The organism is Nonomuraea zeae (assembly GCF_005889725.1).
GTDB classification, from domain to species: Bacteria; Actinomycetota; Actinomycetes; order Streptosporangiales; family Streptosporangiaceae; genus Nonomuraea; species Nonomuraea zeae.
Genome location: NZ_VCKX01000072.1, coordinates 1 through 45,925, shown reverse-complemented (window position 1 = coordinate 45,925; position 45,925 = coordinate 1). Strand labels below are relative to the sequence as shown.

Below are 45,925 nucleotides of genomic sequence, written 5' to 3'. Positions count from 1 at the left end.
GGCACCGGCCAGTCACCCCCGACCATCCCGCAACCCACCGACCTCCAACTCCACCTCCTGGACCTGCTCAACATCGATCCACGAGACCTCCGCTGAAGATCACTCACGTGCGGAAAACGGGGCTAGCGCCGATCGAGGTAGACGGTCAGGCCGGACTCGTAGCCCAGCCAGAGCGAGGGGTCGCCGGGCAGCGCCACGTAGGAGAGCGTCCCGCCGCCGGCCTTGGTCACCGTGACGTCGACGCGCTCCAGGTGCCAGTCGTCGTCGAGACAGTCCGCCGGCGGGGTGAAGCGCAGGTAGACCGGGTGGCGGCGCAGGTCGTCGACGTCGCGGGGCGGGTGGCGGGGGTCGTTCCAGTCCGGCCTGTGCACGTTGCTGCCCTCGCCGAAGACGTACGTGTCGTCGGCGTGCTGCTGGAAGCCGGTGATGTCGGTCCGCTCCAGGGCGAACTCGCGCCCGGCGATCCCCAGGTGGACGTGGCCCTGTCCGCGGTGGACGTTACCCAGCGTGCCGTCGGGGTCGTCTCCTGCGGTGAGGACGCGCACGGCGATGGAGACGATGGGCTCTGCGGCGGGCGTCGGGTCTGCTGGCATGACAGCTCCTTTCGGTGGAACGACGAGCAGCGTCCTGGACACCGGCGCCGGCGAGGCGGGACGGCGGCGGGAAACCTGCTGCCCGGAACTGGCGTCTCAGCCCACCTTTACCGTAACTCTGTGTAGCGTCAAGGCTACCGAAAGTAGCCATGACGAGTCTCACGGTGCCCCGCGGCCGGGCGGCGGCTCGCCTCCTAGGCTGAGGTCATGGACATCGCCACGGCGGCCAAGCTCTGGGACGCCGATCCCGGCTGGCTCAACACCGCCTCCTACGGCATCCCCCCGCGCCACGCCTTCGAGGAGCTCCAGGCCGTCCTCACCGAGTGGCGGCACGGCAGCAGCGACTGGCAGCCCTGGGACGCCTCCGTGGGCCGCTCCCGCGCCGCGTTCGCCCGCCTGGTCGGCGCGCCCGCCGAGGACGTGACCGTCAGCTCCACCGTCTCCCAGATCATGTCCACGGTGGCCACCGCGCTCCCGCCGGGCGCCCGCGTGGTGGTGCCGGAGATCGAGTTCACCAGCAACCTGTTCCCCTGGGCCGTGGCCGCGGACGTCGAGACCGTCCCCGCCGGCCGGCTCGCCGACGCCGTCACCGGCCGTACCGCCGCCGTGGCCTTCAGCCTCGTCCAGTCCGCCACCGGCGAGGTCGCCCCGCTGCGGGACATCGTGGCCGCCGCCCGGGCCTGCGACGCGCTCGTCATCGTCGACGTCTCGCAGGCCTGCGGCTGGCTGCCCGTGGACGTCGAGGGCGTCGACGCCCTCGCCTGCGCCGCGTACAAGTGGCTCATGGCCCCGCGCGGCGCCGCCTTCGGCTACCTGTCGCCCCGACTGCGCGAGCGCATGCGCCCCCTGGCCGCCAACTGGTACGCCGGCGCCGACGAGGGCGGCTCCTACTACGGCCCGCCGCTGCGGCTGGCGGACGACGCCCGCGCGTTCGACCTGTCGCCGGCCTGGTTCTCCTTCGTCGGCGCCGCCCCGGCCATCGAGCTGCTCAGCGAGATCGGCGTCGAGCAGATTCGCGACCACGACGTCGGCCTGGCCAACCGCTTCAGGGCCGGCCTCGGCCTCGAACCCGCCGACAGCGCCATCGTCTCCGTGGACGCCCCCGGGGAGCGGCTCGCCGCGGCGGGGATCCGCGCGGCCGTGCGGGCGGGCCGGGTACGCGCCAGCTTCCACGTCTACACCACCGCCGCGGACGTGGACCGCGCGCTCGACGCCCTGACCTGACCGGTCCCGTCGGGAAGCGGCGGGGCGGTCACCCCGCCGGCGCCTCCCCGCCGCGCGACCCGATCAGCACCTCCACCCCGTCCAGGATCCGGTCCAGGCCGAACGTGTAGTCGAAGCGGCGCTCCTCCTCGGGCAGGTCCGCCGGGTAGTCGAACGCGCCCGCGTCGGCCGCCGCGCGCAGCGCGGGGAAGCGGCGCTCGTCGGCCAGCGAGCCGAGCAGCGCGCTGTAGGCGGCGATCGACTCCCCCGACGCGGCCTGGCCGAGCTCGGCGGCCAGCCTCGCGGCGGTGTGCATGTAGTTGGCGACCAGCAGCACCACGCCGGCCTTGTCTCGCTCGGTGAGCCCGGTGCCGCCCAGGGCGGCCAGCGCGCGGTCGGTCCACGCGAGCTGGTTGGGCGTGACGGGCGGCCCGGTGATCGGCAGGTGCACGATCCAGGCGTGGGCGCGCAGCATCTCCCACTGCGCCCGGCACCATCGCCGCAGACCGGCCCGCCATTCCTCGCCCGGGACGGCCACCTCGTCCGGCACCGCCGCGACGGAGTCGAGCATCAGCAGCAGCAGCTCGTTCTTGCTCTTGACGTGCCGGTAGAGCGACATCGTGGTGAACCCCAGGCGCTCGGCCACCCTGGCCATCGACACCGCCTCCAGGCCGCCCGCGTCGGCCAGCTCCACCGCCGCCCGCGCGATGCGGCCGAGGCTCAGCCCGGTCCGCGGCTCGGGCGCGGGCTGGTCGAGGCGGGCCCAGAGCTGGTCGAGCCCGGCCGGCAGCTTGTCCTTCGTCCCGCTTTCGTGCTCGCGCATGAGACAAGTGTATGTCATACACTCGGTGTATGACATACACAGCACTGGTCGCCGGCGGCGGCATCGCCGGCACCACGGCCGCGATCGCCCTGCGCAAGGCGGGGATCGACGCGGTGGTCCACGAGGCGTACGACAGGACCGCCGACAACGTGGGCGCCTTCCTCACCCTGGCGGTGAACGCCCTCGACGCCTTACGGGCGATCGACCTCGACCTCGGCGAGGTGGGCTTCGACACCCCGCGCATCACAATCACCAGCGGCTCGGGCCGGCGGCTCGGCGAGCTCGCGTACGGCACGGCGGACGGCCTGGTGAGCAGGACCGTCAAGCGGGCGGACCTGTACCGGTTCCTGCGCGAGCAGGCCGCCGCCAGGGACATCCCCATCGAGTACGGCAAGCGGCTCGTGGACGCGGCGCGCCCCGGGGGCGGTGGAGTGCGGGCCCGGTTCGCTGACGGCAGCACGGCCGAGGCGGACCTGCTGATCGGCGCCGACGGCCTGCGCTCGCGCACCCGGGAGATCATCGATCCGGCGGCCCCCGGCGCCCGCTACACGGGGCTGCTCAACACCGGCGGCTACGCCCGCGCCGTCCCCGTGGGAGAGCCCGGCATGATGCACGCCGTCTTCGGCAAGCGCTGCTTCTTCTCCTACACCGCGCACCCCGGCGGCGAGGTGTGGTGGGCGGCGAACCCGGCGCAGGCCACCGAGCTCACCCCCGCCGACGTGGCGGCGATCCCGCCCGCCGAGTGGCGGGCCAGGCTGGGCGAGCTGTTCAGGCGCGACCGCGGTCCCGCGCTCGACATCATCGAGGCGACCGACGAGATCTTCGCCGGCTGGAACACCTACGACGTGCCCTCGGTGCCGCGCTGGCACCGCGACCGGATGATCGTCATCGGCGACGCGGCCCACGCCACGGCGCCGTCGATCGGGCAGGGCGCGGCGATGGCCATCGAGGACGCCGTCGTCCTGGCCCGGTGCCTGCGCGACGGCCCCGGCATCGAGCCGGCGTTCGCCGCGTACGAGCGGCTGCGGCGCGTGCGGGTCGAGCGCGTGGTCGATCAGGGCAACCGTACGGGCGGCTGGAAGGCGCTGAGCCCGGTGGCCAGGGTGCCGCGCGACGTGATCATGAGCCTGGCCATGCGGCACATGGCCAGGACCGGCAACGACCCGAGCCGCTGGATCTACGAGCACCACATCGACTGGGACGAGCCCGTCAAGGCCGCCTGACCCGGCCGATCCGCCACCTCACCAATAGTCACAAACCTCCACACAGTGGGCACCAATCGGTCTGTGAGGAATCGGCGGAAAGGAACCGGATGACGGTCAACGTCACTGTGTGGAGCGAGAACTACCACGAGCCCCGCGAGGAGGAGGTGCGCCGCCGCTACCCCGGCGGCATCCACGGCGCCGTCGCCGCGGGGCTGGGCGAGGTGCTCGGCGAGCGCGTACGCGTGCGCACCGCCGTGCTGGCCGACCCCGAGCACGGCCTGACGGACCAGGCCCTGGCGGAAACCGACGTGCTGACCTGGTGGGGGCACATGGCGCACGAGGAGGTGGACGGCGAGATCGTGGAACGGGTGCGGCGCCGCGTGCTGGGCGGCATGGGGCTGGTGGTGCTGCACTCGGGCCACCACTCCAGGCTGTTCCGCGCGCTGATGGGCACCACCTGCACCCTCACCTGGCGGGACGCGGGCGAGCGCGAGCTGGTCTGGACGGTCGCCCCCGGCCATCCCATCGCCAGGGGCGTGCCCCGCCCGCTCGTCATCGACCGCCACGAGACCTACGGAGAGCCGTTCGACGTCCCCGAGCCCGACGAGCTCGTCTTCGTCAGCAACTTCGGCGGCGGCGAGGTGTTCCGCAGCGGCTGCTGCTACCGCAGGGGCCTCGGCCGGATCTTCTACTTCAGCCCCGGCGACCAGGGCTACCCGGTCTACCACCACCCGGGCGTCCGCCGCGTGCTGGCCAACGCGGTCCTGTGGGCCGCTCCGGCCGGCGGCACCGGCGAGCCCCTGGCCAACACCCACACCCCCATCCACTGGTAGGAGCGCGGGGCGGGCGCCGGCCGGGCGCGGCGGCCCGCCTCGCGGACCAGTGCGGCAGACCTCCGGCCCGGCCAGGGAGGCGAGGGAACTCTGGGTGGTGCCGGGCTCCCGGACCGGGGTAGCCGCTCAGCCGACGGTGATGGTGAAGTCCTTCGTCAGCGGGGTGCCGCGCTTGTCGTAGTCCCTGAGCTGCACGGTGAAGGACGCCGTCCCGGCCGCGGCCGGGGTGCCGGTGATCCGGCCGGTGAACCGGTCCAGGCTCAGCCCGCCGGGCAGGGCTCCCTTGGTGACCTGCCAGTCGTAGAACGGCACGCCGCCCTTGGCCTGGAGCCGGTCGGAGTAGGCCCGGCCCGCGGTGGCGCCCTTGAGCGCGGCGGTCTCGATGGACGGCGCGAGGAAGGGCGTGAGCGCGCGGTTGAGCTTCCAGCCGGCGTTCTCGGCGATGAGCAGGGCGAGCTTGGTCAGCTCCCATCGCCTGGTCGGGAAGTAGTGGTGCCAGCCGCCGCTCTGCCCGCTCTGCCGGTCCCAGTAGGGCTCGTCGCCCGGGATGTGCGCGCTGCCGTCGAGCGGCACGGGATAACCCTGGTAGGCGATGACCTCCTGGTCGTCGGCGCCCTTGCCGTCCTTGTACTTCGCCATGCCCTCCCACCAGTCGTGGAAGGCCACGGCGTGCCCGAACTCGTGCATGACCAGGCCGTGCACGTCGATCACCGAGCCGAGGTCGGTCTTGTACCAGTCCTCGTCGGCCAGGGAGGTGAACAGCTTCATCAGCTGCTCGTCGTACTCGAGGATCATGGAGTACGACCGGTGGTACGGCGTAGGCTGCCCGTTCAGCGTGTGCTTCTTGCCGTTGCCGGCCGGATAGCCGGTGGAGTAGGGCCTCTGGATGCCGCGGAAGAAGACGTAGAAGCCGTTGAACGGCTTGGCGTTGCTGGTCTGGACCTCGTTCTCCCAGTCGTCGCCCGGCAGGTGGCTGACCTCGTCGCCGGCCGGGACCGTGTCGAAGGGCCGCAGGTCGAAGAAGGCGAACCAGTTGCGCACGGCCGTCTCGGCGGCCTGGCGGACCTTGGGGTCGGCGAAGTAGCCGGTGATGTCGTCGTAGCGGTAGTCGAAGTCGATGGGCACGCCCGGTTCGAGCTTGGTCCTCTCGTCCTGCTGCACCATGATCGGTAAGCTCTGGCGGCTCGTGGCGCCGGTGGCGTCGGTGGTCTTCATGCTCCACCTGTGCCGCTCGTCCTTGCCGGGCCCCTGCTTGGAGTGGATGGCCAGGCGGACGATCTCCCGGTCCGCGGGACCGGTGAGGGTGAAGCTCTTGGTGGCGCCGTTCGCGGTCAGCTCGCTGGGCAGGTTGAACATCAGCCGCGAGGTGCCCTCGGCCTTGAGGTCCACCTTCAGCGGGTAGGCGATGCCGGGCGTCTTCGGCGCGCGGACGGTGAGCTCGATGTAGGGGTTGGCGAGGTAGCCCTGCCAGTCCACGAGCTGCACCCCGTAGTCCTTGACGTTGCGGTAGAAGATGTCGAACACGTCCAGCTCGGGAGCCGCACGCCGGTCGGCCAGGCCGGGCGAGGGCGCCGCGAGGGCGAGCGTGAGCCCGGCCAGCGCGAGGGCGGCGCAGGTCTTCCTCATGTGACTCCTCATGTGACTGACTCCTCGGGGACACTTCGGCGCCTCCCGGACGCGGGCGCGGGCGCGGGTCAGCTCTTGATGCCGGTGAGCGTGACGCCTTCGATGAAGTAGCGCTGCAGGAAGAAGAACAGCGCGATGATCGGCGCGATGACCGCCGCCGACGCCGCCATGAGGTAGCCCCACTGGGTGAGGTACATGCTCTGGAACGACGCCAGCCCCAGCGACAGCGTGTAGTTCTCCTCGCTCTGCAGGTAGAGCAGCGGCCCGAGGAAGTCGTTCCAGGTGCCGATGAAGGTGAAGATGGTCACCACGATGATCGCGGGCTTCGACAGCGGCATGACGATCGTCCAGAACACCCGCCACGGCGAGGCCCCGTCGATGTAGGCGGCCTCGTCCAGCTCGAACGGAATGGTCAGGAAGAACTGCCTGAGCAGGAAGATGTTGAACACTCCTCCGCCCGCCCCGGCGAACCAGCTCGGCACGGTGAGCGGCGCGATCGTGTCGAGCGCGCCCAGCTCCTGCCACATCACGAACGTGGGAATCAGCGTCACGGCGTAGGGCAGCATCACGCCGCTCAGCAGCAGGGCGAAGACGACGTTGCGCCCGCGCCAGCGCAGCCTGGAGAAGCTGAAGGCCGCCACCGCGCAGGTCAGCACCGTGCCGAGGACGCTGATGACGGCGATGACCAGCGTGTTGACGAAGTAGCGGGCGAAGGGCTGGGTGGTCAGCGCCTCGCCGAAGTTCGACCACTGGAACGGGTCGGGGATCCACTCCGGCGGCGAGGCGAACATCTGGCTGTCCTGCATGAGCGCGCTGCGCACCAGCCAGACGAACGGCAGCAGGGTCGGGATCGACCCGGCGACCAGGGCGAGGTAGAGCAGGATCCGGCCGTACCTTCTGGGCCTGCGCAGCCCCTGGGTGGGGGCCACGCCCTTGGCGCGCGTCCGGTCGGGGGCCGCCAGGGCGGTCATCGGGCACCTGCCATCTCGTAGTAGACCCAGCGGCGGGCGTTCCTGAACAGCAGGAACGTCACCACCACGATGATCATGAAGAGGGTCCAGGCGAGCGCGCTGGCGTAGCCCATCTCGCTCTCGGTGAAGGCCTTGCGGAACAGGTAGTAGACGTAGAAGAGCGTGGCGTTGTTGGGGCCGCCCTCGGTCATCACGTACGCCTGGTTGAACACCTGGAAGGTGCCGACCACGCCGACCACCAGGTTGTAGAAGATGGTCGGCGTCATCATCGGCAGCGTCACGTGCCAGAAGCGCCGCCACGGGCCGCCGCCGTCGATCGACACGGCCTCGTACAGGTGTCTCGGCACGCCCTGCAGACCGGCCAGGAAGATCACCATGGTGTTGCCGAAGCCCCAGGTGCTCATGATGATCAGCGAGGGCACGGCGGTCGACTCGGCGTAGATCCACTGGGAGCCGGCCAGGCCGCCCTGGCGCAGCAGCGAGTTGAGCAGCCCGAAGTCCGGGTTGAAGATCCAGATCCAGAGCACGACGTTCGCGATCGCGGGGACCAGCGTCGGCAGGTAGAAGATCGTCCGCCAGAGCGCCAGCCCTCTGACCTTCTGGTTGAGCAGCATGGCCACGGCGAAGCTGACGATCAGCACCAGCGGGACCGCGCCGAGCGTGTAGTACGTGGTGGTGCTGAGCGACTTCCAGAACAGCTCGTCGCCGGCCATGGTGACGTAGTTGTCCAGCCCGGTGAAGGACGGGCTGGCGCCGATCGTCCAGTCGGTCAGGCTGAAGAACGCCGAGGCCACCATCGGGCCGGCCGTGAAGATGAGGAACCCGAGAACCGCCGGCAGCGCCATCAGGATCCCCCAGCGGGTTTCCAGGCGGCGCATCAGAGGGCCTGGGTGTGCTGCCAGCCCTGGAGCAGGCCGGTGATCTTCGGCGCGGCGGCCTTGAGTATCTCGCCGGCCGGGCGCTTGCCGCTCTCGATCTCCTGCAGTGCGGGGGTGAGCACGTCGCTGGAGACGGCGGACATGTTCTTGAGCCGGTTGCGCAGGTCGGGTACGCCGTGGTCGCGGGCGTAGTCCACGACCACGGTCCGGAACTCCGGCGGATGGAGCTCGTTCTTGGTCCAGGAGTCGATGGCCGCCTGGTCCTCGTAGTACTTCTTCTCCTGGGGCATCCACAGGCCCTTGGCGAACAGGTCCACGTTGCGGGGATCGTTGTGGAAGGCCAGCAGCTCCACGGCCTCCTGCTCGTGCTTGCTGCCGGCGAACACCGCCGAGGCGCCGGCCACCTGGCTGGCGGTGAACGGCTCGCCGTACTTGGGCAGCACGCCGATGCCGTAGTCGACCTTGCTCTCGTTCATGTCGAGCAGGCTCCAGTGGCCGTCCACCACCATCGCCACCCGCTTGGTCTTGAGCAGGATGTTGGTGCCCGGCACTTCGTCGCCCGTGGCGGCCAGCTGCCCGGGGCCGGGCGCGACGCGATGCTTGTAGACGAGGTCCTGGAGGTTCTGGAACACCTCGATCGCCTCGGGCGTGTCGAGCAGGCACTTCCTGCCGCTCTCGTCGGCGAAGTCGGTGCCGTTGCTGCGCAGGAACCCGTACCAGGCGGCGCCGTAGGTGAAGCTGCAGGAGATGCCGAACTGCTTGACCTGCTTCGGGTCGAAGCCCGACTCGTCCGGGCGCTTGCCGTTCTGGTCGATGGTGAGCTTGTAGGCGTTCTCCACGAGCTGGTCCCACGTCCAGGCGGAGGCGGCCTCGGCGGGCGGGGTGACGCCCGCCGCCGCCGTGGCGGACTTGCTGAACCACAGCATCATCGACTCGTTCGCGGTCGCGATGGCGTGCAGGTTGTCCTGGCCGCTCCACAGGTACGCGTCCGGCAGGTAGCCGGCCAGCTGCGGATACTTCTTCAGGTACGGGAACAGGTTGACCAGCTTGCCCTGCTCGCCGAGGCGGAACGACATCGACATCGGCACGTACCCGGCGTCCGGCAGCCGGTTGCCGGCGACGAGCGTGTTGAGCTTCACGTCGTACTCGTCGGGCGTGTAAAGGGGCTTGACCTGCACGCCGGCGTGCTTCTTGGAGTACTGCGCGAGCATGGCCTCGATGGCCTTCTTCTCGAAGGTCGAGCCCCAGTACATGAACTGCAGCTGCTTGTCACCGGCGGAGCCGGAGCCCGAGCCGCCGCAGGCCGCCGCCGTGGCGCCGAGGGCGGCGAGCCCGCCCAGCTTCAACAGATCGCGTCTTCTCATGGGGGGTTTCCTTACGCGAGGGGGATCCAGACCCGCATCGCGCCACCGCCGCGGTTGTCCCACTGGAAGTACGGGATGGCCGTCGCGGTCACGCGGGTGCTGGTCGCCAAGGGCTTGCTGGTGTACGGCAGGCCGCCGCGCGGCTGGTCCACGGCGGCGGCGTCGGTCTCGATCAGGACGGTGCGCCCGACGCCTTCGAGGTCGTCCACGGCGCGCACGCGCAGCGGGGCCCCGGGGCTCAGGGCGAGGTCGTCCACCTCGACGCCCTCGGGCTGGCCGGCCTGCTCGAAGCAGTAGACGAGCGGGCCGCGCTCGACCGCCGCGCATCCTCTGACCGCGTCGATCTTGCGGTGGGGGTAGGTGAGCCTCGGGGTCAGGTCGAGGCGCAGCTCGACCGTCTCCCCCTCCCGCCAGTGGCGACGGATACGGAAATATCCGTCTTCGGCGGCTCGGATCGCGCGGTCGTCCCCGGTCCAGGAGAACGCGGCGTACGTGGACTCGCTCCAGGCGGGGACGCGCAGGGCGAGCTCCCATTCGCCCTGCGGCGCCTCCTCCACGGTGACGCGGATCTGGCCGTCCCACGGGTAGGCGGTCTCGATCCGCAACCGCGCCCCGGCCGCGCTGACGGCGCCGGGGACGTACTGGTGGAGCTGGAGCCCCGTTTCCGTGGTGGTGGCGACGTAGCCGCCGAGCGAGGCCACCAGCCGCATGATGTTCGGCGGGCAGCAGGCGCACGCGAACCACTCCCTGCGCCGCCCGAGATAGGCATCCTCGACCAGGTCGTCACGGCGCTGGAGCGGGTTGACGTAGAAGAAGCGCAGGCCGTCGGCCGAGGTGGAGGCGGCGAAGGCGTTGTGCAGCGTGCGCTCGATCAGGTCCGCGTACCGGCCCTGGCCGGTGGCCAGCAGCAGCCGCCAGTTCCAGTGCACGCTCGCGATGGCCGCGCAGCTCTCGCTGTAGGCGCGGTCGGGCGGCAGCTCGTAGCGCTCGCCGAACGCCTCGCCGTCGTGGCGCGAGCCGTGGCCGCCGGTGATGTAGGTCTTGGTCTCGACCAGGTCCTCCCACCGGCGCACCGAGCACTCCAGCAGCGACTCGTCGCCCGTCTCCAGGTAGACGTCCACGATGCCGGACTCCAGGTAGAGCTGGCGCACGGCGTGCCCGACCGGGGTGCCGGCCTCGCGTACCGGCAGGTGGTCCTGGGCGTACAGGCCGCCCATGCCGGTGTCGGCGATCAGGCCCTTGCCCCGGTTGTCGATCAGCTTGCCGGCCAGCTCCAGGTAGGAGCGCTCGCCGGTCAGCCGGTACAGCTCGACCAGCGCGGTCTCGATCTCCGCGTGGCCGTCGATGGCGTCGTTCCCGCCGGTCAGGAACACCTCCACGAGGTGGTCGGCGAAGCGCCTGGCGACCTGGAGCAGCCCGTCGCCGATCCCGGCCCGCGCCGCCGCCACCGCCGCCTGGAACAGGTGGCCCGCGCAGTACATCTCGTGGCTGTACTCGAGCTCGGTGTAGATCTTGTCCGGCTTGACGACCTGGTAGTGGGAGTTGAGATACCCGTCGGGCCGCTGCGCCCGCTCCAGGACGGCCGCCGCCTGATCGGCGAACTCCGCGTATCGGGCCTGCGGAGCGCGGACGTGCTCCCAGGCGATGGCTTCGAGCTGCTTGTAGAGATCGGAATCCTGGAACCGGTAGCCCTGGAAGGGACCTTCGCCCTCACCCCCCGCCCGCCGGAGGTTCGGCAGCGCGCCCGAGCGTTCCATCTGCTCCAGCCCCAGGGGGATGCTCGCCTCGTAGTTGATCCGCTGCCACCGGGCGAAGGGGCCGCCGGTGATGACCACGTCGTGAATGCCGATCGGCCGCAACACCGCCCGGGGGGACGGAACGGCGGGACCAAGGATCTGTTCCATCGAGCTCCTCACCCTGGTGAGAAAACTTGAGAATAGGTTTTCTCACCCCGGAGAGTAGGGTGTGATACATCACTGGTCAATAGGGTGACTGTGCGCACTAGGGTGTGACCGCGAAAGGGGAAACGGTTGGCCAGCCTTTCCGGAGGGATCGCGAAAGCGGTCACCATCAGGGACGTCGCGGCGGCGGCCGACGTCTCGATCGGCACCGCGTCCAAGGCGCTCAACGGCCGCGGGCGGATGCGTGCCGAGACCCGCGACCGGGTGCTCGCCGCCGCGGAGCGGCTCGGGTTCCGGCCCAACCCGCTCGCGCAGGGCCTGCTGGCCGGCCGCACCTACACGGTCGGCCTGGTCACGGGCGACAGCTTCGGGCGCTTCAGCATCCCGGTGATGCTGGGCGCCGAGGACGCGCTCGGGGCCGGGCAGATTTCGGTGTTCATGTGCGACACGCGTGACGACCCGATCAGGGAACGCCACTACGTCGAGCGCCTGCTGGCCAGGCGGGTCGAGGGCATCATCGTCACCGGCCGGCGCACGGAGCCGCGCCCCGGCATCGGCCGCGACCTGCCCGTGCCCGTCGTGTACGCCATGACGCAGTCCACCGACGAGTCGGACGTGTCGATCATCCCCGACGACGAGGGCGGCGGCGCGCTGGCCGCCCGCCACCTGCTGGCGACCGGGCGCACCCGGATCGGGCACGTCACGGGCCCGCAGCGGTTCCAGGCCGCGCGCAGGCGGGCCCACGGGCTGACCACGGAGCTGGCGGCGGCCGGGCTGGAGCCGGCGGGCGAGGTGCTGTTCGGGCAGTGGAGCGAGGAGTGGGGCCGGCAGGGCGCCGACGTCCTGCTGCACACGGCGCCCGACGTGGACGCGGTCTTCTGCGGCAGCGACCAGATCGCGAGGGGCGTGGCGGAGACGCTGCGCGAGCGGGGGCGGCGGGTGCCCGAGGACGTGGCGCTGGTCGGGTTCGACAACTGGGAGCCGATGGCGCTGGGGTGCCGGCCGCCGCTGACCACGGTGGACATGAACCTGGGCGAGATCGGCCGGCTGGCCGCCACGCACCTGCTGGACATGATCGCGGGCACCGCCGGCAGCCGGCCCCCTGCCGCCGGGTCTCCTGACGGCGGCTCTTCCGGCGGGGTGACGATCGTGCCCGCCGGCCTGGTCCTGCGCGAGTCGACACGGCGCGCGGCCCCCCAGAGCTGAACCCCCGGCCCGCCACAGGCCAACGCGCAGCCCGCCCTCCGCACGGGCCTGTCGCCCGGAGCCCCGAGCGGCGGGCCGAACGCACGGCCGCCGCGCACGGCCGCCACACCGAGCGGCGGAGCGGGGCCCCGAGGGACGTTTGCAATCGGCGTGCGGGCCGTTGCAGCCGAAGGTTGACCAGTGCTGTGTAACACCTTACTGTGCGCCTGGGAAAAGCTATTCCCATCCTCATCCCCAGAGGAGTCCGGATGGACCAAGGACGCCGCCCCGCCCCGAGAGCCGCCAGGGGCGCCAGGCGAGTGACCCTCGCGGCAGTCTTACTCACCTCCTTACTCAGCTCCCTGCTCACCGGCTTACTCACCGGCGTGCCGCAGGCCGCGCACGCCGCCGCCCCGATCGCACAGGTCGTGGACATGTTCGGCCGGACCGTCAACGACTACGGCGTCAAGCTGGTGGACTGGCAGGGCTACCTCGCGAACCCGTACGTCGAGCTGACCGTCAAACCCCCGCCCGAGCTGCGCTATCCCGTCACCGTGGACCTCAAGGCCGAGGGCACGTCCAGGCTGATGATGGACCTGCCCAGCCAGCTCACCGCCACGGGCGCGACCAAGACGCTGACGTTCGCCTCGGCGACCGAGCAGAAGCTCTTCCGGCTGGCGATCCACTCCAAGCGGGGCCCGGGGCCGGATGAAAGTTACACGCTGCGACTGTCGATCAGGGACGCGGGCGGAGCGACGTACCAGCAGTCGATGCCGATCAGGGTGCAGCAGGACGAGAAGACCGAGCTCCAGCCGAGCCTGCCGATCGCCTTCGACTACCGCTACGACACGATCACCGGCTACTTCTCCGCCCCGGCGTTCAGGACCGCCGCGGAGGAGGCCGTCAAGGACTGGTTCCGGTTCTTCGACATGGCGCCCTTCGACTCGGTCGCGGCCGGCGCGGAGACCAACCACCTGCCGGGCAACGACTGGCAGAACACGATCACGGTCACCAACAACGCCGCCTACACGGGCATGTACGTCTTCTTCCGCGGCATCCAGACCCCGTACTCGACCGGCTACCCCGCCGCCAACGGCCGCTACAGCACGAGGGGCGGCCAGCAGCTCGCGGGCCCCCTGCACCGGTCCACCGCGATGATCTTCGAGTACGACGAGGCCGGCAAGCAGCTCTTCACCTCGCTGGCCGACGAGGACTGGTACAAGACGGAGATCGCCGGCTCGGTGCTCGACGTCCACGGTCTCGTCATGCACGAGTACGGCCACGCCGTCGCCTTCCACAGCGACTGGGCCGGGATGCGCTCCTACGTGTCGGGCGGCGGCAACGACCCCGACGTCACCGCGTACCAGGGCTATCCGGTCCCCCTCGACAGCAGTTACCACATCCCGGGCGAGCAGCGTTACTGGGACCGGCTCAGCGGCCAGAGCGGCGGCTGGACCCACCTGTTCCCGACCCGCAGATGGATGCTGACCAAGCTGGCCCTGCTGGTGGCCGAGAACGCGGGCTGGAAGCTGAACCGCAACCTCACCCCGTTCCTGCCCCCGTCCATCGTCACCACCTCGCTGCCGTCGGCCACGCCGGGCACCGCCTACCAGCAGGCGCTGGCGGCCAAGGGCGGCGTGCCCTTCTACGACTGGCAGGTCACCGGCGGCTCCCTGCCCGCGGGCCTCACCCTCGACCGGTTCACCGGCACGATCAGCGGCACCCCCGCGGCGGCGGGCACGTCCTCCTTCACCGTGCAGTTGCGGGACTACGACCGGCTGAGCACGCCGGTGACCAGGACGTTCCAGCTCACTGTCGGGGGCGGCGGCACCCCGCAGAACGTGGCCGGGAGCGCCACCCCGTCGGCCTCGTACACCTCGCCGTGGGAGAGCATCGCGGCGATCAACGACGGCATCGACCCGCCCGGCTCGAACGACACCGTCAACCGCCGCTGGGGCACCTGGCCCAACACCGGCACCCAGTGGGCCGAGCTGACCTGGGCCGCGACCCAGACGCTCAAGTCGGCCGACGTGTACTTCTTCGACGACGGCGGCGGTGTCCGCCTACCGGCGTCCTGGAAACTGCAGTATTGGACCGGCAGCGCCTACGCCGACATCCCCGGCACCTACCCGACGGCACTCAACGCCTACAACAAGGTCACCTTCAGCACGGCGGTGAGCACCACCCGCCTCCGGGCCGTCCTGCAGAGCGGGGCAGGCTCGGTCGGGCTGCTCGAAGTGAAGGCCTACGCCTGACACCGGCCACGACCTCGTGAAGGCGCGCGCCCGCTGATGCGGCGCGCGCCTTCAAGTGATCGGCAACCGGGCGTCAACGTCCGCCGGTTACCTTCACGTCATGAACCTCGGCATAGCGGAGATCATCCTGATCCCGATCGTGTTCCTCCTCCTCGTGGGCGTGGTGGTCTACGCCGCCGTCCGGCTCGCCAACCGCCGCCGCCCCTAAGGTCTCCCGCTCCGGCGCGGAGCGCGTCAGCCCAGGGACACCACGAGCCGGGAGTCGATCCCCTTGCCGTGGACCGGGTCGCTGCCCCTGATGTGCACGGAGTGTTCGGTGACGCGGGCCCGGTAGAGGCGGAGCGGCCCGGGCGGGCGGAGCTCGTCCACGGGGAAGTCCTGCTGCTCGGGGAACCGGGCGCGGCAGGCCACGGCGGCGTGCCGGCCGATCTCGGCGTCCGGCAGCCGTTCCGCGGTGGCGATCAAGTAGACGGGCGACACGCGCGGCCGCCCGTCCGGGTCCGCGGTGGCCAGCGCCATGTACCGGTTGGTGTCGATGATGTGCCTGGCGAGCTCGTCCAATGTCACGGGTCCTCCTCGTAGCGTCGTGGTGCAGACCCGAGGAGGGCCGGGAACTCATCGCAGGGGGCCCGCGCGTGATCCGGGCCGGTCGCTTCGAGGCCCGATGCCGCTCGAAGCCACGCGGGACCGCCCCGGCCTGGTAAGCCACCCAGCTCCGGCCGGGACGGCCGCCGTGCCGGGCCCGATCGAAGACCGGACCCGGCACCCCCGCGCCGGCCGCCCGCGGCACTTCTCCTGACAGAGGTGCCGCGGACGGCCTGGCCGGTCAGAGGCCGTAACGGCTCTTCAGGTGCCGCCACCAGTCGCGGAACATCCAGGCGTCGAAGTCCGTGATCGACGACGCGCTGCCCGCCTTCATCAGGAAGCAGCACACCCCCGTCGGGGTCCAGTCGTAGAAGTCGTCCAGCCCGAACGAGTGGCCCATCTCGTGCAACAGGATGTGCACGTTGTCGGTGTTGAGGTTGGACATGTAGTACTCGCTGCCGATGCGCTGCCCCCAGTCACCGCCCGCGCCGCCGCCGAAGCCCGCGGTCAGCCAGAGCGACATGTCGTAGTGGTGGGACGCGCCGCCCGGGCAGTTCGGGTAGTTGCCGCTCTGGTTGAAGAATCGGCCGCACGGCTCGGAGCACTGCGGGGCGTTCTCCCTGATGTTGTTCACGTAGATGTCGACGGAGTTGTCACTCCACTGGAGCTGGGCCCGGTCGCGTACGGCCCAGCCGACCACCTTGACCGGCACGCTCGCGTACGGCCAGCCGTTGTGACCGGCCATGAGATCCATCCACTTCTTGAACTGGCGGGCCAGCGTGGCGTGGATCTGGTCGCGCTGGGCCGCCGTCACGGTGGCGGTGGTGTCCCACCGGACGCAGTAGTTGATCGAGCCGCCGTTGGCCATGACCTGGTCCCAGCCGTAGTTACGGAAGCCGTACAGGTTGGGGTAGGTGCTCTCGACGTGCTGCCAGACCTCGTTCAGCGGGGTGACGAGGTTGGCGGGCGGGCTCCAGCCCGAGCCGCCGCCGGGGGGATCGGCGATGAACGCCTTCATCTCCAGCAGCCCGACCGAGCCCGCTCCGCTCTGCAGGACGGCCCGGAGGCGGGTGGTGCTCACCGCCGTGCTGAAGGTGACCTTGTTGTAGGCGTTGAGTGCCGTCGGGTAGGTGCCGGGGATGTCGGCGTAGGCGCTGCCGGTCCAATACTGCAGTTTCCAGGACGCCGGTAGGCGGACACCGCCGCCGTCGTCGAAGAAGTACACGTCGGCCGACTTGAGCGTCTGGGTCGCGGCCCAGGTCAGCTCGGCCCACTGGGTGCCGGTGTTGGGCCAGGTGCCCCAGCGGCGGTTGACGGTGTCGTTCGAGCCGGGCGGGTCGATGCCGTCGTTGATCGCCGCGATGCTCTCCCACGGCGAGGTGTACGAGGCCGACGGGGTGGCGCTCCCGGCCACGTTCGTGTCGGCCAGGGCGTTCTGGACGGGGAGCAGCAGGGAGCCGATGAGCAGCGCGGATAGCAGGATGACCAGGCGTTTCGCTCGTTTTGGTAGCGCTAACATTTGGATGTCCTCGTTCATGAGGCGACGCGGTCCGTGCCGAGACTTGATCGCACGGGCGGGAGCGTCAGTCAAATGTCACATGCCGGTGGAATCGCCGACCTGCGGGTTCACGCTGAAACTTTCATCTTCTCTTGTGGTCATCCCGGCGAAGGCGAGTCGCGGCGCTCGCCTCCCCGTGTGCGGGGGAGGCGAGTCCCCCGCACACGGGAGTCCTACGGCAGCGGCACCGCCCGGTCCAGGGCGGGCGGGGTCAGCGGCCCCTGCCGCAAGTAGGCCCGCATGGCCTCGTAGTCGCGACTGCCGCGCACCGCGTCCGTGTACCCGGCGAAGGCGGTGTAGCCGTCGGCGCCGAGCAGCGTGTAGGCCAGCGCGGCGAGCCGGTAGGTCCTGCCGAGGTCCAGCGGCTGCCCGTTGATGATCACGTCGGCGGGGTTGATCCGGTCTCCTGCGGGCCTGTTCGGGGAGTAGGCGAAGCGGACGTTCTTGGACACGGCCAGCGGCGCGAACTTCACGCTGCCGTCGGCCTGCGTCTGCCACTGCTGCTCCAGGGCCCGTTCGAGCTGGGAGCCCTGGACGGAAACCGTGAGCACCGGGTTGGCGTAACCCCACGCCGCCCACGACTCGCCCATGAGCACCTGACCGTCACTGTCGGCGGGGTTCGTCCCCTTGGCGAACCTCAGGTCGCCGCGCAGCGAGTTCGAGCCCTGGGCCGGCGCCACGGCCACCATAGCCAGGTCGGCCCGGCCGCCCTCGGTCTGCTGCGAGTCGAAGTACTCCACGTCGGCCACGGCGTTGCCGAGCGTGCTCTGCCCCGTCGCGTCCCGGGTTCTGGTGAGGTCGCCGGTGATGGTCCCGTACGGCTTGGCGTAGGTCTCCTTCTGCTTGGCGTTCCAGTAGTCGACCATCTTCACCATGGCGGGGTCGGGGGTGACGTCGCGGGTCACCGGGTGGTTGATCGCGGTGGTCTCGGTCCTGATGACGTCACGGGTACGGCGGTCGATCTTCAGGTTGATCTCGTTGATGAGGCGGCCGTGGTTGGCGGCCTCGACGACCGGGCGGGGGTTGCCGGCCGGGTCGGGGACCGAGCAGGTGAAGTACCAGTGCCAGTGGCCCGTGACGATGACGTCGATGTCGGGCGAGGCGTTCTTGGCGAAGTCCCAGATCGGCCCGGTCTTCTGGTCGGCGCAGCCGTTGTAGTCGTCGCCGGCCCGGCCGCCCTCGTGCACGTTGGCGACGATGGCCTTGACGCCGCGCCGCTTGAGGATGGCGGCGTACTTGCCGGCCGTCTCCACCAGCGGCAGGTTGTCCAGCGACGGCTGGTAGGAGGTGGAACCGGCCACCGTGGTGGGCGTGGTCAGGTTGATGAACCCTACGGCGACCCCCTGGAAGCGCTTGATCACGTACGGCTGGAGCACCGGGCGGGTGTCGCCCTTCCTGGTGATGTTGGCCGTGGCGGTGGCGAAGTCGGCGCCGTGGAAGCGCCGCCCGTCGGAGTCGGCGAAGCAGCTGTCGACCCCGATCTCGCCGAAACACTCGCCCTTGCCCATGTGGTCGCGCAGGAACTCCAGCGACCGGTCCAGCTCGTGGTTGCCGACCGCGGTGAAGTCCAGCTTGATCTTGTTCAGGAACTCGATCGTGGGCTCGTCCGCGTGGTAGGACACCTCGGTGGGCCAGCCGCTGAAGTTGTCACCGGTCGAGAACGTGACCGTGTTCTCGTGCCCTTCCCTGAGCCTGTCGAGATGCGACGCTATGTACGGCGCGCCGCCCACCACCAGGGTGGACCCCTGCGGATCCTTGATCGTGCCGTCGGCGGCGTTGTTCTGCGGGGTGATGTAGCCGTGGAAGTCGGTGAGGGACAGCAGCTGCACGTCCACGGGCTTCGGCTCGGCCCACGCCGGTGAGGCGGTCGAGGCCAGAGTGACGCCTAAGGCGACGACCATCCACTTGCGGAAGGAATTCATGAGGACTCCTCAATAGGGGGAAGTTCTGGATCAGCCCTTGGAGCCGGTGAACGCGATCCCGGCGATCAACTGCCGCTGCATGACCACGAAGAGAACGATCACGGGCAGCGAGGCGACGACGGACCCGGCGAAGAGGATCGGATAGTTGGTCAGGTACTGGCCGCGCAGCGACGCCAGCCCGGCGGAGAGCGTCATCATCTCCGGGTCGGTGTTGACCACCAGCGGCCAGAGCAGGCTGCTCCAGGACCACATGACGGTCAGCAGGCCGAGTGCCAGCAGCCCGGGCCGGACCAGCGGCAGCATGATCCACCAGTAGATCTGCAGCGGGTTGGCGCCATCCAGCCGCGCCGCCTCGTCCAGCTCCCTGGGCAGCGTCTTGAAGAACTGCCGCAGCAGGAAGGTGCCGAAGGCCCCGAAGACTCCGGGAGCGATGAGCGCCTGGAGGGTGTTGAGCCACCCGAGCCCCTGCATGATCTCGTACCGAGGCAGCAGGAACAGCTCCCCCGGCACCATCAGCACGGCCAGGAACAACAGGAAGATCAGCCCCCGGCCGGGGAACTCCAGCCGCGCGAAGGCGAAGGCCGCCAGCGAGCACAGCAGCAGCTGCCCGGCCGTCACCGCCGCCGTCACGATCACGGTGTTGAGGAACTGCCGCCCGAGCGGCACGGTCCTGAACACGTCGGCGAAGTTGTGCCACTGCCAGGAGGGGGCCGGCGTGGGCGGCACCCGCATGGACTCGGTGACCGTCTGCAGCGAGACCACGAGCTGCCAGACGAACGGCATGATCATGATCAGGCCGCCGGTGAGCAGGACCGCGTGCACGATCCAGCGTCTACTCATAGTGGACCCACCGCTTCTGCAGCCGGAACTGGATGGCGGTCAGCACGAGGATCAGGGCCAGCAGGACGACCGCGATCGCGGCGGCGTAGCCACGGCTGTTCTGCACGAACCCCTGCTCGTAGAAGAAGTAGACGATCGTACGGCTGCCCGCCAGCGCCGGGCTCTTGGTGTCGATCATGAGGTAGACCAGGTCGAACACCTGCAGAGCGTTGATCAGCGTGATCACCACGACGAAGAACGTGGTGGGCGTGAGCAGCGGCAGCGTGATGCGGAAGAACTGCCGCAGCCTGCCCGCGCCGTCGATCGCGGCGGCCTCGTAATAGTGCTTCGGGATGCCCTGCAGCCCGGCCAGGAACAGCACCGCGTTGTACCCGAGCGAGCTCCAGATCCCGACCACCGCGACCGCATAGATCGCGAACTCGGGGTCGGACACCCAATAGGGCCCGTCGATCCCGGCCTGGCCGAGCAGGTAGTTGATCAGTCCGAAGTCGCCGTTGTACAGGTAGCGCCAGGTCAGGCCGACTGCCGCGGGCATGGTGACCACCGGCAGGAAGTACAGCGTGCGGTAGACGCCGAGCCCGCGCAACCCCGGCACGTTGAGCAGCGCCGCGACCACGATCGACAGCGGCACCCCGATGAGCACGAGCACGGAGTAGAGCAGCGTGTTGCGCAGCGCGCCGAGCATCTCCTCGTCGCCGAAGAGGCCGGCGAAGTTGTCCAGCCCCACCCACGTCTGCCCGCCGAACATGCCGGACTCGGTGAAGCTGAGATAGAGCGTCTGGACGATCGGCCACAGGTAGAACACGGCCAGCCCGAGGGCCATGGGCGCGATCAGCCCATAGCCCCAGAGCCAGTCGCGCCGCGACCGCCGCCCCGGCCGGGCCACCGCACTGGCGGCGGCCCGTTCCTCGGTCGGCAGCATCGGCTACTCCTCGGCCAGGATCTCGTTCATCCGCGTGGCGATCTCCCTGGCCGCCTCAGCGGCCGGCCGCCGGCCCGCCCACGCCTCGGCCAGGAGCTTGTTCTGCACGTCCTGCCACTTGGCGGTGTTCAGGGAGACGGGGTACGGCACGCCGTACGGGATCGAGCCGTCGAATGCCTCCTTCATGTGGTAGTTCGGGAAGGACTTGAACCAGCCGTCCTGGGTGCCCGCCCGCGAGGAGACCGAGGCGCCGCCGGAGTCGCTGAGGATCTTCTCGGCCTCGTCGGAGGAGATGAACGCGGCGAACTCCGCGCTCTCGGCAGGATGCTCGCTCTTGGCCGAGACGGAGTTGGCCAGGCCGAGCAGGATGATGCCCTCCTGCACCGGCCCCTTGGGCAGGGGCGCCACGTCGACCTTGTCGCCACGCTCGGTGTTGGCCTTGAACGCGGTGGCGAACCAGGATCCGCCGTAGTACATGGCGTACTTGCCGGTCATGAACAGTTGCATGGGGTCGGTGTCGGTGGTCACCTCGGCGGGTGGGGCGACCTTGTCCTTGTTGATCAGGTCGGTCCAGAACTCCAGGCCCTGGATGGAGCCGGGCTCGCCGAAGCCCGACTTCTTGCCGTCGGCGGAGATGACGTGGCCACCGGCCTGAATCATCGTGTTGTAGAAGCCGCCCTGGTCCCACATGGGGGCCAGCAGGCCGTACTGCTTCCTGGCCGGGTCGGTCAGCTTCTTGGCGGCGGCTCTGAGGTCGTCCCAGGTCCAGTCGGCGGTCGGGTACGCGACGCCGGCCTTGTCGAAGAGCTCCTTGTCGTACCAGAGCATGGGGATGCCGACGTCTCGCGGCATGCCGTACAGCTTGCCGTCGTAGCGGTAGCCGTCCACGATCGCCTTCGGGAAGGCGCTGACGTCGGCGTTCTCGATGGGGGCGATCACGCCGCCCTTGGCGTACAGGCGGACGTTGAGGCTGTTCATCCAGAAGACGTCGGGGGCCGCGCCGCCGGTGGCCGCGGTCTGGAGCTTGGTCCAGTACTGGTCCCACGGGGTGATCTCGAGCTTCACCGTGACGTCGGGATGCTTCTTCTGGAAGGCGTCGATGATCTTCTGGGTGCTGGCCTGGTCGTTCTTCTCCCAGATCGCATAGCTGATAGTGATTTTTCCTGACTTGGTGGTGGTGTCGGGACCGGAGCCACAACCGGTCAGAGCCACGGCCAGGGCAGCGACTAATGCCGTACGCAGGCGCACAGGGGTTCCTTCTCTCTAGAAGCCGTCGGCAAGGCGGAAGACGGCATAGGGGGGTGGTGGTCAGTGGTCACTCGCCGGCCCGGCTCGCGGCGCGCCCGGCACGGGTCCAGGCGGCCGCCGCGCTACCGGCGCGCCCGTCTCAGACTCCGGTGTTGGTGAAGCCGGTCCTCGCCACGACGTCGCTGTATCCGTTGACGTCGAAGTCCTCGGCGTAGAACAGCTGGAATCCGGTGCCGCCGGCGGTGACGGCGGTCCCCGACTGGTTGCCGGTCGTGTTCGGGTTCATGCGCTCGCAGGGAAAGCGGCCGGTCGTCGTCCCGTCGGCGTTGAATCCGCGGGCGTACACCTCGTAGGAACGACCGCTGTGCCAGATGTCGGACTCGGTCCAGCCGACGACGAACCGCCCGGTGTCGTCGACGGCGATGGACGGCGACCCCTGGACCGCGCACTTGTCCACCGATGCCACCTTCCCGCAGAGCGGTGGGTACTCCTTGCCGCCGTCGGAGACCGTGTTCGGAGCGTACTTTCCGAACGCGACGGGGCTTTCCGCGAACCTCGACCCCAGGGAGGGGGTGAGACCCCGCATCCGCACGCGCCAGACGGTCGTCACGTCACCCCCGGTGACCGCCACGTTGTCGCTCCAGACGACGACGCTGTCGCCCGCCGGAGTCGTCGCCACCGCGGGGGCCAGGTGCTGGGTGGCCGTATTGGTGTTGATCTTCGTGGCGGCCGCGACGGTCGCGCCCGCCGCCGAGATCCGCTTGCCGTACACGTCGGGCGCCTGCTGCCAGACCACGGTCGCGGTGCCCGCGCCGTCGACGGCCACGTCCGGCCGGTCCCCCGCGCCCACCTGGAGCGGCCCGAAGGCGCGCGAGGCCAGCGAGGAGTAGCCGGCCGCCCGGACGGTCCCGGACGGTACGTCCTCCCAGGCCACCGTCAACCCGCCGTTGCCGCCAACCGCGATCCTCGGCCTGGTCTGGTCGCCGCTCCACTGCGGATCGTTCGCCCAGACGGCCGGGCTCAGGGTGCCCCCCGGCGAGAGCCTCCGTACCGCGATGTTGTGCTCGCCCCGGCAGTCGGCGTCCTCGGCCCAGGCGACGTAGGCGTTGCCCGTGTCGTCGACGCCGACCGACGGCTGCACGTGGTTCCAGCCGGTGGCGCACCCGACCCCGCCCATCGAGACCCGCACGGGACCGGTCACCGGCTGCCCGTCGTGGTAGATGCGCGCGTACACCTCGGTGCCGTCCACCGAGGCGCGATTCGGGTCGTCCTCCCAGGTCACAGCCGTGTAGCCGGCCCGCGTGGCGGCCGCCCTGGGTGCTCGCTGGTCGTCGGGGCCGTTGGCGGCCATCTGGAGCGCGGCCCCGGGGAAGGCGGAGGGGACGAACTTGATCACTTCGTCCAGCATGGAGGTGAAGTCCGCGTCGTACGCCGCGTAGATCCCCGCGTCGTCGACGCGGACGAACGAGTCGTCCGAGGCGGCGAGGGAGCCGTTGTTGAGGTTGTGGGAGCCGGTGTAGACGTAGCGCCGCGTCGCGCCGCCGGCCGCCGCCGACGGCCCGTCCACCAGGATGATCTTCGAGTGGATGCCGTCGGGCTCGCAGGTGCCCCCGGCCGGGTAGTGGCAGCCGCCGGGCCTGAAGGTGTGCACCACGATCCCGCCCTTCGCGAGCTCCTGGGCGGTCGCGACGGTCTGGTTGCCCTCGGCGACGAGCACCTGGACGGTGCACCCCTGCTGCTTCTTCGCCTTGAGCTCGCCGATGACGAGCGGCCGGTCAGTGGCGAACTGCGACTGCACCAGGCGGATCGTGCCGGGGCAGCCCACGTCGTGGATCATCGCCGCGACCAGGTCGGCGCTGCCGTAGGTGTGCTGATCGTAGGTGGTGTCGCGGGGCTCCATCCAGACCGTGACCTTTCCGCTGGTGGAGGTGAACGGCGCCCGCCACGATGTCCGCACCTGGGAGACCAGCGTGTCGAACGCCTGCCGGTAGCCCTCGGCCAGTCCGGCGTCGCCCGAGCTGATCAGCATGTTCTGGTGGAGGCCGTTCTGCGGGCCGAGGTTCTGCGAGCTCTGCACGACCACGTCGGTCCTGCCGTCCGTGAGCCTGCTGAACACGAAGAACTTGTGGTGGTTGATGTCGGTGTCCGGGCCGTTGCAGCCCATGTCGCAGAGCGTGACCGGCACGCCGGCGGCAGCCAGGCTGTCGAGCAGCGGGTTGTGACCGGACCCCTCGGACACCACCCGTACGTCGACATCGCGCTCGTGCGCCGCCACGAGCTTGTCCTTGACGGCCCCGATTTCCAGCACATAGGTCGCCACCCGCAGGGTGGAGCCCGGCGCGGCCAGGTCGATCAGGCCCAGCAGCGTCGTCAGCAGGGAGCCGTCGAGGGTGCCGTCGATGCTCGGCCTGCTGAAGTGCGCCGACAGCTGGGGAGTCGCCGCCCGGGCCGGAGTGATCACGCCGAGCAGGCAGGATAAGCCGATCAGGATGACGGACAGGCGTTTGATCATGCTCGCTTCTCTCACTGAGGTCTCATCGGATGTTGCGGGTCCAGGCCGACACCTCGGCCTCGGTCTCAGCCAGCTCCCGCGGCCAGCCCCGGACGTCCGGCCGGGTCTGCCACGGCTCGGGCCCGGTCTCTTTGCGGTACTCCACGCCCAGCGCGGCGAGCCGTCGCTCGTGGTGGCGCAGCCGCGCGCGGAAGTCGTCGAAGTCACCTCCTCGGGGGCTCCACACGACCTCGGCGAAGGCCGACAGCCGGGGGAAGGCCATGTAGTCGAGCGCGCGAGGCGTGTCGATGTGCTCCGTCCAGAGGTTCGCCTGCGCGCCGAGCACGCGGCTCGACTCGGCCTCGGTGAGCTCCGGCGGCACCGGCTCGAAGGCATGGACATCGCGCAGCGAGATCACGTTGCCGATCGGGATCGGCTCGTCGGCCCGGTCCGACTGCCGGAAGTCGAGGTAGAGCTGGGTGAACGGGCAGGTGACCACGTCGTGGCCGGCTCTGGCCGCCACGACCGCGCCGTACGTGCCGCGCCAGGACGCCACGGTCGCACCCGGCGGCAGGCCCCCCTCGATGATCTCGTCCCACCCCAGCAGGCGTCGCCCGCGGGCCGCCAGATGCTCGGCGAACTGGCGGACGAACCAGCTCTGCAACTCCTCCTCGTCGCGCAGGCCGAGCTCGCGGATGCGCCGCTGGGCCGACGGGCTCTCCCGCCACTGCGCCTTGGGGCACTCGTCACCGCCCACGCAGACGTACTCGCCCGGGAAGATCTCCATGACCTGGTCGAGCACGTCCCGGTAGAAGGCGAGCGTGGTGTCCTCGACGTTGAGCACGTTGGGGGATACCCCCCACTGGGTGCCGACCTCCAGCCGGTCGTCGAGGTTGCCCAGCTCCGGATAGGCGGCGATGGCCGCCTGCGAGTGCCCGGGCAGCTCGATCTCCGGCACCACGGTGACGAACCGGTCCGCCGCGTACGACACGATCTCGCGCAGGTCCTCCTGGGTGTAGAAGCCACCGTGCGGGCGGCCGTCGAACAGGCCGTGCCGGCGCGATCCCAGCGGGCTCTCCCTTCGCCAGGCGCCGACTTCGGTCAGCTTCGGATAGCCCGTCACCTCGAAGCGCCAGCCCTGGTCGTCGGTGAGGTGCAGATGCAGCACGTTGAGCTTGTGCGCGGCCAGCAGGTCGATGTACCGCAGCAGGTCGGGCTTCGGCAGGAAGTGCCTGGCCACGTCGATCAGGCAGCCACGCCACCGGAATCTCGGCCGGTCGGCGATGGTGACCGGCGCGATGGTCCAGTCCGTCTCGCCGACCGCGCCGCTGCGGAAGGCCGCGGGCGGAAGCAACTGGCGCAGGGTCTGCGCGCCGTAGAACGCCCCGGCCGCGTCCCCGGCCTCGATGCGCACCCCGCCGGGCCGTACGGCCAGGCGATAGGCTTCGTGGCCGAGCCCGGCCGCCAGGGTGAACTCGATCGCCCCTGGCTGCGGCACTCCGGACGGCAGCGTCAGGCCGGTCACCGGGAACAGCGCGGCCCGCAGCCAGCCTTCCACCCGCGAGAGCTCGGGGGGTGCGGCGATCACTGTGGCCGTGGTGAGGGCGAAGGGTTCCGTACCGTCTCGGGTGAGGTGAACGGGTCGTGGCAGCAGCAAGACAGGTCCCTGGGGGTCGGGGGTCGGGATACGGCGGATCACCCCGCGCTACGAGCGGGGCGGGGACGGCGAGGAGTGCTTACTTCGCGGTGCGATGAGCATTTATGATGGAGTTCACCATTAAGATTCGTCAAGAAGGGTTATCAGTGACGCTCCCCGTGACTGGCGGCGACCTTCAGCGGCTCCGGCGTCTCAACGCGCTCGCGGCGCTCTCCGCCCTGCGCGCCGAAGGGCCGGCGACGCTGACCAGGCTCGCCGAGCGCGCCGACCTGGCCAGAGCCACCATCAAGGTGGTGGTCAAGGACCTGATGGAGCTGGGCTGGGTGGCCCAGATGGACCCGAGCGGCGGAGAGAAGGGCAGGCCCGCGCGCCGCTACCGGTTCCGCGCGGAGGCGGGCCGGGTGATAGGGCTCGACATAGGAGCGCACAAGGTGCTCGCCGTCGTGGCCGACCTCGACGGCAACGTCCTGCACACCACGCGCGAGCCGGTCACCCCCGAGCAGCCGCGCGCCGAGCGGCTGGCCGCCGTGGACAGGGCCGTCGACGCCTGCCTGGCCGGCTCGGGCACCGCCGCCGCCGACGTCTGGATCGCGGTCGCGGGCAGTACGGGCTATGTCGACCTGGAGGGACGCGTCGTACTCTCGCGGGCCATCCGGGACTGGTCGAGCGTGCCGCTGACCGATCATCTCGGCGCGCGACTCCGCTGCGCGGTCCTCGTGGAGAACGACAGCAGGCTCGCCGCGCTCGCGGAGTGCCGCAGGGGCATCGCTCGCGACACCCGGAATCTGATCTTCCTGCACGTCGGCCGGCGGGCCGGAGCCGCCGTCGTACTCGATGGAGTCCCCCTGCGCGGCGGCGGAGGTGCGGCGGGGGAGATCGGCGTGCATCCGCTGTTCAATCTCGGTCACGTGGGCGAGCTTCTGCAGGCCGTCCCCGCCGTGGAGCCCGGCACGCCGCCCGACGCGGTCGCCGGAGCGGTGTTCGAGGCCGCCAGGCGCGGTGACGTCGAGGCGCGCCGTGCCGTCCTGCGCTACGTCAAGGTGCTCGCGCTGGCCACCACCGCGATGGCCCTCACCGTGGACCCCGACCTGGTGGTGCTCGGCGGCGGCTTCTCCCGATCGGCCGACGTGCTCATCGAGCCGCTGAGGGGCGAGCTCGAGACGATGTGCCTGCGCACTCCGGAGTTGCGGGCCTCCGTGCTCGGCGACGAGTGCGTGGCGGTCGGGGCCGTGTGTTACGGCGTCGAGCACCTGTCCAAGATGCTCTTCAACCCCGAGATCGGCCCGTTGTCCGCAGCCTCTCCCCTACCAATAATGGTGTAGTTCACCAAATATCAAGCGTGGCCCGCGGCAGTCAGTCGCAGCCGCAGCCGTCGCAGCCGCAGCCGTCCTCGCCCGGGCAGCAGGAGCAGCAGTTACTGCAGCAGTCGCAGCCGGAGCAGTCGAAGCGCGCGCAGAAGGAGCCATCGCGCTCCTCGTCCCAGGCGGGCCGGTACAGGCCGCACGTGCAGCAGGTCAGGGCGGCGCACGCCAGCGACAGCAGCCCGCCGGGGTCCCGCTTCGGCGGCCGCCGTCCCGGCGGCGCGCCGGGATCGCCGGGCGGGTGGCCGGTGCCGGGCGTTCCGGCGACGGCGAAGGCTCGGGAGACGGCGCTGCCGGTCTCCCGCACCAGCAGGGCGCGCGTCAGGCCGGGGTTGGGCAGGTCGAGCCCGTCCACGGCGGCGCGCAGGTCGGCGTGCGCGGCGTCGCAGTGGCGGCGCGCCTCCTCCAGGCCGGTGCCGGTGGCCACCAGCGGGTTGTACGCCCCGGACGCGCGGTCGTCGGCCAGGTCCTCCACCGCGTCGATCAGGTGTGCCAGCCTCCCGAATCCGCGACCGGCCGCTTCCAGCGCCTCCCGGTTGTGCGGCCTCCCCGCGAGCACCCCTGTGTGGGCGAACGCGGCGGCCACGGCGTCCTCGGTGGGCCCCGTCAGCTCTCGTAACCCGGGCGCCGCGCCGCTCCCCCCGGGCGCCTGGGCGGGGACCTGTTCCAGGAGCGCCTGGCGACCGGCCGCGGCCGTCAGCGGGGTGGGGTCGAACCCCAGCGTGCCGGCCATGGCCGTGCCTGCCGAGGACCAGCGACCGGCCAGGCGGGTGGCGCCGGCGGCGACCGGGCGGCGGGCGTACGCGCCGTCCCGGTCCGCCACGTGGTCGCTCACCTTGCCGGCCGCCAGGAGCAGCGACACCGAGGCCGCCAGCCGTACCCCCTCGGACTCCACCACGTCGGCGCCCTTGAAGCCGCGTAGCGCGCACGGGCCCGCTCTCCGGCGCGCCGCGGACGTGGACGACTGGGCCTCGGTGAGGACGGACACGAGCAGGCCGTCGTAGTTGGTCACCAGCCGGGACAGGTGGCCGTGCTCGTCGCGGAGCGCCAGGCAGAGCCCGCACAGATGACCCATCCAGTCCGCGTAGAGCCCCTTGCACAGGACGTGCTGACACGGGCGGACAATGCCGAACATACGTCCCCTTATGTGCGTACTAGAGAGGTAACCGTAGCACCAGGCGCCTCATACTCCCCGCACACCACCGGCCGGCCCTGGTGGGTGCGGGGCCCTGCGAGCTGGTACAAATTGCGGCATGACCGAATCCGTCCGGTATCCCCCGCCGCCGCCGAACGCGCCGTCGGCCCGACGTGTCTACAGCCGGACGTACCGTGTGTGGGCTCACGTGCTCCTGTGGACGCCGATCGCGCTCGCGGTGGCCGGGGTCGTCCTCGGCCTGGTGCTGTTCGCGGTCGCCGACGCCGACCCGACGTCCGGTTCGTCCGCGCTCGGCTATCTCGGCCTCTTCGTGTGGGGTGCCCTCGCGGTCCTGTCGCCGGCCCTGCTCGGGTCGTTCATCGCCGGGCTGGTCATGCTGAACCGCACGCGCCGCTGAGGCTCGCCTCACGAGGCGTGGAAGGCCTCGCTAGGGGGCGGCCGTGCGGTAGAACTCGGCGGCGGTGAGGGTGCCGGGGACGCCGAGCTCGGCCGCGACCGCGCTGATCGCGGCGGCGCCGACGGCGAGGTCGGCCTGGCCGACAGTGGTGAAGTACGGTGCGATGAACGTCTCGTAGTGTGCACGGACCTCGTCCGTGGTGTGCCGCCCGAGGAACGTCTGGACGTACCGCACCGTGGTGTCGGGATCGTCGTGGATCACCTGAAGGGCGCGCCGGTGGGCCCGGATGACGGCCTGCACCGCGGGGTCGTCCGGGTGGATGCGGGTGGGGTCGACGGCCACGCCTACGGTGGGGATCTGGAAGTGGTCGCCGACCCAGGCCAGCACGTTCCAGCCGTGCTCGGCGGCTACCGCCTCCGGTGCCATGGTGCTGCCGACCAGGGCGGCGTCGATCCGGCCGTCGTGCAGCCGGCGCAGGTCCATGCCGTAGTCGCCGGGCGGGCGCGAGATGGCCTGGAGGTCGCGGTCCGGGTCGAGTCCGGCCTGGCGCAGCACGATCCGGGCGAAGCATCCGGGCGCGGTGCGGGGAGCGTGTATCGCCAGCCGCTCGCCGTCCCAGTCGCAGCCGTCGCGCAGCGCGACGTGGACGCCCTCGTCGGCGTAGTAGCCCTGCTGGTCCGCGACGTAGGCGACCAGTTCCTCGTGCAGGCCCCGCCCGACGTAGGCGAGATCGATCGTGTGCATGAACGCTTTCCCTGCTCGTGTCGAGGCGTCAGTACATGGACATCCCGCCGTTGACCGCGGCCGTGGTGCCGGTCATGAAGGCGTTGTCCTCGGCGGCGTAGAAGGCGACCGCCTGCGCGACGTCGGCAGGCAGTGCCAGGCGGCCCAGAGGAGTGGCGGCCACCTGCCGCTGCTGCTGCTCCTGGTCGAGCACGCTCGCCATGCGGGTGTCCGCCACGGGGCCGGCTTCGACGATGTTGACCGTGACGCCCGTCGGGCCCAGCTCCTGGGCGAGAAATCGGGCGAACTGCACCAATGCCGCCTTGGCCGTGCCCAGTGCGACCATGCCTGGCCGAGGCTGGCGGCTGAGGCCGATGCTGATGTAGATGATGCGCCCCCAGCCCTGTCCGGTCATCGCGGGCAGGACCGCGTTGGTGACCGCGAACGCCGCACGCATCTCGCCGTCGAGCTTGCCGCCCAGTTCGTCCCACGTCATGTCCTTGAACGGCTTGACCGCGAACGGGATGAGCGCGTTGTGCACGAGCACGTCGATGCCGCCCCATGCCGCCTGAACCTGCTCGACCATGGTCTCGACCGCCGCCGCTTCCCGCACGTCGGCCTGCACGGCCATGGCCTGGCCACCCGCGGCCTCGATGCCGGCCACGACCTCGTCGGCCGCCGCGGCGCTGCGGAGGTAGTTGACCACCACGCGCATCCCTCGCGCGGCGAGAAGGCGCGCGGTGGCGGCACCGATCCCGCTGCTGGCCCCTGTCACCAACGCCACCCTGCCGGTCGCCCCGGTCACGGGCCCCACCTCCTGCTCATCATCACGGGCCGCCGGCCTGACAGCCCGGAGCAGTTCAAATACCTCATGCGGTTTCGAAAAGGGCCGTCAGCTCACATGCCGAGTGAATCTTTGGTCATCGAAAACCGAGTGTCTCCCGGGCAGGAAGCAGCCTGGTCGCGCAATGCGGTCGTGTTGGCGCGATATTGCCGGACGATGGGCAATTCCCGGCTGACGACGCATTCCGCCCGCGCCGGTCCCCCGCCCAGAAGGCTCCGGTTATCAGCTGAGGAGATGAGCTGCGCGCAAACTGCCCGTTTCCTCAGGCTACGTACTCCTGTGCGCTGAAGGCAACATGCCGAATGATCTCGTAGGAGAGACCCATGACCGAGAAGTCAGGGACCAAGGCCCCCATCATCCTCATCCACGGGCTGTGGCTGACTCCACGCGCCTGGGAGCACTGGATCGAGCGCTACACCCGGCTCGGCCACCAGGTGCTCGCCCCGGCCTGGCCGGGCATGGAGATCGAGGTGGAAGCCCTGCGCAAGAACCCCGAGGTGATGAACGGCCTGGGCGTCACGCAGGTGGCCGACTTCTACGACACGATCATCCGCGAGCAGGCCCGGCCGCCCATCATCGTCGGCCACTCCTTCGGCGGCCTGATCACGCAGATCCTGCTGGATCGCGGTCTTGGCATCGCCGGTGTGGCGATCCATCCCGCCCCGATCAAGGGCGTGCTGAGGCTGCCGCTCAGCAGCCTGCGCTCGGCGTTCCCGGTCCTGTCCAACCCCGTCAACCGCACCAGAACCGTGGCGTTGAGCGCCAGGCAGTTCCACTACGCCTTCACCAACACCCTGACCGCGCAGGCGTCGGAGGTGATCTACCAGCGTTACCACGTGCCCGCCCCCGGCCGGCCGCTGTTCCAGGCCGCCACCGCCAACCTGAGCCGGCACCCTGCCACCTTGGTCGACGTGCGCAACGACACCCGCGCCCCGCTGCTGCTGATCGCCGGTGGCGCCGACCACACCGTCCCCACGGCGCTGGTCCGAGCGGCCTACCAGCGTTACCGCAAGTCCCGTGCGATCACCGACTACCAGGAGTTCGCCCGCATGCCGCACTTCGCCCTCGGCGCCCCCGAATGGGAGCGAGTGGCCGATCACGTCCTGCACTGGGCCGAACGGTACGCCGCGAGACACGCCCTGAGGAGTGGCGGAGGCACGCCCTGAGGAGTGGCGGAGGCACGCGATAGGCACTGCGCGACGTCGAGAAAGCGGCCAGTCATCAGTTGTGGTGATGGCTCCTTGCGGAATTGGTGGTTTCCGTCCGGCTCAGGATGGCGTTGGCTCGGTACGAACGAGCGTGCGGTGGAGCATCACCGGCACGGTCCGGCGGTCATAGCCGTCTGACAGAACGCGACCCGGAGGAGTGACGGCACCGATGCCAGCAGATGGTCATGTTCCTGGATGTATGACCGCAATCTCCGTTTCGTGAGGGTAGCGCTGCTGGGACCGGTCGCCTGGCGGACGCCTCCGCACCACTACGGCCCGTGGGAGCAGGTCACGAGCCTGCTCGCCGAGGGACTCACCGCGAGGGGGATCGACGTGACGCTGTTCGCCACGCTGGACTCCGTCACTTCCGGATCGCTGGACGGAGTGTGCCCCCGCGGGTACGCCGACGATCCGTCGCTGGACGGGCGGGTGTGGGAGGCGATGCATGTCGCGCACGCGTTGAGCCGTTCCGGCGAGTTCGATCTCGTCCACAGTCATCTCGACTGGCTGCCGCTGGCCTTCGCCGGACATTGCCGGGCCCCGTTGCTCACCACCGTGCACGGATTCTCCGGAACGGGAATCCTGCCCGCCTACGCCCGGGCCCGCTCCGCCTACGTGTCCATCTCGGACGCGGACCGCGCCCCGGAGCTGGACTACACCGCCACCGTGCACCACGGCATCGATCTCGACGCGTTTCCCTTCGACCCGGTGGGCGGCCGGCGGCTGATCGCGTTCGGCCGCGTACATCCCGACAAGGGCACGCACACCGCCATCGAGATCGCCCGCCGGGCCGGCCTGCCGCTGACCATCTGCGGCATCGTCCAGGACGAGCGGTACTTCGAGCGGGAGGTCGCTCCGAAGATCGACGGCGAGCAGGTCAGGTTCCTCGGGCCGGTGGGACCCGAGCGGCGTGGCGAGATCCTCGGCAGCGGCGCCGCCCTGCTGCACCCCATCGCGTTCGACGAGCCCTTCGGCCTGTCGGTGGTCGAGTCCATGGCCTGCGGCACGCCCGTCGTCGCCTACCGGCGCGGATCCATGGCCGAAGTCGTGGACCAGGGAGTGACGGGTTTCCTGGTGGACTCCCTCGACGAGGCGGTCACCGCGGTGTCGCGCATCTCGACGGTCGATCGCGCGGGCTGCCGCGCGCAGGCCGAACGCAGGTTCAGTGCAGATCAGATGGTGGCGAATTACCTACGCATCTACCACGAAATGGTAGGTCAAAATTCGCGGCTGATAGTGTCCGATGGACGCGCAGACCACGCCATCGGCTGAGGTCGCGACAGCCGGGCCCCCGTATGAGGGCGGGCCCCCGGTGAAGGCTCCGGGTTCCACCGCACAGGCAGAAAAGGCAGCCGTTTCACCGTACGAGCCGCATCGGCATCCATTCTCGTGCGGCCGAATGACCGAAAGGCATGGCAATTGGCCGTCACATATGGCTTTCTCAGCACCCATCCGCCGACCCAGTGCGGGCTCGCGACGTTCAACTCCGCCCTGGCCGCCCATCTCACCCGGGGTGGCGCGTTCGGCGGCATCGTCCGGGTCACCGCGGAAGGCGACGACGAACGGCCGCGGCCCGGGGTCGTACACACCTGGACCCCCGGCGGGCGCGGCGGCTGGCAGGCCGCGGCCACCGCCCTGGAGAGCTTCGACGTGGCCATCGTGCAGCACGAGTACGGCATCTACCCCGGCCCGGACGGCCAGGACGTCCTGCCGCTGCTGCGCTGCCTCACCGTGCCGAGCATCGTGGTCCTGCACACGGTCCTGGTCAGGCCCACTCCCCGGCAGAAGGCCCTGCTGGAGGAGATCGTGGCCGCCGCCGACGCGATCGTGACCATGACCGGCACCGCTCGTGCCCGGTTGACGTCCGGCTACCGGGTGGACGCCGGCAAGGTGTCCGTCATCCCGCACGGGGCCGCCGATCACCTGCGGGTCCCGGCTCGGCGCCACAGCCGCCCGCACCTGCTCACCTGGGGCCTGCTCGGACCGGGCAAAGGCATCGAGTGGGCGTTGCGCGCGCTCGCGCTTCTGAGCGACCTCGACCCGCCGCCGATCTACACGATCGCCGGAAAGACCCATCCCAAAGTGCTGGAACACCAGGGCGAGGCCTACCGCGACGGGCTGTACGGACTGGCCGCCCAGCTCGGGATCTCCAGGGCCGTCCGCCACGACCCCGTCTACCGGGATCAGGGCTCGCTGAGCCGGCTGGTCCGCTCGGCGGACGTCGTCGTCCTGCCCTACGACTCCGCGGAGCAGGTCACCTCCGGTGTCCTCATCGAGGCCGTGGCCGCGGGCGTACCGGTCGTCGCCACCTCCTTCCCGCACGCCGTGGAGTTGCTCGCCGGAGGTCCCGGACTGCTCGTCCCGCACGGCGACCCTCCCGAGCTCGCCGCCGCCATCCGCCGGGTCCTCACCCAGCCCGGGCTGGCCGACAATCTCCTCGGGCGCACCCGTGCCCTGATCCCGACCCTGCTGTGGCCCGCGGTCGCGGCCCGCTACGACGACCTGGTCCGCTCGCTCGTCGCCGAGCGGCCGGCCGGAGCGGTCGCGGTGCTGCCATGAGCACCGCCGCCTCCGGCTTCTCGCACCTGCTCCGGCTGAGCGACGACACCGGCCTGTTCGAGCATGCCCGGTACGCCCTCGTCCGCCGCGAGCACGGGTACTGCACCGACGACGTCGCCCGCGGGCTCGTCGTCGTCACCCGCGAACCACGTCCTGCCCACCGGCTGACCCGGCTGGCGGAGTGCTACCTGACCTTCCTCACGCACGCTCAGGACCGTTCCGGCGCCTTCCGCAACCGGCTCTCCTTCGACCGGCGCTGGAGCGACCAGCCAGGCGTCGGCGACTGGTGGGGACGCGCGATGTGGGGCCTGGGCACCGCGGCGGCCCGCAACTCCGCCCCGTGGATCCGCAACGAAGCGCGGCTCGCCTTCACGCTCGGCGCCGAACAGCGCTCCCCGCATCCACGCGCCATGGCCTTCGCCGGGCTCGGCGCGGCCGAGGTCCTTCGCGCCATCCCTGACAGCACCGCGGCCGCCAGCCTGCTGACGGACGCCGCGCGGGCGATCGGCGCTCCCGCGGAGAGCCCCTCGTGGCCGTGGCCGCAACCGCAGCTGACCTACGCCAACGCCGCGCTGGCCGAGGTGCTCATCGCCGCCGGGGAGCTGAGCGACGACGGGCAGCAGCTCGCCGCCGGCCTGCGCATGCTCTCCTGGCTGTGCGACGTCCAGACGAGGGACGGCCGGCTCTCGGTCGTCCCCGCGGCGGGCTGGCGCATGGACGCGCCGCGATCCCGCTACGACCAGCAGCCGATCGAGGTGGCCGCGCTCGCCGACGCCTGCGCCACCGCCGCCCGCGTGACCGGCGACCAGGTATGGCAGGAGAAGGTACGGCGGTCGGTGGCGTGGTTCCAGGGCGTCAACGACGCCGATGCCCTGATGTGGGACCAGGCGACCGGAGGCGGCTACGACGGCCTGACCGAGCACGGCCCGAACCTCAACCAGGGCGCGGAGTCGACCATCGCGCTGATCTCCACCATGCAGTACGCCAGGCGGCTCCCATGACCGGCGGGGACCTGGCCACCCGGCTCGGCCCGACGCTCACTCCCGACCCGCGAAGAGTGATCATCAAGCTCTTCGTGCCCGGCGAGGACGCCGCGCTCACCCGTTCCCGGGCCGCCGCGCTGATCGACCGCATCCTGCTCCTCGGCGAGGACGAGACGACCGAGATGCTCCAGGAGACGCTGCGGCGATTCGGCGGCCGGCACCACGACCTCGAAGCGATCTTCGCCCACCACCACGACCTGGTCCGGCACCGCATCCCGCGCGACGTCGACCTCTCCCTGCCGGCCCGGCTCCTCGTGGGCGCATACTTCAGCCACGAGTACGCCGTGGAGGCCGCGGCGGTGTGCAACCCCTCGATGGTCCCCCACCCCGACCAGTCCGGTCTGCGCCCCGGACAGCTCCGCGCGGCGATCAGCCTGCGGCAGATCGGCGAGGGACACGTGTCCTCCATCGGCTTCACCACGGCGCTGCTCGGCCCCCACTCCGACCTGGTCATCTCCGATCGCTCGGGGGCCCTGTCCGTCGGACGCCGGCACCTGACCCACCACCGGCGGGATCTGCTCGCGGCGGCGCTCTCCGACGACGCCTGGGACAACGAGGTGACGGCCACGGTGCTGGAGTCCCTGCCGGAACGCTTCGACGACGACGATTTCGAGCAGGCGATCGGCCAGTTGCCCGCCGACCTGCTCACCCGTACCACGACGCAGCGGACCGTGGAGGAGATGCGCCGCGCGACGCGCTCCGACTACGCCGTGGCCTTCCCCGCCGACCTGCCCCTGCACCGGCGGGTGCTCTGGCCGGGGACCGCGGCCGAGAGCAACGGCATGGAGGACGCCCGGTTCGTCCAGGTCGTCGACGAGGACGGCCGGCTGTCATACCGCGCGACCTACACCGCGTACGACGGGCGGCACATCCGCTCGCACCTGCTCGAAAGCGATGACCTGCGGCACTTCGCGATCACCCCCATGCGCGGGCCCGCCGCCGTCAACAAGGGCATGGCGCTGTTCCCGCGCCCGGTCGGGGGACGCAGCCTGGCGCTGTGCCGTTCCGACGGCGAGACCATCGGCCTGACGACGCTCGACGAGCACAACCGGTGGCAGCGGCCGGTGCCGCTGCACACCCCCCGCCGCAGCTGGGAGCTGATCCAGGTGGGCAACTGCGGGTCCCCCATCGAGACCGGTTCGGGCTGGCTCGTCCTGATCCATGGTGTCGGCCCCATGCGCGCGTACGCCATGGGCGCCCTGCTGCTCGACACCCACCAGCCGCATCTCGTCATCGCCGAGCTCCCGGGCGCCCTGCTGACCGCCGGTGACACCGAACGTGAGGGCTACGTGCCCAACGTCGTGTACTCCTGCGGCGGCCTGCTGCATGACGGCGCCGTGTGGCTGCCGTACGGGGCGAGCGACACGCGCATCGGATTCGCCCGGGTGCCGGTCGCCACCCTCATCGGGGCGATGCGCCCACCACTCTGAGCGGCCGGCCCGCGCACGGACCAGGCGAACCTCAGACCATCATCCGCAGGCTCCGGTCAAGGCCGGTGAGGCGCAGGACCTCGGAGGTGTACGGACGGGGATTGGCCAGGGCGAAGGTGATGCCCAGGTCCCGGGCGCGGCGCTGGATGCCGACCAGCACGGCCAGGCCCGAGGAGTCGCAGAACGACACCTGGGACAGGTCGAGGATGAGCAGGTTCGTGCTGTGGCGCAGGGTGTCCAGCAGTTGCCGGCGAAGCGCCTTGCTGGTGAAGATGTCGATCTCACCGGACAGGTGGACGGTGGTTGCGGCCGATGTGCCCGCCTCGGCGGTCCTGGCCGTGTCGATGACGGTCATGAGGTGCTCCGATCGGAGAAGCCAGGAACGGTGGCCGGCCGGCCGCGGAATGGCGGTGTGCGCGCCGCGGCGGGAAGGTGGGCGATGGCGCGGATGCCCCCAGGCTCGAACCCGGTGGTGTCCTGGGTGGTCCGCCTGAGCGCGGCCTCGGCGACCGTGCTCACGGTGCCCGGCTCGATGACCAGCAGGCTGATGGGCTCGGCCCCGGCGGGGATCAGGGTGATCACGCGGGGATCGGCGTGGCGGATCCAACCCACCCTGATCTCGCGCCCTCGCGCCGGTATGCGGCGCGGGACGTGGTCCCACGAGTCCCGGTACACGCCGACGCTCAGCGTGGTCCGCCCTAGCCGCTGGTCAACGGCGGCGATGAGGCCCGGGAGCTCGGCCGCGGCGTCGCGAGAGTACGGCCACCATGCCCCGTCCACGGTGGCGCGCCGGTCGAGCACGGGATTCAGGCTGAGACGGACGGTCGAGTCGCTGGCCGGAAGCGCGGAAGCGACGGCATTGAGCGGCTTGCGATGAGAAAGAAGTGTCGGCGTCATGCTCGCCTGACCTACCCGGGCCCAGGAGGGTCCGCGGATGATCTATCGCCGTGGGCGACGCCGACCTTGCTGCCAACGCTCGAAATGTCCTCGGTACTTTCATTCTACCTCACAGCGCAAATACCGGCTGTTCATGACCTATGGCGGCCCGCCGCCGTGCGCGTGGTTCGAGCGGGGCGTAGCGTGCTGGTTGTGACCCATCAAGACGAGCCGGCCGACCCGCCGCAGGACGCGGTGGCTCCGGTGACCGCGCTGGTCGACGCCTGCCGGCACTTCGCCACCCACGTTCAGCTGCTGGCCGACCGGCTCGGTGCGGTGGAGCTGAGTGACGAGGACGTCGAGCTGGTCCACGGCGCCGTCCATCAGGTCTTCACCGCGGCGGGGCTGGCGGCCGCGCTGGCCACCGGGCTGCAACGGCACACCGGTGAGCAGGACTGCCCGCACTACAACGTGCTCACCGACGCCGAGTGGGCTCCGCTGGCCGACGACGGCCGGCACGAGCGCAAGGCCGTCTACGGCTGCGAGCTGCAGCCCGGCCATCCGGGCGCCCACGCGGCGCACGTACAGCTGCTGCCCGGGCCCGACCGGTTCATCTGGATCCGCTGGGACATCCGCGCCCGCGAGCTCCTCACGCTGCCCCCGTGCCCGGCCGAGCGCGCCGACCCCGATCCCGACCCGCGCTCCCCCTACGGCGACGAGCGGGCGCCGTGCCTGCTGTTCGAGGGGCACCCCGGACCGCACCGCTACTAGCCCGGCCCGGCGAATCGCCGGAAGCCGCAGATCAGGGTCCCGGACCGCTCGGGCAAGGCCCGGCGGCGCGGCTACCCGACCTTGCGCAGCACCACCCCGAGCAAGCGGTCCGTCGTCAGATATCCGGAGTGGCGAGAGTCGTGCGAGCGGTCCGCGTTGTCCCCCAGCACGACCAGGTGGCCGGCCGGCACGTGGGTGCCCGGCGCGGTGCGCAACGCGGGCACGGTGTCCCGGGGTATCGGGTCACCCGGCACGGCCGCGACCCGCTTGATGATCAGATGCGGGCCCGTGCCCGTCCCATCCGCGGGTGCGCGTTGCCCGCTCAAGAGCGTGCCGCCGTCCGCGGGTGCGCGTGGCCCGCTCAGGGGCGTGCCCGGCCGGGAAGCCCCCGCTTCGGTGAGCACCACGACCTGCCCGGTACGCAGGGAACGGGGCGGCGTCCGCCGCAGGACCAGGCGCTCGCCCGGCCGGTACGTCGGGAGCATGCTCTCCCCGCGCACGGTCACCACCAAGTACCGCCGGCGCAGCCAGACGACGGCGAGCACGCCGGCGACAGCGGCGAGCGCAGCGAGCGCGCCGATCACAGCGACGCCCCCGTCGGGTGGACCTCGTCCCGGTAACCTGCGGCCTGCCGGGTGAACAGCTGCGCGTACGTGCCGCCGCCGGCGAGCAGCGCGGCGTGCGTGCCCTCCTCGGCGACGACGCCGCCGGCCAGCACCACGATCCGGTCGGCGTCCCGAACCGCGCCCAGGCGATGGGAGATCACCACACTGGTACGCCCGGACCGCAGCCTCGCGAGCCGGCTGTGCACCTCGTACTCGGCTTCGGGATCGAGGCCGGCGCTGGGCTCGTCGAGGATCATCAGGTCCCGGTCGCGGCGCAGGAACGCCCTCGCGAGCGCCACCCGCTGCCACTGCCCGCCGGAGAGCAGCACGCCTTCCGCCTCCTCGCCTTCCTCCTCCGAGGTGAATCCACGGCTCAGGAGCGTGCGGTAGCCGTACGGCAAGGCCGCGACGGTGTCGTGGACGCCGGCGTCCCGTGCCGCCCGCTCCACCCGCGCCTGGTCCTCGGAGGCCGCCAGGTCGCCCACCGCGATGTTGTCGGCCGCGGTCAGCTCGTAGGCCACGAAGTCCTGGAAGACCGCGCCGATCCGGTCCCGGAGCGTCTCCGGCGCCACGTCGCGGAGGTCCACGCCGTCCCACAGGATCGCTCCGCGGGTCGGATCGTAGAACCGGCACAGCAACTTCACCAGCGTGCTCTTGCCGCCGCCGTTGCGGCCGACGAGCGCGACCGTGTGGCCGTGCGGGATGAACAGGTTGACGCCGCGCAGCACCCACGGATGATCGTCGCTGTACCGGAACCAGACGTCGCGCAGCTCGATGCCCCGGAGCAGCGGCGCGAGCGGCTTGTGGTGGCGCGGCGCAGGCAGGTCGGGGCCGTCGGTCACGATCGTGCCCGGCGCGACCCGCTGACCCTGGCTCGCGACCGACGCTCCTCACCGGAACGACCCCGCCGGGCAGTCACCGGCGGGGTCGTTTCAGTTCGCGGAGACCGTGAGTGCCGTGGCGGCGATCAGTTCAGTGGCATGGAGATGGCGGAATTCCACGCCTTCACCCCGGTCAGCTTCGTGTAGACGGAAGAGCAGGCGTCGCCCCCGGTGATGATGCCCATCGCACGCACCATGCTGCTGCCGCTCATCCCCTGGTACACCGCGCCGCCCGAGTCCCCCGGCATGGTCGTCGTGCAGTCGTACTGCCCGTCCCCGTCCTGGTCGGACTGGATGAACGCCAGGTGACGCATGTACACCCCGCCGACCAGCCCCTCCCAGCTCGCGTCCGTCACGATCCGCCGGCAGATCTGGCCTGTTCTGATGCCACTGGTGCAGACCGAGGTGCCGTTGGCGGGAGTCGACCAGCTCACGTCCCCGACCAGCAGAGACGAGCAGCTGCCCGAGAGGTTCGCGCAGTTGTAGACGGCGTTGACGTAGCTGGATCCGTGCAGCAGGGCGAAGTCGCCGTAGAGGTCCTGCGTGCCGTCCGTTATGGCGCTCGCCTCGCCGCCGACGGTCGTGGTCACCATGGCGCCGAAGTAGTAGCTGGTCGAGGGCGGGGTGGCGGTGGTGAAGGTGGCGGCCCAGGCGCGGGGGTAGTTGGTCCCGCCCGGCATGCAGTGCCCGGCCGTCAGCATGTGGCGGATGCCGTCCTTCAGCACGGGGAACGACGTCGAGCAGCGGCCCGCCTCACCGGTGTGCTCCGGGTTCCATCGGCGATACCCGGCTGCGGCGTAGTGCGGCGCCGAGTCCCGCGACCGGTCGCGCTCGGTGACCTGCAGCTGATCCGTCAGCCGGAACGCCACCGAGTCCCCGAAGCGCTCTTTGAGGTCGATCCTGGCGGCGTCCGAATCGCCGATGGCGTAGGCCACCGCGATCCCGCGCGCAGGGTCGATGCCCACGCCGATGATCTTGTCCTGGTACGTGCCCGCTCTGATGAGCTCACCGATCTCGGCCTGGGTGCGCTGGGCATCCGCCAGGCTGCGGCCGCTCTCCTCGACCTCGATGGACACGGGCTGGGCCCCTGCGGCCCGCTGCGCGCTGCCTCTGACGGCGGACGAACGCTGCTCGAAGTCGGACCCGGGGGGCATGGCCACCGTCACCGTGTCAGGCCCGGTGATCCGCACGCCGGTGTACTTCTCGGGGGAGGCCTCGACCATCGCGTTGATCTCGTTGGCCGCTTCCTGGGTCTCCAGCGAGACCTGGCCGGGAGCGCGCGGCACGGGCTCGAACGCGGGGGCGGGTTGGTCTGCCGAGGCCGGGAGGAGGGGCGTCAGGGCGAGGACGAGAGCGGATAAGGAGGCGGAGACGCCTTTGGCAAATCGCATGAGACCTCCGATGTGGGCTGGGGGAAGGAGGAGGCAGGCGGGGCATCTCCCGTTGGGGGCATGCCACCTGCCCGAATAAAGGACCAGACCGTAAGGCATTGTCGGGCTCCACGACCCGAAAGATCACCCATGAGTTTTCGCCAGGCGAGGAGATTGCATCGGAATGGAGCCCGTACGTGCTCGATAGTGTCTTGTTCCGCGCAATAACCGTCAAGCCGCGAATCCAGCGATCATCTGACGACGCTCAGTCAGGCCGGAAAGCCTTCGGCTGACGATCGGCGCACACTATTGACCGCCTCCACCTAGGAAGGTTACGGTCATGGCCGAAAGTAGGCGAGGGGCTTCCCATGCGGTCGCCGGCCGCGCATGATCAGCCTTGATAAGCCTTGGCCAGCCTTGATCAGTTTTCCGCCGGCTCAGCAGACGCCACCGCTGGACACCCGCCCTGTCCCGCTCGTGATCCACGCTGATCCCGTCCAAGGATGGTGAAAGGAGTACTGCTTGGCGCTGACGGCGATCGGTGCGCCCTCGGCCGGATACGTCTGGCGCGCGCCAGGAGCGGTGACCATGCCTGCGTCACCCCCGGCGACTACAGATGCGTGGTTCCGAGCTCCCGCAGCCAGGCCCGCACCGACAACGCGGACGCGCCCTACCGGCTCGCTTGGGTGATCATGACCAGGACCAGGCACGACCCTCCGTCGTCGAGCTGCGACGGAGACTCCTGCTCCACCACCAACGAGTCGCCGTACTACACGGTGGGGGTTCGGGGTTACTACCTGACCCCCGGCGCCCGGGTCATCATCAAGATCGTGTCTGACGGCCGGATCGTATGGAACGCCAGCACCCGGCCACAGGCGGGCGGTACGGGGCCGGGAGGCAACTACGGCGGCGACACCGGCAATGTCGTGTGAGGAGGAGGCACGTTCGCCCTCCACTCAAGGCCTACGTCCAGGTACGGGAGAACGGCGGCACGTGGTCGCCCCGCGTGCCGGTCGCCTGGCGCAAGTGCTCCACGTGTGACCAGAGGTTCTCCGACGTGTGACTAGAGATCGAGGGAGCGGCCCTGGTCCGCCAGGTACCGGGCGAGCGCGACCCGGTGGGCGAAGAACTCGCGCAGGTCGTCGTCAGGGTCGCCGCTGAGGAACTGGACGGGGATGGCCGTCCACAGGCTGCGCAGGACCAGCGCGCCGATGTACCCGTCGTGCTTCATCACGCTGCCGTAGCCGTCGGTGATGGCCTCGTGTACGGCGGGCAGGTCCGCGACCGCCAGCGCGTTCTCGTGGGCCCGCCCGATGAGCAGCTGGCCGAGGTCGAACCCGACGGCACCTGGGGAGTTCCAGCTCCAGTCCACCGCGACGAACTCCGCCGAGCCGTCCGCGGGCACGAGCAGGTTCTGGGGGCTCGCGTCGCCGTGGATGCCCGTGTGCGGCAACCGTTCGAGTGCGTCCAGGATCGTGTCGATCCGGGTCGCCAGGAAGGCGATGTCCTCTCTGAGCTTCTCGTCCGCGTGCGGGGCGATGAGCGGATGCCGCCAAACCGCGTCATCGAGGACCGCTGGGATCATCACGTGCGGAGGGACGTTCGTGGCGAACGTGCGCAGCGAGGTGTCGGGGCCGCGCGCCGGACGCATGGCGGCCAGCTCGCCCAGCAGGCGTGCCGCGCGATGGTAGCGATCCAGGTCCCATTCGCCGGGCGCCTGCTGGACGTCCTCGAGCCACATGACCAGCCGATAGTCGTCCAGCACCTCCAGCCGATACAGGCGCGGCATGCGCAGGCCGTCCGGGAGCGGCTGGTCGGCGAGGTAGGCGTCGACGTCCGTGCGCCAGGGGAACAGCTCGCCCATCAGCGGGCGCATGGCCTCGGGGAACTGGCTGAGACCGTCCCACACGCGCAGCGACTGGACGGACTTCACGAAGAACGACCAGCTCGCTCCGGATGTCGTCAGTCCGCGAACGCGGTGCAGGCCGACGGTCGACAGCGCGTACGCGGGGCAGTCGACCGGCTCGACGCGTTGTTCGGCGACCTCTGCGGCAGGATCGCCGAGAGCCTGCCGGACCAGGTCGGTGAGATCGTCATGCATGCCATGAGCATGCTGGCGGCGAATCTGCCTCGCATGAGCAACCCGTACTCAAATATCCCCGCCGCATGTCGAGCACCGGCCCTTCGCGGGACGGAGCGAGCAGCTCCCGTAGCTCAGGTCCTCGCGCACGGGCGTTGACAGCGTCCTGCCACCGTTGTTCGCCCGCCACCCGGCCGCCCGCACCGGGCCCGACCTCCTGACCGTGTGGGCCTCGTTCGCCCGGCTCGGCTTCACCCTGTACGCAAAATCTGGAGTCGCACAGCGGCCAGGCGATCCCAGTCGGCACAGGGCACGCCGGGCGCTGGGGTCGCTGGGGGTGATTCTCACGGGCACGTCGCTAACAGCCATAACCTGCGAAACCGCCACAGATGACCGACGGGCCGATCCAGGCCGATCGGGCTTCGGTCACGCCCTTTCCTTCGGCGGATGGCGTTGGGAACAAGCGAGAGGAGACCACATTGAACCGTCACGACGGCTTCCATGAGTTCGTGCTCGCCCCGCCAGCAAGCGCTCTGATGCCACGTCAGGTGAAGAGAAATCGAGGCTAGGTTTGGCGAAATGACGGAATATCCAACATTCGGCGTGTTGCTGGCACGGCTGTCCTTTCAGCGTCAGCTGAGTCCCGCTGCCCTCTCCGGTCTGGCGAAGGTTTCCGAATCGGAGCTCCAGAATGTATTCGCCGGCGCAAAGCCCAGCTCCTCACTGCTGCTGCGGCTCGCGCCCGCACTCAACTGGCACGACGTAGACCTCTTCGTGCTCGCGGGAATGTCCATGCCCGACGAGCTCGCGCCTTTGGACGATGAGGCGGGGAGTTGGGTTGCCTCACTGGTGAACCAGGCCGTGGGCCTGCGGCCGGAGCTCATTGACCGAGTACGGCGGTTCGCTTGGTCGCTCCCGCAGCGTTCACGCACCCGCCCGTTCCTGCCTAAGCCATACGAGCAGTATGAGCAGCACGAGCCGGGGTTTGGTGTGGTGCTTGTCCGGATGCTCGCCAACCGCAATCTGAACTGGCAGGCAGCAGCCAAGACTCTGCTTTGCCTCACTGGTCTAGGCCTGTCCGGCGCCACGATCGGGCAGATCGCCCGCGGCAGTAAGGAGCTGACCCCTGACTTGCTGGCCAGACTAGCAACCGTGCTGGGTATCCCCAGCGGGGATCTTGCCGCAGTCACCGGCATCGACCTTCCCGAGGAGCCGCCGCCGGCACACCCGGCGGCAGCCGAACTGGCTGGGTTGATCTGGGACGTCCGGCGCCTGACCACCGGCCAGGTGCGGCAGGTCCTCGACGAGGCGATGTCCCTCCGGCAAAGTGACCGGTTCCGCCAGACGCCAGCGACTCTGACCGTGCAGTGCTGCGGCCAACGGCTCGATTGGGGATCGCCGATGGACCGCTCCGGGTTCGGTGGAGACTGCAGCCTATAGCCTGACCTGACGCATCGGCATTTCCTACGCGCCGATGAGCGCCAGGCCGGCCACCGAGCGATCGCTGTCGGCTCCGCCACCGTCACATGGGCCCAACCCTGGCCAGTCTGCTGACGATCAGCAACGCCCTCACAACCAGACCACCACGCGGACCGTACCGGCTGGCACGCAGCAACGACATCGAAGCCACCACCACCGTGCCATCCACCGCCAGCACAAGGACCGCCCCGGTGGTCGTGCAGCGGATCCACCGATCCGCCGACAGCCGCTCCGTGACCGGCGGCTCGATTACCTCGGCTGGATGGTCCCCAGACCTGAGTTGCGTTTCTGCAGGACCGACGGAATCGGCAAGAGAAGTCATCGCGATCAACGCCCGCCCATCGATCGCGCAGCCGACCCAGCCCGTCGCCGTGGCAGCCGACGGACCACCTCGATTTTCGCTTGCGCACTCGGTGCTGATCTCCGAGCCGGGAGGACGCCCTGCTCAGAGGGGCATATCGGCGCGTTCCCTTGTTCTGTGTCCATCGCACGAGGTAGGCGCCAGGACGGGGTCCGCCGGATCTGCGGTCAGCGTACGGACAGGACGATCTTGCCTCGGTTGTCGCGCCGTTCCAGGCGCTCGTGGGCCTCGTGTGCCCGCTCCAGCGGAACGACGGCCTCCACCGGCACCCGGTAGTCGCCCGCCGCGACCCGTGCGGCGATCTCGCGCAGGTCCGCCCGGGGGTCGTAGCCGTGCTCCATCAGGTTCGTGAGCTGGAAGCCGCGGATCGTGGCGTTCTTGGGATAGAAGTCGCGCGTGTCCACGGTGCTCGGCCGCAGTGCGACGTTGGCCAGGGCGATCACCCGCCCCGAGTACGCCGCCTGCCGCAGGCTGAGGGCGAACGTCTCCCCGCCCACGGCGTCCAGGACCACCTCGGCGCCCCGCCCGCCGGTCAGCCGCGCGACCTCCTTCTCCTGATCGGCCGCCGAGGCGTCCACGACGTCGTGCGCGCCGAGCGCCGCGGCCCAGGCCGCCTTGTCCGCCGAGCCGGCCACGGCGATCACCCGGGCGCCGAGGCCGGCCGCGACCTGCACCGCGGCGCTCCCGACCCCGCTGGCCGCCGCGTGCACCACCACCGTCT

40 protein-coding genes are annotated in these 45,925 nt (G+C 70.3%); 15 read left to right on the top strand and 25 right to left on the bottom strand.

All coding sequences use genetic code 11. The annotated features are described in order from the left end of the window. Positions 1 to 122: 122 nt before the first annotated feature. Complete coding sequence (locus ETD85_RS23490; RefSeq protein WP_138691925.1) at positions 123 to 593, bottom strand: hypothetical protein; 471 nt, start codon at positions 591 to 593, stop codon at positions 123 to 125. Positions 594 to 800: 207 nt separating this feature from the next. Here ETD85_RS23490 and ETD85_RS23485 point away from each other — a divergent pair, with 207 nt between their 5' ends. After that, positions 801 to 1,817, top strand: coding sequence for an aminotransferase class V-fold PLP-dependent enzyme (locus ETD85_RS23485; protein WP_138691924.1), 1,017 nt, complete (start codon positions 801 to 803; stop codon positions 1,815 to 1,817). Between the two features lie 28 nt (positions 1,818 to 1,845). Here the strand turns inward: ETD85_RS23485 and ETD85_RS23480 are convergent, their stop codons facing one another. Continuing rightward, on the bottom strand, positions 1,846 to 2,619 hold the full coding sequence (locus tag ETD85_RS23480) for a TetR/AcrR family transcriptional regulator (protein WP_170246801.1): 774 nt from the start codon (positions 2,617 to 2,619) through the stop codon (positions 1,846 to 1,848). 29 nt (positions 2,620 to 2,648) lie between these two features. Between ETD85_RS23480 and ETD85_RS23475 the strand changes: the two genes are divergently transcribed. Both ETD85_RS23475 and ETD85_RS23470 read left to right on the top strand, forming a co-directional pair. Then, positions 2,649 to 3,842 carry an FAD-dependent monooxygenase gene (locus ETD85_RS23475; RefSeq protein ID WP_138691922.1) on the top strand — a complete coding sequence of 398 codons (1,194 nt, stop codon included), beginning with the start codon at positions 2,649 to 2,651 and terminating at the stop codon, positions 3,840 to 3,842. A gap of 89 nt (positions 3,843 to 3,931) precedes the next feature. After that, positions 3,932 to 4,657, top strand: a complete 726-nt coding sequence (locus ETD85_RS23470; protein WP_138691921.1) for a ThuA domain-containing protein — start codon at positions 3,932 to 3,934, stop codon at positions 4,655 to 4,657. Between the two features lie 126 nt (positions 4,658 to 4,783). Here the strand turns inward: ETD85_RS23470 and ETD85_RS23465 are convergent, their stop codons facing one another. From ETD85_RS23465 to ETD85_RS23445, 5 genes are all read right to left on the bottom strand, one after another. Further along, complete coding sequence (locus ETD85_RS23465; protein WP_206058489.1) at positions 4,784 to 6,283, bottom strand: Ig domain-containing protein; 1,500 nt, start codon at positions 6,281 to 6,283, stop codon at positions 4,784 to 4,786. A 68-nt stretch (positions 6,284 to 6,351) separates the two neighbouring features. Beyond that, positions 6,352 to 7,254, bottom strand: a complete 903-nt coding sequence (locus ETD85_RS23460; RefSeq protein ID WP_138691919.1) for a carbohydrate ABC transporter permease — start codon at positions 7,252 to 7,254, stop codon at positions 6,352 to 6,354. Further along, positions 7,251 to 8,132, bottom strand: coding sequence for a carbohydrate ABC transporter permease (locus tag ETD85_RS23455; protein ID WP_138691918.1), 882 nt, complete (start codon positions 8,130 to 8,132; stop codon positions 7,251 to 7,253). The genes ETD85_RS23460 and ETD85_RS23455 overlap by 4 nt, the downstream gene beginning before the upstream one ends. Next, entirely contained in the window at positions 8,132 to 9,496 is a 1,365-nt protein-coding gene (locus ETD85_RS23450) for an extracellular solute-binding protein (protein ID WP_138691917.1), read from the bottom strand. The genes ETD85_RS23455 and ETD85_RS23450 overlap by 1 nt, the downstream gene beginning before the upstream one ends. Positions 9,497 to 9,507: 11 nt before the next feature. Then, positions 9,508 to 11,400, bottom strand: coding sequence for a glycoside hydrolase family 127 protein (locus ETD85_RS23445; protein ID WP_138691916.1), 1,893 nt, complete (start codon positions 11,398 to 11,400; stop codon positions 9,508 to 9,510). Between the two features lie 126 nt (positions 11,401 to 11,526). Here ETD85_RS23445 and ETD85_RS23440 point away from each other — a divergent pair, with 126 nt between their 5' ends. Together ETD85_RS23440 and ETD85_RS23435 are read left to right on the top strand one after the other, a co-directional pair. Then, positions 11,527 to 12,603, top strand: coding sequence for a LacI family DNA-binding transcriptional regulator (locus ETD85_RS23440; protein ID WP_138691915.1), 1,077 nt, complete (start codon positions 11,527 to 11,529; stop codon positions 12,601 to 12,603). Positions 12,604 to 12,851: 248 nt separating this feature from the next. Then, entirely contained in the window at positions 12,852 to 14,837 is a 1,986-nt protein-coding gene (locus ETD85_RS23435) for a putative Ig domain-containing protein (RefSeq protein ID WP_206058488.1), read from the top strand. A gap of 234 nt (positions 14,838 to 15,071) precedes the next feature. Here the strand turns inward: ETD85_RS23435 and ETD85_RS23425 are convergent, their stop codons facing one another. The 8 genes from ETD85_RS23425 to ETD85_RS23385 form a co-directional block, all read right to left on the bottom strand. Continuing rightward, positions 15,072 to 15,404 (bottom strand): pyridoxamine 5'-phosphate oxidase family protein, encoded by a 333-nt coding sequence (locus ETD85_RS23425; protein WP_206058485.1) that lies wholly within the window; start codon positions 15,402 to 15,404, stop codon positions 15,072 to 15,074. 259 nt (positions 15,405 to 15,663) lie between these two features. Further along, positions 15,664 to 16,941, bottom strand: coding sequence for a discoidin/SUN/FTP domain-containing protein (locus ETD85_RS23420; RefSeq protein ID WP_206058483.1), 1,278 nt, complete (start codon positions 16,939 to 16,941; stop codon positions 15,664 to 15,666). A 212-nt stretch (positions 16,942 to 17,153) separates the two neighbouring features. After that, positions 17,154 to 18,902 (bottom strand): bifunctional metallophosphatase/5'-nucleotidase, encoded by a 1,749-nt coding sequence (locus ETD85_RS23410; RefSeq protein ID WP_138691914.1) that lies wholly within the window; start codon positions 18,900 to 18,902, stop codon positions 17,154 to 17,156. A 30-nt stretch (positions 18,903 to 18,932) separates the two neighbouring features. Beyond that, positions 18,933 to 19,742 (bottom strand): carbohydrate ABC transporter permease, encoded by an 810-nt coding sequence (locus tag ETD85_RS23405; protein WP_138691913.1) that lies wholly within the window; start codon positions 19,740 to 19,742, stop codon positions 18,933 to 18,935. Then, positions 19,735 to 20,664, bottom strand: a complete 930-nt coding sequence (locus tag ETD85_RS23400) for a carbohydrate ABC transporter permease (RefSeq protein WP_138691912.1) — start codon at positions 20,662 to 20,664, stop codon at positions 19,735 to 19,737. The genes ETD85_RS23405 and ETD85_RS23400 overlap by 8 nt, the downstream gene beginning before the upstream one ends. A 3-nt stretch (positions 20,665 to 20,667) precedes the next feature. Continuing rightward, the gene (locus tag ETD85_RS23395) at positions 20,668 to 21,912 is read right to left on the bottom strand and encodes an ABC transporter substrate-binding protein (RefSeq protein WP_138691911.1); all 1,245 of its coding nucleotides are present in this window, start codon (positions 21,910 to 21,912) and stop codon (positions 20,668 to 20,670) included. 139 nt (positions 21,913 to 22,051) lie between these two features. Continuing rightward, entirely contained in the window at positions 22,052 to 24,424 is a 2,373-nt protein-coding gene (locus ETD85_RS23390) for a phospholipase D-like domain-containing protein (RefSeq protein WP_138691910.1), read from the bottom strand. A 22-nt stretch (positions 24,425 to 24,446) separates the two neighbouring features. Further along, positions 24,447 to 26,090 (bottom strand): beta-N-acetylhexosaminidase, encoded by a 1,644-nt coding sequence (locus ETD85_RS23385; protein ID WP_379507447.1) that lies wholly within the window; start codon positions 26,088 to 26,090, stop codon positions 24,447 to 24,449. A 116-nt stretch (positions 26,091 to 26,206) separates the two neighbouring features. Here ETD85_RS23385 and ETD85_RS23380 point away from each other — a divergent pair, with 116 nt between their 5' ends. After that, positions 26,207 to 27,382: an ROK family protein gene (locus ETD85_RS23380; protein ID WP_240779333.1), complete on the top strand. Its 1,176-nt coding sequence runs from the start codon at positions 26,207 to 26,209 to the stop codon at positions 27,380 to 27,382. Positions 27,383 to 27,413: 31 nt separating this feature from the next. On the opposite strand, the gene ETD85_RS23375 is transcribed toward ETD85_RS23380, so the two are convergent. Further along, positions 27,414 to 28,556 carry a DUF5685 family protein gene (locus ETD85_RS23375; protein ID WP_138691908.1) on the bottom strand — a complete coding sequence of 381 codons (1,143 nt, stop codon included), beginning with the start codon at positions 28,554 to 28,556 and terminating at the stop codon, positions 27,414 to 27,416. A 118-nt stretch (positions 28,557 to 28,674) separates the two neighbouring features. Between ETD85_RS23375 and ETD85_RS23370 the strand changes: the two genes are divergently transcribed. After that, positions 28,675 to 28,974 (top strand): hypothetical protein, encoded by a 300-nt coding sequence (locus ETD85_RS23370; RefSeq protein WP_138691907.1) that lies wholly within the window; start codon positions 28,675 to 28,677, stop codon positions 28,972 to 28,974. 30 nt (positions 28,975 to 29,004) lie between these two features. On the opposite strand, the gene ETD85_RS23365 is transcribed toward ETD85_RS23370, so the two are convergent. Both ETD85_RS23365 and ETD85_RS23360 read right to left on the bottom strand, forming a co-directional pair. Then, a complete protein-coding gene (locus ETD85_RS23365) occupies positions 29,005 to 29,718 on the bottom strand; it encodes a substrate-binding domain-containing protein (RefSeq protein WP_138691906.1) in 714 nt (237 codons plus the stop codon). 28 nt (positions 29,719 to 29,746) lie between these two features. Continuing rightward, positions 29,747 to 30,502, bottom strand: a complete 756-nt coding sequence (locus tag ETD85_RS23360; RefSeq protein WP_138691905.1) for an SDR family NAD(P)-dependent oxidoreductase — start codon at positions 30,500 to 30,502, stop codon at positions 29,747 to 29,749. A 362-nt stretch (positions 30,503 to 30,864) separates the two neighbouring features. On the opposite strand from ETD85_RS23360, the gene ETD85_RS23355 reads away from it, so the two are divergent. The 5 genes from ETD85_RS23355 (at position 30,865) to ETD85_RS23335 (ending at position 36,781) form a co-directional block, all read left to right on the top strand. Then, positions 30,865 to 31,707 carry an alpha/beta hydrolase gene (locus ETD85_RS23355; RefSeq protein WP_138691904.1) on the top strand — a complete coding sequence of 281 codons (843 nt, stop codon included), beginning with the start codon at positions 30,865 to 30,867 and terminating at the stop codon, positions 31,705 to 31,707. Between the two features lie 261 nt (positions 31,708 to 31,968). After that, positions 31,969 to 33,021 carry a glycosyltransferase family 4 protein gene (locus ETD85_RS23350; RefSeq protein ID WP_138691903.1) on the top strand — a complete coding sequence of 351 codons (1,053 nt, stop codon included), beginning with the start codon at positions 31,969 to 31,971 and terminating at the stop codon, positions 33,019 to 33,021. A 147-nt stretch (positions 33,022 to 33,168) separates the two neighbouring features. Beyond that, a complete protein-coding gene (locus tag ETD85_RS23345; protein WP_138691902.1) occupies positions 33,169 to 34,308 on the top strand; it encodes a glycosyltransferase in 1,140 nt (379 codons plus the stop codon). Then, positions 34,305 to 35,309: a glycosyltransferase gene (locus tag ETD85_RS23340; protein WP_138691901.1), complete on the top strand. Its 1,005-nt coding sequence runs from the start codon at positions 34,305 to 34,307 to the stop codon at positions 35,307 to 35,309. The genes ETD85_RS23345 and ETD85_RS23340 overlap by 4 nt, the downstream gene beginning before the upstream one ends. Then, positions 35,306 to 36,781, top strand: a complete 1,476-nt coding sequence (locus tag ETD85_RS23335) for a glycoside hydrolase family 130 protein (RefSeq protein ID WP_138691900.1) — start codon at positions 35,306 to 35,308, stop codon at positions 36,779 to 36,781. The genes ETD85_RS23340 and ETD85_RS23335 overlap by 4 nt, the downstream gene beginning before the upstream one ends. Before the next feature lie 31 nt (positions 36,782 to 36,812). Here the strand turns inward: ETD85_RS23335 and ETD85_RS23330 are convergent, their stop codons facing one another. Both ETD85_RS23330 and ETD85_RS23325 read right to left on the bottom strand, forming a co-directional pair. Then, on the bottom strand, positions 36,813 to 37,136 hold the full coding sequence (locus tag ETD85_RS23330; RefSeq protein WP_138691899.1) for an STAS domain-containing protein: 324 nt from the start codon (positions 37,134 to 37,136) through the stop codon (positions 36,813 to 36,815). Continuing rightward, positions 37,133 to 37,678, bottom strand: coding sequence for a DUF5994 family protein (locus ETD85_RS23325; RefSeq protein WP_276617259.1), 546 nt, complete (start codon positions 37,676 to 37,678; stop codon positions 37,133 to 37,135). The genes ETD85_RS23330 and ETD85_RS23325 overlap by 4 nt, the downstream gene beginning before the upstream one ends. A gap of 192 nt (positions 37,679 to 37,870) precedes the next feature. On the opposite strand from ETD85_RS23325, the gene ETD85_RS23320 reads away from it, so the two are divergent. Further along, entirely contained in the window at positions 37,871 to 38,428 is a 558-nt protein-coding gene (locus ETD85_RS23320; RefSeq protein ID WP_138691897.1) for a hypothetical protein, read from the top strand. Positions 38,429 to 38,499: 71 nt separating this feature from the next. Here the strand turns inward: ETD85_RS23320 and ETD85_RS23315 are convergent, their stop codons facing one another. From ETD85_RS23315 to ETD85_RS23305, 3 genes are all read right to left on the bottom strand, one after another. Beyond that, entirely contained in the window at positions 38,500 to 39,012 is a 513-nt protein-coding gene (locus ETD85_RS23315; protein WP_138691896.1) for a S26 family signal peptidase, read from the bottom strand. Further along, a complete protein-coding gene (locus ETD85_RS23310; protein ID WP_338087173.1) occupies positions 39,009 to 39,875 on the bottom strand; it encodes an ABC transporter ATP-binding protein in 867 nt (288 codons plus the stop codon). The genes ETD85_RS23315 and ETD85_RS23310 overlap by 4 nt, the downstream gene beginning before the upstream one ends. Before the next feature lie 125 nt (positions 39,876 to 40,000). After that, on the bottom strand, positions 40,001 to 41,305 hold the full coding sequence (locus tag ETD85_RS23305; protein ID WP_138691894.1) for a S1 family peptidase: 1,305 nt from the start codon (positions 41,303 to 41,305) through the stop codon (positions 40,001 to 40,003). Between the two features lie 599 nt (positions 41,306 to 41,904). On the opposite strand from ETD85_RS23305, the gene ETD85_RS23300 reads away from it, so the two are divergent. Next, complete coding sequence (locus tag ETD85_RS23300) at positions 41,905 to 42,216, top strand: hypothetical protein (protein ID WP_138691893.1); 312 nt, start codon at positions 41,905 to 41,907, stop codon at positions 42,214 to 42,216. A gap of 131 nt (positions 42,217 to 42,347) precedes the next feature. On the opposite strand, the gene ETD85_RS23295 is transcribed toward ETD85_RS23300, so the two are convergent. Continuing rightward, positions 42,348 to 43,385 carry an aminoglycoside phosphotransferase/kinase family protein gene (locus tag ETD85_RS23295; protein ID WP_138691892.1) on the bottom strand — a complete coding sequence of 346 codons (1,038 nt, stop codon included), beginning with the start codon at positions 43,383 to 43,385 and terminating at the stop codon, positions 42,348 to 42,350. 558 nt (positions 43,386 to 43,943) lie between these two features. Here ETD85_RS23295 and ETD85_RS23290 point away from each other — a divergent pair. Next, positions 43,944 to 44,804, top strand: coding sequence for a hypothetical protein (locus ETD85_RS23290; protein WP_206058481.1), 861 nt, complete (start codon positions 43,944 to 43,946; stop codon positions 44,802 to 44,804). A gap of 567 nt (positions 44,805 to 45,371) precedes the next feature. On the opposite strand, the gene ETD85_RS23285 is transcribed toward ETD85_RS23290, so the two are convergent. Next, on the bottom strand, positions 45,372 to 45,925 hold a 554-nt coding region (locus ETD85_RS23285; RefSeq protein ID WP_138691891.1), incomplete at its 5' end, for a zinc-binding dehydrogenase.

Coding starts and splice junctions, on each gene's coding strand:
- ETD85_RS23490 (WP_138691925.1), bottom strand. CDS start 593: ATGCCAGCAGACCCGACGCCCGCCGCAGAGCCCATCGTCTCCATCGCC.
- ETD85_RS23485 (WP_138691924.1), top strand. CDS start 801: ATGGACATCGCCACGGCGGCCAAGCTCTGGGACGCCGATCCCGGCTGG.
- ETD85_RS23480 (WP_170246801.1), bottom strand. CDS start 2,619: ATGCGCGAGCACGAAAGCGGGACGAAGGACAAGCTGCCGGCCGGGCTC.
- ETD85_RS23475 (WP_138691922.1), top strand. CDS start 2,649: ATGACATACACAGCACTGGTCGCCGGCGGCGGCATCGCCGGCACCACG.
- ETD85_RS23470 (WP_138691921.1), top strand. CDS start 3,932: ATGACGGTCAACGTCACTGTGTGGAGCGAGAACTACCACGAGCCCCGC.
- ETD85_RS23465 (WP_206058489.1), bottom strand. CDS start 6,283: ATGAGGAAGACCTGCGCCGCCCTCGCGCTGGCCGGGCTCACGCTCGCC.
- ETD85_RS23460 (WP_138691919.1), bottom strand. CDS start 7,254: ATGACCGCCCTGGCGGCCCCCGACCGGACGCGCGCCAAGGGCGTGGCC.
- ETD85_RS23455 (WP_138691918.1), bottom strand. CDS start 8,132: ATGCGCCGCCTGGAAACCCGCTGGGGGATCCTGATGGCGCTGCCGGCG.
- ETD85_RS23450 (WP_138691917.1), bottom strand. CDS start 9,496: ATGAGAAGACGCGATCTGTTGAAGCTGGGCGGGCTCGCCGCCCTCGGC.
- ETD85_RS23445 (WP_138691916.1), bottom strand. CDS start 11,400: ATGGAACAGATCCTTGGTCCCGCCGTTCCGTCCCCCCGGGCGGTGTTG.
- ETD85_RS23435 (WP_206058488.1), top strand. CDS start 12,852: ATGGACCAAGGACGCCGCCCCGCCCCGAGAGCCGCCAGGGGCGCCAGG.
- ETD85_RS23420 (WP_206058483.1), bottom strand. CDS start 16,941: ATGTTAGCGCTACCAAAACGAGCGAAACGCCTGGTCATCCTGCTATCC.
- ETD85_RS23410 (WP_138691914.1), bottom strand. CDS start 18,902: ATGAATTCCTTCCGCAAGTGGATGGTCGTCGCCTTAGGCGTCACTCTG.
- ETD85_RS23405 (WP_138691913.1), bottom strand. CDS start 19,742: ATGAGTAGACGCTGGATCGTGCACGCGGTCCTGCTCACCGGCGGCCTG.
- ETD85_RS23400 (WP_138691912.1), bottom strand. CDS start 20,664: ATGCTGCCGACCGAGGAACGGGCCGCCGCCAGTGCGGTGGCCCGGCCG.
- ETD85_RS23390 (WP_138691910.1), bottom strand. CDS start 24,424: ATGATCAAACGCCTGTCCGTCATCCTGATCGGCTTATCCTGCCTGCTC.
- ETD85_RS23375 (WP_138691908.1), bottom strand. CDS start 28,556: ATGTTCGGCATTGTCCGCCCGTGTCAGCACGTCCTGTGCAAGGGGCTC.
- ETD85_RS23370 (WP_138691907.1), top strand. CDS start 28,675: ATGACCGAATCCGTCCGGTATCCCCCGCCGCCGCCGAACGCGCCGTCG.
- ETD85_RS23365 (WP_138691906.1), bottom strand. CDS start 29,718: ATGCACACGATCGATCTCGCCTACGTCGGGCGGGGCCTGCACGAGGAA.
- ETD85_RS23355 (WP_138691904.1), top strand. CDS start 30,865: ATGACCGAGAAGTCAGGGACCAAGGCCCCCATCATCCTCATCCACGGG.
- ETD85_RS23340 (WP_138691901.1), top strand. CDS start 34,305: ATGAGCACCGCCGCCTCCGGCTTCTCGCACCTGCTCCGGCTGAGCGAC.
- ETD85_RS23335 (WP_138691900.1), top strand. CDS start 35,306: ATGACCGGCGGGGACCTGGCCACCCGGCTCGGCCCGACGCTCACTCCC.
- ETD85_RS23330 (WP_138691899.1), bottom strand. CDS start 37,136: ATGACCGTCATCGACACGGCCAGGACCGCCGAGGCGGGCACATCGGCC.
- ETD85_RS23325 (WP_276617259.1), bottom strand. CDS start 37,678: ATGACGCCGACACTTCTTTCTCATCGCAAGCCGCTCAATGCCGTCGCT.
- ETD85_RS23305 (WP_138691894.1), bottom strand. CDS start 41,305: ATGCGATTTGCCAAAGGCGTCTCCGCCTCCTTATCCGCTCTCGTCCTC.
- ETD85_RS23295 (WP_138691892.1), bottom strand. CDS start 43,385: ATGCATGACGATCTCACCGACCTGGTCCGGCAGGCTCTCGGCGATCCT.
- ETD85_RS23290 (WP_206058481.1), top strand. CDS start 43,944: ATGACGGAATATCCAACATTCGGCGTGTTGCTGGCACGGCTGTCCTTT.